This window comes from Pseudofrankia sp. EUN1h (genome assembly GCF_001854645.1).
GTDB lineage: Bacteria > Actinomycetota > Actinomycetes > Frankiales > Frankiaceae > Pseudofrankia > Pseudofrankia saprophytica.
The window spans coordinates 1-57,671 of record NZ_MBLN01000042.1 but is presented as its reverse complement, the minus strand read 5'-3'; the positions used below and the strand labels follow the sequence as shown (position 1 = coordinate 57,671).

Annotated in this window: 47 protein-coding genes and 1 pseudogene (1 of these 48 running past the window's edge); 25 read left to right on the top strand and 23 right to left on the bottom strand. The window is 72.1% G+C overall.

Going from position 1 to position 57,671, the window contains the following annotated elements; genetic code table 11:
- Window positions 1-254 carry the start of an SDR family NAD(P)-dependent oxidoreductase gene (locus tag BCD49_RS09475; protein WP_007508117.1) on the bottom strand. It extends 523 nt beyond the left edge of the window, so 254 of the gene's 777 nt are visible here — the first part of the coding sequence; the start codon lies at window positions 252-254; the stop codon falls past the left edge of the window.
- A gap of 191 nt (window positions 255-445) precedes the next feature.
- Between BCD49_RS09475 and BCD49_RS09470 the strand changes: the two genes are divergently transcribed.
- Together BCD49_RS09470 and BCD49_RS09465 are read left to right on the top strand one after the other, a co-directional pair.
- A complete protein-coding gene (locus tag BCD49_RS09470; protein WP_007508119.1) occupies window positions 446-1,432 on the top strand; it encodes an LLM class flavin-dependent oxidoreductase in 987 nt (328 codons plus the stop codon).
- Between the two features lie 178 nt (window positions 1,433-1,610).
- Window positions 1,611-2,795, top strand: coding sequence for a cytochrome P450 (locus BCD49_RS09465; RefSeq protein ID WP_027141104.1), 1,185 nt, complete (start codon window positions 1,611-1,613; stop codon window positions 2,793-2,795).
- A gap of 106 nt (window positions 2,796-2,901) precedes the next feature.
- Here the strand turns inward: BCD49_RS09465 and BCD49_RS09460 are convergent, their stop codons facing one another.
- Complete coding sequence (locus BCD49_RS09460; protein ID WP_007508122.1) at window positions 2,902-3,288, bottom strand: cupin domain-containing protein; 387 nt, start codon at window positions 3,286-3,288, stop codon at window positions 2,902-2,904.
- Window positions 3,289-3,415: 127 nt separating this feature from the next.
- Here BCD49_RS09460 and BCD49_RS09455 point away from each other — a divergent pair, with 127 nt between their 5' ends.
- The 3 genes from BCD49_RS09455 (at window position 3,416) to BCD49_RS09445 (ending at window position 5,627) form a co-directional block, all read left to right on the top strand.
- Window positions 3,416-3,871, top strand: a complete 456-nt coding sequence (locus BCD49_RS09455) for a Zn-ribbon domain-containing OB-fold protein (RefSeq protein ID WP_083401365.1) — start codon at window positions 3,416-3,418, stop codon at window positions 3,869-3,871.
- A gap of 10 nt (window positions 3,872-3,881) precedes the next feature.
- Window positions 3,882-5,027 carry a thiolase family protein gene (locus BCD49_RS09450; protein ID WP_007508127.1) on the top strand — a complete coding sequence of 382 codons (1,146 nt, stop codon included), beginning with the start codon at window positions 3,882-3,884 and terminating at the stop codon, window positions 5,025-5,027.
- 123 nt (window positions 5,028-5,150) lie between these two features.
- Window positions 5,151-5,627 (top strand): hypothetical protein, encoded by a 477-nt coding sequence (locus BCD49_RS09445; protein WP_007508129.1) that lies wholly within the window; start codon window positions 5,151-5,153, stop codon window positions 5,625-5,627.
- Between the two features lie 15 nt (window positions 5,628-5,642).
- Here BCD49_RS09445 and BCD49_RS09440 read toward each other — a convergent pair.
- From BCD49_RS09440 to BCD49_RS09430, 3 genes and pseudogenes are all read right to left on the bottom strand, one after another.
- A pseudogene (locus BCD49_RS09440) lies at window positions 5,643-7,209 on the bottom strand (class I adenylate-forming enzyme family protein).
- On the bottom strand, window positions 7,206-8,420 hold the full coding sequence (locus tag BCD49_RS09435) for a CaiB/BaiF CoA transferase family protein (protein ID WP_071041441.1): 1,215 nt from the start codon (window positions 8,418-8,420) through the stop codon (window positions 7,206-7,208). Before BCD49_RS09435 ends, BCD49_RS09440 begins: the two are co-directional and overlap by 4 nt.
- Window positions 8,421-8,606: 186 nt before the next feature.
- The gene (locus BCD49_RS09430; RefSeq protein WP_106410558.1) at window positions 8,607-9,572 is read right to left on the bottom strand and encodes an NAD(P)-dependent oxidoreductase; all 966 of its coding nucleotides are present in this window, start codon (window positions 9,570-9,572) and stop codon (window positions 8,607-8,609) included.
- A 372-nt stretch (window positions 9,573-9,944) separates the two neighbouring features.
- Between BCD49_RS09430 and BCD49_RS09420 the strand changes: the two genes are divergently transcribed.
- From BCD49_RS09420 to BCD49_RS09410, 3 genes are all read left to right on the top strand, one after another.
- Window positions 9,945-11,099, top strand: a complete 1,155-nt coding sequence (locus BCD49_RS09420) for a thiolase family protein (protein ID WP_007508137.1) — start codon at window positions 9,945-9,947, stop codon at window positions 11,097-11,099.
- 511 nt (window positions 11,100-11,610) lie between these two features.
- Window positions 11,611-12,243, top strand: coding sequence for a TetR/AcrR family transcriptional regulator (locus BCD49_RS09415; protein ID WP_007508139.1), 633 nt, complete (start codon window positions 11,611-11,613; stop codon window positions 12,241-12,243).
- A 51-nt stretch (window positions 12,244-12,294) separates the two neighbouring features.
- Window positions 12,295-13,893 (top strand): DHA2 family efflux MFS transporter permease subunit, encoded by a 1,599-nt coding sequence (locus tag BCD49_RS09410; RefSeq protein ID WP_007508140.1) that lies wholly within the window; start codon window positions 12,295-12,297, stop codon window positions 13,891-13,893.
- 251 nt (window positions 13,894-14,144) lie between these two features.
- On the opposite strand, the gene BCD49_RS09405 is transcribed toward BCD49_RS09410, so the two are convergent.
- The gene (locus tag BCD49_RS09405; RefSeq protein WP_007508142.1) at window positions 14,145-15,752 is read right to left on the bottom strand and encodes a FadR/GntR family transcriptional regulator; all 1,608 of its coding nucleotides are present in this window, start codon (window positions 15,750-15,752) and stop codon (window positions 14,145-14,147) included.
- 573 nt (window positions 15,753-16,325) lie between these two features.
- Here BCD49_RS09405 and BCD49_RS09400 point away from each other — a divergent pair.
- The 10 genes from BCD49_RS09400 to BCD49_RS09355 all read left to right on the top strand — a co-directional run bounded on the left by BCD49_RS09400 (window position 16,326) and on the right by BCD49_RS09355 (window position 25,656).
- Window positions 16,326-17,537, top strand: a complete 1,212-nt coding sequence (locus tag BCD49_RS09400) for a cytochrome P450 (protein ID WP_051466421.1) — start codon at window positions 16,326-16,328, stop codon at window positions 17,535-17,537.
- Complete coding sequence (locus tag BCD49_RS09395; RefSeq protein WP_007508146.1) at window positions 17,534-17,731, top strand: ferredoxin; 198 nt, start codon at window positions 17,534-17,536, stop codon at window positions 17,729-17,731. The genes BCD49_RS09400 and BCD49_RS09395 overlap by 4 nt, the downstream gene beginning before the upstream one ends.
- A gap of 63 nt (window positions 17,732-17,794) precedes the next feature.
- The gene (locus BCD49_RS09390; protein WP_083401364.1) at window positions 17,795-19,111 is read left to right on the top strand and encodes a cytochrome P450; all 1,317 of its coding nucleotides are present in this window, start codon (window positions 17,795-17,797) and stop codon (window positions 19,109-19,111) included.
- Window positions 19,108-19,998, top strand: a complete 891-nt coding sequence (locus tag BCD49_RS09385) for an LLM class F420-dependent oxidoreductase (RefSeq protein ID WP_007508150.1) — start codon at window positions 19,108-19,110, stop codon at window positions 19,996-19,998. Before BCD49_RS09390 ends, BCD49_RS09385 begins: the two co-directional genes overlap by 4 nt.
- Complete coding sequence (locus tag BCD49_RS09380; protein ID WP_007508152.1) at window positions 19,995-20,204, top strand: ferredoxin; 210 nt, start codon at window positions 19,995-19,997, stop codon at window positions 20,202-20,204. Before BCD49_RS09385 ends, BCD49_RS09380 begins: the two co-directional genes overlap by 4 nt.
- The gene (locus BCD49_RS09375; protein ID WP_007508155.1) at window positions 20,197-21,033 is read left to right on the top strand and encodes an SDR family NAD(P)-dependent oxidoreductase; all 837 of its coding nucleotides are present in this window, start codon (window positions 20,197-20,199) and stop codon (window positions 21,031-21,033) included. The genes BCD49_RS09380 and BCD49_RS09375 overlap by 8 nt, the downstream gene beginning before the upstream one ends.
- Entirely contained in the window at window positions 21,030-21,962 is a 933-nt protein-coding gene (locus tag BCD49_RS09370) for an alpha/beta hydrolase (RefSeq protein ID WP_007508157.1), read from the top strand. The genes BCD49_RS09375 and BCD49_RS09370 overlap by 4 nt, the downstream gene beginning before the upstream one ends.
- The gene (locus BCD49_RS09365; protein ID WP_071041399.1) at window positions 21,959-22,837 is read left to right on the top strand and encodes a TIGR03619 family F420-dependent LLM class oxidoreductase; all 879 of its coding nucleotides are present in this window, start codon (window positions 21,959-21,961) and stop codon (window positions 22,835-22,837) included. The genes BCD49_RS09370 and BCD49_RS09365 overlap by 4 nt, the downstream gene beginning before the upstream one ends.
- A gap of 122 nt (window positions 22,838-22,959) precedes the next feature.
- Window positions 22,960-24,207 (top strand): amidohydrolase family protein, encoded by a 1,248-nt coding sequence (locus tag BCD49_RS09360; protein ID WP_007508161.1) that lies wholly within the window; start codon window positions 22,960-22,962, stop codon window positions 24,205-24,207.
- A gap of 198 nt (window positions 24,208-24,405) precedes the next feature.
- Window positions 24,406-25,656, top strand: a complete 1,251-nt coding sequence (locus BCD49_RS09355) for an ABC transporter substrate-binding protein (protein WP_232794205.1) — start codon at window positions 24,406-24,408, stop codon at window positions 25,654-25,656.
- Between the two features lie 88 nt (window positions 25,657-25,744).
- Here BCD49_RS09355 and BCD49_RS09350 read toward each other — a convergent pair whose 3' ends face one another.
- The 3 genes from BCD49_RS09350 to BCD49_RS09340 all read right to left on the bottom strand — a co-directional run bounded on the left by BCD49_RS09350 (window position 25,745) and on the right by BCD49_RS09340 (window position 28,289).
- Window positions 25,745-26,563, bottom strand: coding sequence for an SDR family oxidoreductase (locus BCD49_RS09350; RefSeq protein WP_007508164.1), 819 nt, complete (start codon window positions 26,561-26,563; stop codon window positions 25,745-25,747).
- Between the two features lie 89 nt (window positions 26,564-26,652).
- A complete protein-coding gene (locus BCD49_RS09345) occupies window positions 26,653-27,837 on the bottom strand; it encodes a thiolase family protein (RefSeq protein ID WP_007508166.1) in 1,185 nt (394 codons plus the stop codon).
- A gap of 5 nt (window positions 27,838-27,842) precedes the next feature.
- A complete protein-coding gene (locus BCD49_RS09340; protein WP_007508167.1) occupies window positions 27,843-28,289 on the bottom strand; it encodes a Zn-ribbon domain-containing OB-fold protein in 447 nt (148 codons plus the stop codon).
- Between the two features lie 285 nt (window positions 28,290-28,574).
- On the opposite strand from BCD49_RS09340, the gene BCD49_RS09335 reads away from it, so the two are divergent.
- Window positions 28,575-29,600, top strand: coding sequence for an LLM class flavin-dependent oxidoreductase (locus BCD49_RS09335; RefSeq protein WP_007508169.1), 1,026 nt, complete (start codon window positions 28,575-28,577; stop codon window positions 29,598-29,600).
- Window positions 29,597-32,053 (top strand): CoA transferase, encoded by a 2,457-nt coding sequence (locus BCD49_RS09330; RefSeq protein WP_007508171.1) that lies wholly within the window; start codon window positions 29,597-29,599, stop codon window positions 32,051-32,053. Before BCD49_RS09335 ends, BCD49_RS09330 begins: the two co-directional genes overlap by 4 nt.
- A gap of 173 nt (window positions 32,054-32,226) precedes the next feature.
- Here BCD49_RS09330 and BCD49_RS09325 read toward each other — a convergent pair whose 3' ends face one another.
- Window positions 32,227-33,390 (bottom strand): cytochrome P450, encoded by a 1,164-nt coding sequence (locus BCD49_RS09325; RefSeq protein WP_007508173.1) that lies wholly within the window; start codon window positions 33,388-33,390, stop codon window positions 32,227-32,229.
- A 326-nt stretch (window positions 33,391-33,716) separates the two neighbouring features.
- Entirely contained in the window at window positions 33,717-33,869 is a 153-nt protein-coding gene (locus BCD49_RS43465; RefSeq protein WP_157845280.1) for a hypothetical protein, read from the bottom strand.
- A 789-nt stretch (window positions 33,870-34,658) separates the two neighbouring features.
- Between BCD49_RS43465 and BCD49_RS09315 the strand changes: the two genes are divergently transcribed.
- A complete protein-coding gene (locus tag BCD49_RS09315; protein ID WP_071041398.1) occupies window positions 34,659-35,966 on the top strand; it encodes an MFS transporter in 1,308 nt (435 codons plus the stop codon).
- A gap of 133 nt (window positions 35,967-36,099) precedes the next feature.
- Here the strand turns inward: BCD49_RS09315 and BCD49_RS09310 are convergent, their stop codons facing one another.
- Window positions 36,100-36,756, bottom strand: coding sequence for a Rieske (2Fe-2S) protein (locus tag BCD49_RS09310; RefSeq protein ID WP_007508180.1), 657 nt, complete (start codon window positions 36,754-36,756; stop codon window positions 36,100-36,102).
- Window positions 36,757-37,067: 311 nt separating this feature from the next.
- Here BCD49_RS09310 and BCD49_RS09305 point away from each other — a divergent pair, with 311 nt between their 5' ends.
- Window positions 37,068-38,708 (top strand): N-acyl-D-amino-acid deacylase family protein, encoded by a 1,641-nt coding sequence (locus tag BCD49_RS09305; protein ID WP_071041397.1) that lies wholly within the window; start codon window positions 37,068-37,070, stop codon window positions 38,706-38,708.
- Window positions 38,709-38,741: 33 nt separating this feature from the next.
- On the opposite strand, the gene pepN is transcribed toward BCD49_RS09305, so the two are convergent.
- The 6 genes from pepN to BCD49_RS09275 form a co-directional block, all read right to left on the bottom strand.
- Window positions 38,742-41,261: an aminopeptidase N gene (pepN, locus tag BCD49_RS09300; RefSeq protein ID WP_071041396.1), complete on the bottom strand. Its 2,520-nt coding sequence runs from the start codon at window positions 41,259-41,261 to the stop codon at window positions 38,742-38,744.
- 9 nt (window positions 41,262-41,270) lie between these two features.
- Entirely contained in the window at window positions 41,271-41,834 is a 564-nt protein-coding gene (hsaB, locus tag BCD49_RS09295) for a 3-hydroxy-9,10-secoandrosta-1,3,5(10)-triene-9,17-dione monooxygenase reductase subunit (RefSeq protein WP_007508187.1), read from the bottom strand.
- Window positions 41,813-42,703 (bottom strand): SDR family NAD(P)-dependent oxidoreductase, encoded by an 891-nt coding sequence (locus BCD49_RS09290; protein ID WP_007508189.1) that lies wholly within the window; start codon window positions 42,701-42,703, stop codon window positions 41,813-41,815. The genes hsaB and BCD49_RS09290 overlap by 22 nt, the downstream gene beginning before the upstream one ends.
- Before the next feature lie 12 nt (window positions 42,704-42,715).
- The gene (locus BCD49_RS09285; RefSeq protein ID WP_007508191.1) at window positions 42,716-43,831 is read right to left on the bottom strand and encodes an LLM class flavin-dependent oxidoreductase; all 1,116 of its coding nucleotides are present in this window, start codon (window positions 43,829-43,831) and stop codon (window positions 42,716-42,718) included.
- A 51-nt stretch (window positions 43,832-43,882) separates the two neighbouring features.
- A complete protein-coding gene (locus tag BCD49_RS09280) occupies window positions 43,883-45,007 on the bottom strand; it encodes a CaiB/BaiF CoA transferase family protein (protein WP_007508192.1) in 1,125 nt (374 codons plus the stop codon).
- A gap of 97 nt (window positions 45,008-45,104) precedes the next feature.
- Window positions 45,105-46,307 (bottom strand): thiolase family protein, encoded by a 1,203-nt coding sequence (locus BCD49_RS09275; RefSeq protein ID WP_071041395.1) that lies wholly within the window; start codon window positions 46,305-46,307, stop codon window positions 45,105-45,107.
- A 287-nt stretch (window positions 46,308-46,594) separates the two neighbouring features.
- On the opposite strand from BCD49_RS09275, the gene BCD49_RS09270 reads away from it, so the two are divergent.
- Window positions 46,595-47,788 (top strand): amidohydrolase family protein, encoded by a 1,194-nt coding sequence (locus BCD49_RS09270; protein WP_007508195.1) that lies wholly within the window; start codon window positions 46,595-46,597, stop codon window positions 47,786-47,788.
- 269 nt (window positions 47,789-48,057) lie between these two features.
- On the opposite strand, the gene BCD49_RS09265 is transcribed toward BCD49_RS09270, so the two are convergent.
- The 5 genes from BCD49_RS09265 to BCD49_RS09245 all read right to left on the bottom strand — a co-directional run bounded on the left by BCD49_RS09265 (window position 48,058) and on the right by BCD49_RS09245 (window position 56,122).
- Window positions 48,058-48,771, bottom strand: coding sequence for an ABC transporter ATP-binding protein (locus BCD49_RS09265; RefSeq protein ID WP_007508197.1), 714 nt, complete (start codon window positions 48,769-48,771; stop codon window positions 48,058-48,060).
- Between the two features lie 143 nt (window positions 48,772-48,914).
- Entirely contained in the window at window positions 48,915-49,697 is a 783-nt protein-coding gene (locus BCD49_RS09260; RefSeq protein WP_007508199.1) for an EthD domain-containing protein, read from the bottom strand.
- Window positions 49,694-53,629, bottom strand: coding sequence for an indolepyruvate ferredoxin oxidoreductase family protein (locus BCD49_RS09255; protein ID WP_007508201.1), 3,936 nt, complete (start codon window positions 53,627-53,629; stop codon window positions 49,694-49,696). Before BCD49_RS09255 ends, BCD49_RS09260 begins: the two co-directional genes overlap by 4 nt.
- Complete coding sequence (locus tag BCD49_RS09250) at window positions 53,626-54,876, bottom strand: metal-dependent hydrolase family protein (protein ID WP_007508203.1); 1,251 nt, start codon at window positions 54,874-54,876, stop codon at window positions 53,626-53,628. The genes BCD49_RS09255 and BCD49_RS09250 overlap by 4 nt, the downstream gene beginning before the upstream one ends.
- Window positions 54,877-55,045: 169 nt before the next feature.
- Window positions 55,046-56,122: a Zn-dependent alcohol dehydrogenase gene (locus BCD49_RS09245; protein ID WP_007508205.1), complete on the bottom strand. Its 1,077-nt coding sequence runs from the start codon at window positions 56,120-56,122 to the stop codon at window positions 55,046-55,048.
- 424 nt (window positions 56,123-56,546) lie between these two features.
- On the opposite strand from BCD49_RS09245, the gene BCD49_RS09240 reads away from it, so the two are divergent.
- Together BCD49_RS09240 and BCD49_RS09235 are read left to right on the top strand one after the other, a co-directional pair.
- Complete coding sequence (locus BCD49_RS09240) at window positions 56,547-57,362, top strand: SDR family NAD(P)-dependent oxidoreductase (RefSeq protein WP_071041394.1); 816 nt, start codon at window positions 56,547-56,549, stop codon at window positions 57,360-57,362.
- Window positions 57,363-57,434: 72 nt separating this feature from the next.
- Entirely contained in the window at window positions 57,435-57,623 is a 189-nt protein-coding gene (locus BCD49_RS09235) for a ferredoxin (RefSeq protein WP_007508209.1), read from the top strand.
- Window positions 57,624-57,671 lie beyond the last annotated feature (48 nt).

Below are 57,671 nucleotides of genomic sequence, written 5' to 3'. Positions count from 1 at the left end.
TTCACGAGCAGCGACACGACGCCGAGCGCCTTGCCGGCCTCGATCGCGGCCTGCACGTCCTCGTCGACCGTCGTGTCGCCGCCGACGGCGGTGGCCTGTCCCTCGTCGAACTCCTTGGCGACCGCCTCCGCGGCGTCACCGAACTTGTCGAAGATCACGACCTTCATGCCAAGGCCGACGAGGTGGCGCACCGTCGCCGCGCCGAGACCGCCGCCACCGCCGGTCACGATCGCCACGCGTCCGTTCAGGTCCACGTTTCCAACCCTTCTAGGGAGCCAAGGGATGCCCGAAGAGGATCTTCCTTCGCGCACCCTGCGGCCACTGTCTCCGGAATTTGTTCTTTGCTCGACCCACAGACATTACTGACGCCGACGTCAATGTTGGTACACTCACGCCCCGTGACGGCCGGCGGATGTGACGTCCGCCACAGATGGGGAGCAACCACATGGCGATCTTCACAATGCGGTTCGACTTCCGCAACCCGGCCATCGCCGGGACATCCATGGCCGAGCGCTATGAGGCCGCGTTAGAGATGGCGGCGTGGGCCGACCGGCTGGGCTTCCACAGCGTAGGCCTCTCCGAGCATCATGGCGCCGACGACGGGTACCTGCCCAGCCCACTGACCATGGCGGCCGCCGTCGCCGCCAGGACCAGCAGGTTGAAGATCATGATCGCGGCGCTGATCGCGCCGTTCCACGACCCGCTGCGCCTCGCCGAGGACACCGCCGTCCTCGACCACCTCTCCAGGGGGCGGCTCGAGCTGGTGCTCGGCGGCGGCTACGTGCCCGCCGAGTTCGAGATGTTCGACGTCTCGCCCAAGGAGCGCGCCAGGCGGGTCACCGAGGTCATCCACACCCTGCGCCAGGCCTGGACCGGTGAGCCGTTCGAGTACCGCGGCCGCACGGTGCGGGTCACGCCGGCCGCCCTCTCTCCCGGCGGACCGACGATCACCATGGGCGGCAGTTCCGAGGGCGCGGCCCGGCGCGCGGCGCGCCTCGACATCGGCTTCACCCCGACCGACGCCGCCACCTGGGACCACTACCGCGACGAGCTGGTCACGCTCGGCCGCCCCGACCCGGGCCCCCGCCTCGGCGGCCGCACCGGCGCCTTCTTCCACCTGGCGCGGGACGTCGACGCCGGCTGGGAGCGGATCGCGCCGCACGCGCTGCACGAGTCGAACGCCTATGGCGCCTGGCTCACGTCCGGCGGCAGCGGCACCGCGACCGGCGTCTACGCCTCGGCCGAGTCGACCGAGGCGCTGCGGGCGACCGGCCAGTACCGGGTACTCACCCCGGCCCAGCTCGCCGAGGACCTGCGCGCGCAGGGCCCGTTCGCACTGTGCGTCGTCAATCCACTGATGGGCGGCATCCCGCCGGAGGTCGCCTGGGAGAGCTTGCGGCTGTTGGAGACCGAGGTCATCCCTAAGCTCTGAGGATGCGGCACTCTGTGCCATAGTGGTGTGGAGGGCGCTCCTCAGGGCAGTTCCGGCGCGCACCGGCCTGCCCTGGCCGATGGCCACTCGCCGACACCTGCCGGACGGCGGCCGCGTCGCCACGGGGCGCGCCGCCGTCAGCCGAATCCGGTTTGTCTCCCGAATGAAGGTCGCGGACGTGACGGAACTGTACTGGGACCCGTACGACACGGTGATCGACACCAACCCGTATCCGGTGTGGCACCGGATGCGCGACGAGGTGCCGGTGTACCACAACGAGAAGTTCGGTTTCTACGCCCTGTCCCGGTTCAAGGACGTCGACGACGCGAGCCTCGACCCGGCGACCTTCAGCTCCGCCTACGGCACGGTGCTCGAGATCATGGGCGACCAGCCCTACGACAACGGCATGATCATCTTCACGGACCCGCCGTCGCACACGATGATGCGCGTGCTGGTGTCCCGCGGCTTCACCCCGCGCCGGATCGCCGCGCTGGAGAGCCACATCCGCACGCTGTGCGCCCAGCTGCTCGACGAGCGGGTCGGCAGCGGCGGCTTCGACTTCGTCCAGGACTTCTCCGCGATCCTGCCCTCGATGGTCATCTCCGAGCTGATCGGCGTCGACCCGGCGGACCGCGAGGACGTCCGGAAGCTGATCGACACCACCTTCTACATCGACCCGGAGAAGGGGATGGTCAACGACATCTCCTTCGGGGCCCAGATCAAGCTGCACGAGATCTTCAGCGAGACGATCGAGGCCCGCCGCAAGGCGCCGCGCGATGACGTCATGACGGCGCTGACCGAGGCCGAGATCAAGACCGCCGACGGCACCCGCAAGCTGACCACCAAAGAGGCGACCGACTTCACCAACCTGCTCGTCTCCGCCGGCACCGAGACCGTCGCCCGCCTCCTCGGCTGGGCCTGCGCGCTGCTCGCCGAGCACCCCGACCAGCGCGCCGCGCTCGTCGCGGACCCGACGCTGCTCTCCGGCGCCGTCGAGGAGACGCTGCGGTACGAGGCCCCCTCCCCCGTGCAGGGCCGCACGACCACCCGCGAGCTGGAGATGCACGGGGTCACGATCCCGACGCATTCCAAGGTGCTGCTGCTGACCGCCGCGGCCAACCGGGACGAGCGCAAGTACCCCGACGCCGACACCTACGACATCCGGCGCAAGTTCGACAGCCACGTGAGCTTCGGGCACGGCCCGCACTTCTGCCTCGGCGCCTCGCTCGCGCGGATGGAGGGCCGGGTCGCGCTGGAGGAGGTCCTGAAGCGGTTCCCGACCTGGGAGATCGACCACGACAACGTGCACCGGCTGCACACCAGCACCGTGCGCGGCTACGAGAAGCTGCCGATCCTGCTCTGAGCCCCGCCAGGCGCGGCTGGTGGGCGGACCGTCTCGGGCTCGCCCACCGGCACCGCCGCCCCCCGACCCCGCCGCTCGTCAGCGTTGCCGAGCGGCGGCCCGGGGATCAGTCGGTTCCCGCGGGCTCCTCGCCCCGCGACGGTGGCGGCGCGGTGGCCACGCGGTCGGCACGGGTGCTGGGCGCGCTGATCACGAGAAACCGGACGTCGCCCGGCCCGCGGTTGAAGATCTGGTGAGGCATTCCGGGAGGTATCTCGACACCCCTGCCCGGGGCCAGCGCCACCTCGCCGTCGGCCGTTCGCATGACCGCCTCGCCTTCGAGCACGTAGAAGAACTGGCGCGCCTCGGCGTGGACATGCCATTCCTCCCCCGCGCCCGCCGGGACGCGCTCCTCCACGACGGACAGGCCAGGCTGGTCGACGAGGCGCCACCCGTCCGACACCTCGCCCCATACGTGGTGCGGGGCGCTGAGACGATCGACTGGCTCGGGCATGGCGACATTGTCCCAGCGGGCGATTGGGTCGGGCCTCCCAGCTGGAGATGATCTCCACAACGGTGGTGAGTGCCCGATGGCCTCCTTATACTGACGCCGATATCAAATTTGGAGAAAGGGGGCGGTCTTGACGCAACGCGTCGTCGCGGAAGGCCTGTTCGACTGGCCGTCGGACGAGCCCCGGCTCATCGGGTCGAAGTGTCAGGTCTGTGGCCTGATCGCGTTCCCCGCCTACCCGAACTGCCCGAAGTGTGGCTCCCTGGACGTCGCCGAGACCCGGCTGTCGACGCGGGGCACGCTGTGGACGTGGACCCGGCAGCGGTTCCAGCCGAAGAACCCGCCCTACCTCGGCACCGAGCCGGCGAAGGACTTCGTGGGCTACGGCGTCGGCTACATCGAGCTTCCGGAGGCCCKGGTCGAGGCCCGGCTCGCGGTGGGTGTCGACGAGCCGCTTCAGATCGGCCAGGAGATGGAGCTGACCGTCATCCCCTTCGCCGCGGACGCCGACGGCACCGAGGTGCTGACGTACGCCTTCCGTCMCGTCACCGGGTCCGTCGAGACCCAGTCCGTCGAGAAGAGCTGAGGCGGCCRCCATGGACGACGTCGCGATCATCGGTGTCGGCAGGACCCCGTTCGGCCGGTTCCCCGGCCAGTCCGCTATTCACCTCGGTGCGGCGGCGGTGCGCGCGGCGCTCGCCGACGCCGGTCTGGAATGGAAGCAGATCCAGTTCGGCTTCGCGGGCAGTTTCGAGGTCGACAACCCCGATGCGGTCGTCAACTTCCTCGGCCTGACCGGGATCCCGATCACGGACGTCTACAACGGCTGCGCGACGGCGGCGAGCGCGCTGACCCAGGCGGCGAACACGATCCGCCTCGGCGAGTACGACCTCGGTATCGCGATCGGCATGGACAAGCACCCGACCGGCGCCTTCGCCTCCTACTCGGAGGAGTACGGCCTGCCGGCCTGGTACGGCGAGACCGGCCTGTTCCTCACGCCCAAGTTCTTCGCCATGAAGATCCAGCGGTACATGTACGACCATGGCATCAGCCCGGCGACGCTGGCGAAGGTCGCGGCCAAGAACTACCGCAACGGCGCGATCAGCCCGGAGGCGTTCCGGCGCACCCCCATGAGCGAGGAGCAGATCCTCGGCGCGCGGATGGTGAACGACCCGCTGACGCAGTACATGTTCTGCTCGCCGGACGAGGGCGCGGCCGCCGTCATCCTGTGCAAGGCCAGCGTCGCGCACAAGTACACCAGCAACCCGATCTACCTGAAGGCCTCCGTCGTGCGGACCCGCAGGCTCGGCGCCTTCGAGGTCCACAGCCCGTGGCTACCGCTGGAACGGGACGAGGCACCCACCGTCTACGCCTCCCGGGCCGCCTACGAGATGGCCGGCATCGGGCCCGAGGACGTCGACGTCGCGCAGCTGCAGGACACCGACGCGGGCGCCGAGGTGATCCACCTCGCCGAGAACGGCCTGTGCAAGGACGGCGAGCAGGAACGCCTGTACGCCGAGGGCGCCACCGAGATCGGCGGCAGCCTCCCGGTCAACACCGACGGCGGCCTCATCGCCAACGGCGAGCCGATCGGCGCCTCCGGCCTCCGCCAGGTCTACGAACTGACCAGGCAGCTGCGCGGCACCGCGGGTGACCGACAGATCCCCGGCACCCCGCGCGTCGGCTACGGCCAGCTCTACGGCGCCCCCGGCACCGCCGGCGTCGCCATCCTCTCCCTTTGATCTCCCGCTGATCCGCTGATCTGTCGCTGATCTCTCGCTGAGCCGTCCCGGCCCGGGGTCCTCCCGGGCCGGGCAATCCCCGTCGCAGGGTCCGATCCGTTCGCACACACCAGTGGAGAGGTAATGGCGCCCGCCTTACGTGACGTCGACGAGGTCATCGGTGACTACACCGGCCGATCACGCGTCGTCCTGGAGTACTCGCGACTCATGAAGACGATGGTCGACGCGGCCAAGCAGCCCGGGTTCACCGTCGAGCGCTGGGCACCCGTCGCCGCACTGGTCGACGTGGCGGAGTTCGAGCGGGTCGGCAACTTCAAAGAGGTCATGAGTTGGCCCGAGTACGCCGCCTTCCTGACGACCTGGGCCAGCACCTCCGAGTGGGAGTGCTCGTTCCGGCGGATCACCGAGGCCGGTGGGGTCGTGCTCCTGGAGCTGGAGGAACGCAGCCGGGTCGGCGACCACACCAGCGTCGTCAACTCGGCCACGGTCTATGACTTCGACGAGGCCGGCAAGATCACTCACCTCTCCGTCTACCTCCAGATGGCCCTGCCGGACCCGGAGATGCTGGGAAGCTACGAGGGCATCGAGATCTCGGGATAGCCAGCCGCACCCGTGTCACGCTGCCGGCCGGCCGGCAGGTCCCGCCGGCGGGACCTGCCGGGCCTGCGGGCCTGCGGGACGTCGTCGGCTCGGCTCAGCCGCCGCGGGCGGAGACGAGAGCGCCTCGGTTGACCTTCATCGCCTCGCTGCGCGGGATGGCGTCGAGGAACTCGATCGTCTTGGGGACCTTGTACGCGGCCAGGCGGCTCTTCGCGTAGGCGATGATCTCGGCCTCGGTCGGCGGCGCCGCCCGGTCGGCGGGCTCGACGAGGGCGTGTACCCGCCGGCCCCACTCCTCGTCGCGCAGACCGATGACGACGACGTCGGCTATGGCCGGGTGGTCGACGAGCGCCGCCTCGACCTCGGCGGGGAACACGTTCGCACCCCCGGTGATGATCATGTCGACGCGCCGGTCGGCGAGGTAGAGGTAGCCGTCCTCGTCGAGGTGGCCCATGTCGCCGGCGGTGGCGAAGCCGTCCTCGGTGGTGCGCATCCGGGGAGCGGTGCCGAGGTAGTGGTAACCGCCGACGCTGTTGATGCCAGCGCCGCTACGCAGGTAGACGTCGCCGATCTCCCCGGTCGGCAGCTCGTTGCCGTCGGGGTCGAGGATCCGGACCTCGGTGCCGCGGATGCCGCGCCCGACGCTGCCCTGGTGACCCATCCACTCGTCGCCGAACAGCGCCGTGAAGCCGAGCCCCTCGGTCATCCCGTAGATCATGAAGATCTTCTCCGGGCCGATCAGCTTCGCCCACCGGTGCACCAGCGAAGGCGGCATCGGCGCCGCACCCTGCGTGATCCACTCGATGCTGGAGAAGTCGCGGGCGTCGACGCCGGGAAGGTCGGCGATCCGCTGAAGCATGGTGGGCGCCGCGGTGAACTGCGAGATCCGGTGGCGCTCGATCGCGTCGACGGCCGTGGCCGCGTCGAACTTCGTCAACACGATCAGCCGGTCGCCGGCGAGCAGGTTGTACAGCGTGGTGAACCCGTTGGCGTGGTACATCGGCGCCATCACCAGGACCGACTGGGTCGGGGCCACGGTCCGCCAGGTGGCGACCACCGGGATCGCCATCCGGGCGTCGTAGATCGCCGGTCGCTCGTTGACGATCACCTTCGGCAGGCCCGTCGACCCGCTGCTGCAGATGCCCTGCAGATGCGGAGCCGTGACCTCGGGCAGGTCCGGTACCGGGTCGCCCGCGGTGGCGTCGATCCAGTCGAGGTCCGCCGCGCTCAGGTGGACCTTGGGAGCGATGACCTTCAGGACGCGGGCGAGCTCCCAGTCCGGTACGTCCCAGCGCACCGGCACCGGCACGGCCCCGATCTTCCACGCCGCGAACGCCGCCACCACCATCTGCGGCGAGTTGCGCAGCCCGAGGCCGATGCGGTCCCCCACGCCGACGCCGCGCGCCGCGAACGCCCCGGCGATCTGGCTCGACCGCCGGTCCAGCCACTCCCAGGTGAACGACGACTCGGCGCCGTCGAGCGCGATGCACCACAGCGCCTCGTCCCGCGGCCGCTCGGCGCCGAGCTGGCGAATCCGGCCGCCGATGCTGACCGGGATGACCTCAGCGGCGGCCGTGGTCATGCGACGATGCCGCGCAGCTTGAGGTCCAGCACCGCCTCGAAGTCCAGGCCGAGCTCACCGAGGACCTCGTCGGCGTGCTCGTTGAAGTCGGGTGCTCGCCGCGTCGGCGCCGGCGCGCCGCCGAACTGCACCGGGACGGCGGTCATCTGGAACGGGGTGCCGGCCGCGTTCTCAAGGTCCTGGACGTAGCCGTTCGCCACGCTCTGCGGGTCGGTCGCGGCCTCCAGCGTGCTCTGGACGACCGTCCACTGCCCGGAGAAGTCCGCGAACCGCTCCCGCCATTCCTCGACCGGGCGGGTCGCGAACTCCGCGGCGAGGATCTCGCTCGCCTCCACCTTGTTCGCCATCAGGGACGCGTGGTCGGCGAAGCGCGGGTCGGTCGCGAGCTCGGGCCGTCCGAGCACGGCGCACRCCTCCGCCCAGTAGTGCCCCGCCTGCAGGCAGGAGAAGCCGAGCCAGCGCCCGTCCTTGGTCCGGTAGCTGCCGACCAGCGGGTTGCTGCGGTGTCCCGACGGCGGGCCCTGCCACGGCGTCTTCATGAGCAGCGACAGCGACAGCGCCTGGCCCATCGCCCACAGGCCGGAGCTCAGCAGCGAGACGTCCACGGTGGTCGCCTCGCCGGTGCGCTCCCGGTGGAACAGGGCGCCCATGATGCCGCCGGCGATGGTCATCGCCCCGATCGAGTCGCCGAAGCCGGGGCCGGGTGGGCCGACCAGGACGTCCGAGTCGGACGGGGTGGCGCCCATGGCGACGCCGGCACGCTGCCAGAAGGCGAGGAAGTCGTACGCGCCGCGGTCGGCCTCCGGACCGCGCTCGCCCTGGCCCGTGCCACTCGTGTAGATGATGTTCGGGTTCTGCGCGCGGATGTCGTCGAGCTCAATCTTCAGCTTCTTGCGGACCCGCGGCAGCTTGTTGGTGAGGAAGACGTCCGAGGTGGCGGCCAGCTTGTAGACGATGTCGAGGCCCTCGGGCGAGGTCAGGTCGAGCGCGAGGCTGCGCTTCCCCMGGTTCGAGTGCTCGAACAGCACGTGGACGTTCATGGGGATGCTGACCRTCCCCGAGGTGGCGAGGCCGCGCATCGCGTCGCCGCGCTCGACATGCTCGATCTTGATGACGTCGGCGCCCAGGTCCGCTAACAGCGCGGACGCCGCGGGAACGAACGTGTGCTCCGCGACCTCGAGGATCCGCACGCCCTGCATCACCGCGGTCATCCAGTGCCTCCAGTCGCACACGGCCGGCATCRCGCCGGCCGGAGTTCTAACATTTGCGTCAACTCATACTCCCGGGCCCGACCTGTGCCGCGCAAGCACAGCACCCGTCGCCCTTCAATTACTTACCGTGACGAACTCGACGTCACAGGGCCATCATCGGTCACGGAGGCGGGCTTGGAGGCCGGTTCAGGAAGCCGGCCCAGGAGCCGCCGACGGCGGGAAGGACTGGCCGGACATGGCCGCGAGCGCGTGGACGAGGGACTGGGTGCCGTCGCGGCCGCGGCCCTGACCCTGCAGGGCGACGTAGAGCTGGTTCGCGAGGGCGAGGCCCGGCAGGGCGAGGCGGGCACGCCGGGCCTCGGCGAGCGCGATGCCGAGGTCCTTGACGAAGTGATCGACGAAGAACCCGGGGGCGAAGTTGCCGGCGACGATCCTGGGCGCCAGGTTCGACAGCGACCAGCTGCCGGCCGCCCCGCCCGAGACGGACTCGAGTACCCGCTCCACGTCCAGGCCCGACCGGTAGGCGTAGAGCAGCGCCTCGGTCACGCCGACCATCGTGGACGCGATCAGGATCTGGTTGACCATCTTGGTGTGCTGCCCGGCGCCAGGCCCGCCCTGCCGGATGATCGACTTCCCCATCGCGTCCAGGCACGGGCGAACCGCGTCGACGACCTCCGCCGGACCGCCAATCATGATCGACAGGGTGGCGTTGCGGGCGCCGACGTCGCCACCGGAGACCGGCGCGTCCAGCGCGTGCACGCCGCGCGCCGCGGCCGCCTCGGCGACCTCGATGGCGAGCGCCGGCTCACTGGTCGTCATGTCCACCAGGACCGCGCCGGGCCGAGCGCCGGACAGCGCCCCGTCCGGCCCGAGCAGCACCTCGCGCACGTCCTCGGGGAAGCCGACCATCGAGAACACCACGTCGCTGGCCGCGGCGACCCCGGCCGGGGTGTCGGCCCAGCTGGCGCCCTCGTCCAGCAGCGCCTTGGCGCGGTCCCGCGTCCTGGTGGTCACCGTGAGCGGGTAGCCGGCACGCAGCAGGTGGCCGGCCATGGCGGCGCCCATGACGCCGGCGCCGATCCACCCGACGCGGGTCGACGACGGTGCGGCCGCCGCGGGCGGCGCGATGGCCGGCGCCTCGGCGGAGGACAGCGCCCCGGAGGAGGGTGCGGCGGAAGAGGACGAGGCGGAGGCAGACACGTCTCACCACCCTAATAGTCCGTGGCCAGAGAACCGCCGGACCGGAACCGCCCCCGACCGGAACCGCCTCGCGACCGGAACCGTCCCGCGGCGCGGGCGAGTCACCCATCCGGAACCGGACGTCGCCGACCTTAAATGAGTGTACGTTTACTTATCGGCTGCCGGGCGGGGGCGCCAGGCGCGCCTACCCGCCGGCACCGCGCCGGTATGCGACCAATCGGGGTGATCTGYCCAGCCCCATCGGCGGATCAGGCGACCGCGGTGGCGACTGTCACTACGGTGTTACAAGAGACAACTCCCAGTACTGCTACAGGAGCGGCTGGCATGCGTGACGCAGTGATCGTGGAGGCCGTCCGTACCCCGGTCGGCAAGCGCAACGGCGGACTCTCGAGCGTGCACCCGACCGACCTGTCGGCGCTCGTGCTCGCCGCCCTGGTGGAGCGGGCGGGCGTGGACCCGGCGCTGGTCGAGGACGTCGTGTGGGGCTGCGTCGGCCAGGTCGGCGAGCAGACCTTCGACATCGGCCGCAACGCGGCGCTGGCCGCCGGCTTCCCGGAGACCGTCACCGGCGTCACCGTCGACCGGCAGTGCGGCTCGTCCCAACAGGCCGTGCACTTCGCCGCCGCCGGGGTCGTCGCCGGCCACTACGACGTCGTCATCGCGGGCGGCGTCGAATCGATGTCCCGGGTGCCGATGGGCACCTCGCTGCTCGACAAGTCGCCCTTCGGGGAGCGCTACATGGCTCGCTACGACGGCGTCTTCCCGAACCAGGGCGTCGGCGCGGAGATGATCGCCGAACGCTGGGGCCTGTCGCGCGCCCAGTGCGACGAGTTCTCGATCGCCTCGCACGAGAAGGCGGCCGCCGCGCAGGACGACGGCCGTTTCGACGCGCAGATAGTGCCGGTGACGCTCGCGGACGGCACCGTCATCAGCCGGGACGAGGGCATCCGCCGCGGCGGCACCGTCGAGGGCCTGGCCAAGCTGAAGACCGTGTTCAAGCCGGCCGAGGAGGGCGGCGTGATCACCGCCGCCAACTCCTCGCAGATCTCCGACGGCTCGGCCGCCCTGTTGATCATGACCGGCGAGAAGGCCGCCGAGCTGGGGCTCACCCCCATCGCCCGGATCCACAGCGTCGCGCTCGCCGGCTCGGACCCGGTCATCATGCTGACCGCGCCGATCCCGGCGACCCAGAAGATCCTGGCGCGCTCGGGCCTGGGCCTCGGCGACATCGGCGCGTTCGAGGTGAACGAGGCGTTCGCCTCGGTCCCGCTCGCGTGGCTGGCCGACATCGGCGCCGACGCGAAGGCGCTGAACCCGAACGGCGGCGCGATCGCGCTCGGCCACCCGCTCGGCGGCTCCGGCGCCCGGATCATGACGACGCTGGTCAACCACATGCGGGACAACGGGATCCGCTACGGCCTGCAGACCATGTGCGAGGGCGGCGGCCAGGCCAACGCCACCATCCTCGAGCTGCTCTGACATTGGTTCGCTCCGTGCGGGCGGCGCGCTCCGGCCCCTTCCTTGCTTCGCTGCGGAAGGGACCTCCGCGCGCCGTCCTCCTCCGCTCACGGGCGCTCCGGCGACCTCCGCTGCGGCCCAACCCACTTCGCTGCGCTCATGGGCGGGGCCTCCGCGGAGGCGCGCCTCCGCGCCGCGTGGTCACCCGCCGCTGAACGTCAGCGAACCACAAGCAGCCCGATCCAGCCGACCCAGCGGGGGCACCTCGCTTCGCTCGCGAGCCGAACGATCCAGCAGGCCGGGGCAGAAGGGTGTCTCTGGTTCGCTCCGTGCGGGCGGCGTGCGGCGGAGGCGCGCCTCCGCGCCAGCCCGGTTGCGGCGCGCTTGAACGTTAGGAACTGGCCGCTGGTCGCTGGCCCGCCGGTCGATGGACCGATGGCTGAAGTCGCCTAGCGCTGTCGTCCGGGCGACTGCCGGCAAACCGGCCCCGCCGAGGCTTGACGAGGAAGTGATTGGGCACTAACTTCGAGCCATGGCTACGACGGGCACAAGGCAGACCGCGGACGAGCGCCGCACGTCGGTGCTCGCGGCGGCCGTGGCGGAGTTCGCCCGGGGCGGGCTGGAGGGAACGTCGACCGAAACGATCGCCGCGGCGGTCGGGATCTCCCAGCCGTACCTGTTCCGGTTGTTCGGCTCGAAGAAGGGCCTGTTCCTGGCGGCGGTGAAGGAGACATTCGCCCGGACGGTCGCCACATTCGAGAACGCGGTGGGCGAGCGGACCGGAGACGAGGCCCTGACCGCCATGGCCGAGGCCTACAACGGCCTGTTGGCCGAGCCCAGCTATCTGCTGATGCAGATGCAGGCCTACGCGGCCTGCGGCGACCCCGACATCCGGGCCGCGACCCGGCGAGGGTTCCGTGACCTGTGGTACACCGTCGAGCGCCTTGCCGGCATGGACGTCAACGTGCTGCGCGCGTTCTTCGCCATGGGGATGCTCTGCAACGTCTCCGCGGCCATGGACCTGCCGGCCGTCGACGAGCGCTGGGCTCAGATCATCTGTCCTCCCGACGGGCCAGGCCCGGGCATGAAGGCCACCAAGGAAGCCCTCGGCAAGGGCTTCATGGGCGCGACCACCGAGCCGGATGCCGATGTCGATGCGAACTGAACATCTGGATCATTCCCCGCCGGAGTAGGAAGCGGCCGGTCGCTTCCGGGCATGGACCGACAGCCACCACCCGGGCCCACTCTCGTCCGGGCTCTGTCGCCACCCGCACCTTCGCTGAACAGCCTGCGCTTTTTGTACCCGCACAAGCTAGTGGTCAGTCACTACCTCGAAGGGAAACCGATGACCACCGACCGGAGCCGCCTCACCTGGACCTTCGTGGTCACGTGCATCGCGGCGTTCATGACCTCCCTGGACAACCTGGTGGTCACGATGGCGCTGCCGTCGATCCGTGAGGGCCTGCACGCCAGCCTGGCTGAACTGGAATGGACGGTGAACGCCTACACCCTGACGTTCGCCGTCCTGCTGCTGCCCGCGGCGGCGCTGGGCGACCGCCTCGGCCGGCGCCGCGTCTTCGCCGCCGGCCTGGCCATCTTCACGGTGGCCAGCGCGGGCGCCGCGTTGGCGCCCAGCGTCGGTGCGCTCATCGCGGCCAGGGCCGTGCAGGGCGTGGGCGGGGCGATCGTGCTGCCCCTGTCGATGACCCTGCTGTCGGCCGCGGTCCCCCCGGCACGCCGGGGCGCCGCGCTCGGCGTCTGGGGCGCCGTGTCCGGCCTGGCCATCGCGTTGGGACCGCTCGTCGGCGGGGCCATCACGCAGGGCGCCGCCTGGCAGTGGATCTTCTGGCTGAACGTCCCGCTCGGCCTCGCCGCGATCCCGCTGGCGTTCGCTCGCCTCACCGAGAGCCGCGAGGCCTCCAGCCGGCTGGACATCGTCGGCACCGTCCTGGTCAGCCTGGGGCTGTTCGGGATCGTCCTCGGCCTGGTCCGCGGCCAGGACCACGGCTGGACCAGCACCGGCGTCCTCGGCGCCATCATCGCCGGCGCGGCGGGGCTCGCCGCCTTCGTCGCCTGGGAGCTGCGGTCCGAGCGGGCCGGACGCGCCCCGATGCTGCCGCTGAGCCTGTTCCGCCGGCGCGGGTTCGCCGCGGTCAACGCCGTCTCGGTCTTCTTCTCCTTCGGGATGTTCGGCTCGATCTTCCTGATCTCCCAGTACCTGCAGAACGTCATGGGCTACTCGCCCCTGGGCGCCGGGCTGCGTACCCTGCCCTGGACCGCGATGCCACTGATCGTGGCGCCGATCGCCGGCCCGCTGTCCGACCGCATCGGCGGGCGCCCGCTGATGATCGCCGGACTGACCATGATGACCGGCGGGCTGCTCTGGATGCGCGCCGACCTGGCCCCCGACGCGACGTTCCTGGCCCTGGTGCCCGCCTTCGTCATCGCCGGCATCGGCATGGCCCTGTTCTTCGTCCCGGTCGCCAACGTGGTCATGGGGTCCGTGCCGCCCGAGTACGAGGGGGTCGCGTCCGGGACCAACAACGCGGTCCGCGAGGTCGGCGGGGTGTTCGGCATCGGGGTCCTGGCCTCGGTGTTCGCCGCGGCCGGGGGCTACACCAGCGCCATCGACTTCACCCACGGGCTGCACCTCGCCCTCCTCGTCGGCGCGGCCGTGACGGGCGCCGGAGCGCTCGGTTCCCTGCTCGTGCCCCGGCGCCGAGCGGACACCGTCACCGAGCTCACCGACGACTACGCCGTCGAGCCCGCGTCGGCCCTCGGCCTCGGCCTCGACCTCGAGCCCGCCAAGTCCTGACCGTCCCGCCGCGGAGGTGCTTCGGCCCCTTCGAAGAGCGGCCGGGCGACGGACGGCGAGAGCCGATCGTTCCCACGTCCGGTACAGATCCCGAGAAGGTCAGAGCCCCGTACCCGGCAAGCAGATCCGGGACGGGGCTCTGACCTGTCTCACCAGGCGCGCCCCGGGGCACGCGACAGCCAGTCGGGAATGGCGCGCGGGTGGCGGGCCGTGGGCCGACTCGACGACGTGGTCGTCGACGCTCACCATGACTAGGTCTGCGACGTCCACGGGACACCTTCCTTCTCACCGATGAGGTCGATCACAAGCCGCCGGCCGAGCTCGGAGGACTCGATGTCCGGCGAGTTGGCGTCTAGGGACTGGGCCCAGACACTCGCGGCGCGGGCGCTGTCCTCGGCCTCGAACGCGGCGACCAGTTCCGGGAAGAGCGCGACCAGGCGATGCGTCTCCGCGAGCCACGCAGGGTCGGTCGCGGCGCCGGCCGTGGGGTTCGCCTGGGCGTCCAGGCGGACCCACTGCAGGACCTCGCCGATGACGGCGAGCGCCGGATTCTGGGTGGCCCCGAAGATGATCTGGCGCGCCGTCGTCCAGGCCTCCGACAGGTCGGAGGCGTCCCTCGGCGGTGCCGTCAGGCCCGCGGCGAGCGACCGCAGCGTGGCCAGCGACGCTGGATCCATCCTCGCCGCCGCCAGCTCGATCATGGAAGGCTCGATCATCGCGACGGCGCGGAAGAAGTCTCCCATCGTGGCGTGCCGGGCCTGCATGACAGTGCTGGCCAGCTGCACCGCCACCCGCGGCGACGGATGCCGGACCTGGGGCCCGTTGCGGTCGCCGGCACGCAGGTCGACGAGGAACTCCATTTCCAGGATCCGTAGCGCCTCCCGCAACGTCGGCCGCGAGACCCCGAACTGCGCGGCCAGGTCCGGCAGGCCCGGCAGCCTGTCCCCGTCTCCCAGACGCCCCTCGGCGATGCGGGCCCTGATCTCGTCCGCGACCGTCGCGGCCAACCGGTTCGGCTGCCCCGGTGGGGGATACTGCCCCGGCGCGGCGGGGGCGTTCCGCGGCCGCCACAGTGGCACGACGTCGATCGGCTGGCGGCTGCGCCCCCGGTCGACGAGGAGCGGGCTGGTGACGGCCAGGTAGCCGGCCCATGCCCTTCTCGCCTTCGACCCGTCGCGCCGCAGGGCGGCGTCCAGGAACGCGCTGTGGCACTCGGCGACCGTCCGAGCGATCTGCTCCGCCGACGCCGGGCCAGAGGGGGCGACGGCCGCGTACACCTGTCCCGCGTAGACATCGCGGAAGATTCCGGCGACGAGCCCGACCGACCGGTTGCCAGACCGCTCGGTGACCGCGGTGTCGAACCCCGCCGCGGCCATGACGAACGTCAGCGGATCATCCTCGGCCGCCCGTTCCTGGTCGTGAAGCCGCCCGAGAACGTGCAGGTCCGCGGCGGAGCAGCGAACCGCGAACCGCTCGGCGAGTGGCGGCTCGAGGACCGCCCGGGCATCCTCCAGATCCGCCAGCGTCGTTCCCCGCAGCTGCAGAAGAAGCGCGAGGTAGCGGCCGATCGAGGCGACTCCGGGACGGCGGACGACGGCACCGCCACCGCGACCGCGCCGGACCTCGACCAGCGACTGCGACTCGAGAACCCGCAGCGCCTCACGCACGGTTTCCCGCGACACGTCGAAGGTGGCGGTGAGCTCCGCCTCGGTCGCCAGTTGTTGGTCGGCGACGAGCTCACCGGACAGGATCTGCCGCCGCAGCTCCATCGCGACGAGGTGCGAGACCTTCGCCTCGCGCGGCGCCCGTGCCGACCTGTCCGCGCCTGCCGAGCCGACGTCGGCCGGTTGGGCGATCATGCGATCAGTACCATCGCGCCGCACCGCCGCCGCGCCGCGGCACCGTCCCAGTAGAGGCGTGAGATGTCGTCCGGCCACGGCCACGGCCGCTGGTCTGTCACCGCGAGGCCTCCACGCCTGTCCGCCCATCTGTCCGCCGACGGCAGCAGACAACCGCAGACGAGACACCTCGTCAACTGTTTACCGCTCGCGGAGCGACCCAGGTCGTCAGCGCGAACGGGAAGTTGACGCTTGACGGCCAGCCTCGTCAGATGTTTATGTATGCCATCCGAGATCGACACCGAGAGCACACGGTGGTCGAGATGACGTTCGGCAAGATCCGAAACGTCCGGCGAGGCCGCCCTGCTTCCGGTCTGACTCGGCCGGTCAGGGCAGCCGGGCCCTGCCCCGACCCACGCCTGGGTATCCGCCGCGCCGCCTGGCATTGACGCGTTCACCGCGGGCGCCCTGAGGCGCGAAGGAGGAGCATTTTCGCATCTCCTTTGGCCTTCTGGGCGCTGCTCGAACCCGCCGTTCCCACCCGCCTGGTGAGACACAAACGCCGCACCCTTCGATCACCTGTGGAAGGTCGATATGTCGTACAGCGATCGGGCGCCCGCCGACGAGGAGCGCCGTCGGCTCATGCACCAGCGATCAGCGTGCCCTCGGGATTACTTCGCCGAGCTGCGGGCCCACGGGCCGACGGCGCCGCTGCTCGAGAACGACACCATCACCTGTTTACTCAATCGTCGCGACGTCGAGGACGCGCTGAAGAACTGGCAGGACTTCACGTCCGACTTCGGCGGGGTCATGGGGAGCGAGGAGCCGCTCATCCCCCTCAATGTCGACCCGCCGCTGCACGCGAAGTACCGCCGACTGCTCGACCCCTACTTCGGCCCGCGCAGGATGAAGGCTCTGCAGCCCGCGGTCGAGAAGCACACGAACGACCTGATCGACGCCTTCATCGGCCACGGCGGCTGCGACTTCTCCCAGCAGGTCGCGGTACCGCTGCCGTGCTCGACGTTCCTGAGCCTCTTCGGCCTGCCGCTGGAAGAGCGCGACGCGCTGGTGCGGTGGAAGGACATCATGATCCGCCCGGACGTCGTCGCCGAGGATCCGAGCCAGGCGCAGCAGCTCCAGCTCGAAACGGCCATGGAGATCTACGGCCGGTTCACCGAGGAGATGGCCGACCGTCGCGGGAACCCGCGTGACGACCTGATCACCTATCTCACGCAGGTGGAGGTCGAGGGGCAGAGACTCACCGACAGCGAGATAGTGCGCATCTGCTTCCTGCAACTGTCCGCCGGGCTGGACACCGTGACCATCTCCCTCGAGTGCATCTTCGCCTTCCTCGCCGCCCACGACGACGCGCGCAGGATGCTGGTCGAACAGCCAGGCTCGGAGGTCGACCTCATCGAGGAGCTCCTGCGCTGGGAGACGCCGGTGCAGGCGGTCGGGCGCCAGGCCACCCGGGACATCACGCTCCGGGACGGCACCGTGATCCCCAAGGGGACGGACGTCAACCTCATGCTCGCCTCCGCCAACGTCGACCCGGACGGCCTGGCGGGCGCCGACGAGGTGGACGTGCGGCGCGGCGAGATGCGCAGCTTCGCGTTCGGTGGCGGACCGCACCGCTGCCTCGGATCGAACCTGGCGCGCATGGAGCTGCGCACCGTGGTGCGGGTCTGGCACGACCGAATCCCTGAATACTCCTTGCAGCCGGGCACGGACGTGGAATGGAACAGCTCGCTCTTACGCGGCGTCGACCACCTGCGGCTCGCCTGGCCGGCCGGAGCGGCCGCATGAAGATCTGCATCGACTCCGACCTCTGCGCCGGGCACGCCCGCTGCTGGGAGACCGCGCCCGATCTTGTCGTCGACGACGAGGACGGACGCGGCGTCGTGCGCGCCCCCGGCGCCGACATTCCACCGGAACTCGAGGCGCAGGCCCGCAAGGCAGCCAGCGTGTGCCCGGAAGGCGCGGTCGTCCTCTCGGACTGAGAACTGGGACATCAATAGCCGGCTACCTCGCGCGGGTGCGGGAAATGCCCTGTGGAGCGATTGATGCCGAAGAACGAGAAGGAGACGACCGAAACAATGCCCGACTACAGCACGACCGACTTCTTCCTGGGCCCGGATCTCGTCGAGAACCCGTATCCGTACTTCGAGTACCTGCGCGGCCAGTGCCCGGTGCACCGCGAGAGCCAGCACGGCGTCGTCATGGTCACCGGTTTCGAGGAGGCCGTCGAGATCCAGAACGACGCGGAGCGTTACTCATCGTGCAACTCGGTGGCCGGCCCGTTGTTCCCGTTCCCGGTGCCGCTCGAGGGCGACGACATCAGCGCGCTGATCGAGGCGCATCGCTACGAGCTGCCGTTCAGCGACATGTTGCTGTGCCTCKACCCACCGGAGCACACGGCGCATCGCGGGCTGCTGATGCGGCTGATCACGCCGAAGCGCCTGCGGGAGAACGAGGCGTACATGCGTCAGGTCACCCAGCGCCAGATCGACACGTTCATCGACAAGGGCGGGTGTGATTTCATCCGTGATTTCGCCACTCCGTTCACCCTGCTCATCATCGCGGATCTGATCGGCGTTCCCCCACAGGACCGGGACGGGTTCCTGGAGGGTATGTCCCAGCCCACGGGCGGTGGCGTCGGCAGCACGACGGGCGAGGCGATGGGCGCCAACCCGCTCGCCTGGCTCTACGAGAAGTTCGCCACGTACGTCGAGGACCGCCGTCGCGACCCGCGGGACGACGTGCTCACCGGGCTGGCGACCGCCACGTTCAAGGACGGCTCCCTGCCCGAGGTCATGGACGTCGTGCGCATCGCCGCGATCATCTTCGCGGCCGGCCACGAGTCCAGCACGCGCTTCCTCTCCAGCGCGTTCAGGATCCTCGCCGAGGAGCCGGCGGTCCAGGCCAGGCTGCGCGCCGAGCCAGGGCTCATCCCGAACTTCATCGAGGAGACCCTGCGCATGGAGAGCGTGGTCAAGGGCGACTTCAGGCTCGCCAGGGTCCCGACAGAGGTCGGCGGGACGGAGATCCCCGCCGGCAGCCACGTGTTCCTGCTGCATGGAGCGGCCAACCGGGACCCCAGGAAGTTCGAGAACCCGTCGGAGTTCCAGCTGGAACGCCCCAACGCGCGCCAGCACCTCGCCTTCGGGCGGGGCGTGCACACCTGCCCAGGCGCCCCGCTCGTGCGCAGCGAGGCGGCCGTCGCCATCGAGCAGTTCCTCGCCCGTACCAGCGACATCCGCTTCTCGGAGGAGGTCCACGGCTCCGCCGGGGCGCGCCGGTTCGACTACGTTCCCTCGTTCGTGCTGCGCGGCCTCACCGGCCTCACGCTCGAGTTCGACCCGCGGGGCGCCGCCGCATGACGGACCCTGCCCGTCCGCCGCGGGTCGGGCTTCTCTACCGGCAGACCGACGCGTCGATGCCGCTGGTCGACCTCGCCCACGCCGCCGAGGAACGCGGCTTCGACTGCGTCGTCGTCGGCGAGCACACCCACATCCCGGTCAGCCGCCTGTCCCCGTTCCCCGGCACCGTCGACGGCGAGCTGCCCGACGCATACCCCCATTTCCCCGACCCGTACGTCGCGCTCGCGTTCATCGCCGCGCGGACCTCGCTGCGGATCGCCGCGGGCATCGCCCTCGTCGCCCAGCACGACCCGATCGCGCTCGCGAAGACCATCGCGACGCTCGACCACCTGTCCGGCGGGCGGTTCACCCTTGGCGTGGGGTTCGGCTGGAACCAGGAGGAGCTCGCCAACCACGGGAAGGACTTCGCCGACCGCCGGGAGATCGTCCACGAGCACATCGAGCTGATGCGGGCGCTGTGGACGCAGGAGGAGGCCGAATACCACGGCCAGCACGCCAACCTGGAGCGCAGCTGGTCCTGGCCGAAGCCCGCGCAGGGCTCGGTGCCCGTGCTGCTCGGTGTCCAGGGCGGCGACCGCGGCTTCGAGGCGATCATTGGTTGGGCCGACGGCTGGCTTCCGGGCGGGAGCCACGGGAGGTGGCTGGCCGCGAAGCTCGCCGAGCTGCGCAGCAGGTGGGTCGACGCCGGCCGCCCCGCGTCCGGCCCCATCGTGTGGCCCATGCAGGACGTGGTCGACGACGACCGGCTGCGCGTCCAGCTCGACCGCTTCCACGAGCTCGCGGTCGACCAGGTGGTTCTCGACATCCCGACCACCACCCGCGAGGAGATCCTGCCGCTGCTCGACCGCTACGCGAAGGTCGTCACGGCCGAGTGGGGCCACCGGTGAGGGCCGAGGTCGACGACACCGCCTGCGCCGGCCACGGCATCTGCGTCGGCCACGCTCCCGAGGTGTTCGAGCTGACCGGCGAGGGCTACTCCGTCGTGCGGGTCGACGAGGTCCCGGCCGCGTACGAGGCCGCTGTCCGCCTGGCGGCCAGACAGTGCCCGACGTACTCCATCACGATCACGGAAGGCATGGGCAACGATGGCTGATCAACCAGCGGGCACGTTGAGCGGCAAGGTCGTCATCATCACGGGCGCCGCGTCGGGGATGGGGCGGGCGGCCGCGGTGCGGTGCGCCGAGCTGGGCGCGGCGGTGGTCGCCGCCGACCTGAACGCCGACGGCGCGGCCGCCGTCGCCGGGGCGATCGAGGCGTCCGGCGGTCGCGCGCTCGGCTTCGGCGTCGACCTGACCGTGGAGGACGAGGTGACCGCGCTCGTCGACGCCGCGGTCGCCCGGTTCGGCACGGTGCACGGGCTGCACAACAACGCCTACGCGGTTCATCCGGGAGCGGCGGTCGACCTGGTCAACACGACCCTTCAGGCGTGGGACTGGACGATTCGGACGTGCCTGACCAGCCAGTTCCTGTGCTGCCGCGCCGTGCTCCCCCACATGCTGCGCAATGGAGACGGATCGATCATCAACGTGTCGTCCGGCAACGGGCTGGCCGGCTCGGCGACGTCCGCGGCCTACGGCGCGGCGAAGGCCGGCAGCATCATGCTGACCAAGTACATCGCGACCCAGTACGGCAAGTCCGGCGTCCGGTGCAACACGCTGGTGCCCGGCTGGACCATCGGGACGGGATGGACGGGCGAGGACGACTACACCGACAGCCAGCGGAAGCTGTTCGACCGCGCGCTGGACGACGTGTGCATGCCCCGCCTCGCGCTGCCCGAGGACATCGCCCCCGTCGTGGCGTTCCTCTTCTCCGACGAGGCGAGGTACCTGCAGGCCGCCACCATCGACGTCAACGGCGGCCTGCTGGCCCACATGCCCGGCGCGGCCGGCAGGCCGACCCGGCCCACTCCGGCCACCACATGAGCTCGACGCCGACGCCGATGACGACGGCGAGCGAGCAGGCCCAGGCGATACACCAGCTGCTGCGCGACCAGCGAAGCGCCGCCCGGGCGTCGGCCCCGCCGTCCCGCGCCCAGCAGCTCGCCCTGGCCGACGAGATCGGCGCCAGCACGTCCGAGCCGGACGGGGTGACGTTCGAGGACGTCGACGCGGGCGGGGTGCCCGCGCAGTGGGCGCGGCCCGACGGCGCGCCGACGAGCAGGGCGCTGCTCTACTTCCACGGTGGCGGCTACTGCTTCTGCTCCGTCCGCTCCCACCGCAGGCTCGTCGGGCACCTCGCCAGGGCAGCGGGCCGCCCGGCGCTGAGCGTGGACTACCGCCTGGCGCCCGAGCACCCCCATCCCGCCGCCGTCACGGACGCGCTGACCACCTACCGGTGGCTGCTCGGCCAGGGCTTCGACCCCGCCCACCTGGCCGTCGCCGGCGACTCGGCCGGCGGCGGGCTCGCCATCGCGCTCCTGCTGAGGGCGAGGGACGAGGGCGTGTCGCTCCCGTCGGCCGTCGTGCTCCTGTCGCCCTGGGTCGACCTCGCGATGACGGCCGACAGCCTGACCAGCCGAGTCGACGTCGACGTGCGCCAGAGCCCCGCCGAGACGCGGTGGTGCGCGGGCCAGTACCTCGCCGGTCAGGACCCACGTGACCCCTACGCGTCGCCGCTGCACGCCGACCTCACCGGGCTGCCGCCTCTGTACATCCAGGCCAGCGACTGGGACACGCTCGTCGACGACGCGCACCGCCTGGCCGAGAAGGCCCGGCGCCTCGGCGTCGACGTCCGCCTCGATCTCTTCCCCGAGATGCCGCACGCGCATCAGCTGTGGGCGGGCACCATGCCCGAGGCCGACGACGCCGTCGCCCGCGTCGGCGCGTATCTGCGAGAAAGGGAAACCCCATGACAGGCGCGGCCGCGTTCCCGGGCGTCGGCGTGCTCTATCGCGCGACGGACCAGATGCCTTTTCTCGAGCTCGCGTACGCCGCCGCCGACCGGGGCTTCACCTCACTCGTCCTCGGCGAGCACACCCACATTCCCGTCAGTTCCGACCCCRCCTGCTTTCCCGGCGCCGGGGACACCATTCCCCCGACCTACCCGCGGCTGCTCGACCCGTACATCGCGCTTTCGTTCGTCGCCGCGCGGACCCCCATGAAGATCGCCACCTGTACGTCCCTTCCCGCCCAGCACGACCCGATTGCCCTGGCCAAGGCCCTCGCGACGCTCGACCACCTGTCCGGGGGGCGCCTCACGCTCGGCGTGGGATACGGCTGGAACGCCGACGAACTGGTCAGCCACGGACACGCGTGGAAGAACCGGCGGGCGGTCGTGCGGGAACACGTCGAGCTCATGCGGGCGCTGTGGACCGAGACCGAGGCCGAGTACCACGGCCAGTACGCCAACCTCGAGCGCAGCTGGTCCTGGCCGAAGCCGGCGCAGCCCTCGATCCCGGTGCTCCTGGGCGCGGCCGGACGCGGCCTCGCCATGGAGGCGATCGTCGGGTGGGCCGACGGATGGATGCCGGGCGGAAGCATCAGCTGGATCGCGGACCGGCTCGTGGAGCTTCGACGCCGGTGGGCCGAGGCCGGACGCCCCGCATCCGGCCCGGTCATCTGGGTGGTCCAGGACCCCGTCGACGACGACAGATTCCAAGCCCGGCTGGAACGCCTTGCGTCCCTCGGTGTCGCCGAGGTTGTGGTCGCCTTCGACACGGTGGACAAGGACGAGATCCTGCCGGTTCTCGATCGCTACGCGAAGCTGATCGCGGCGAACGCCGGCTGACCCCGCGACGAACCAAGGCAAAGGCACGGGGCCTGGCGGCACACAGGGCTCGAATCAACAAAGGTTGGGTCCAACAGGGTTGGAATCACACAGACCTGGGGCCAAACAAGAAGGGACCGCTCATGGTCGAGCACGCCATCATCTCGGCGGACGGGCATTTCGTCGAGCCCACGGACCTGTTCACCAGCCGTCTTCCGAAACACCTGCGGGAACTCGCGGTCTGGGAGGAGGACTTCGAGATAGAACCGCTCGGGGACGACGGAAACCACCATTTCCGGAAGCTGCACACGCCGGGCTTCGAAGGCTGGGCATACGCCCGTTACCGTCACCATGACGGAACGCCGCAATGCGGCGACCCCGCCCGGATCATCGAGGACCTCGACCACGAGGGCGTCCGGGCGACGCTGATGCATCCCAACCACGCACTCTTCGGGTTGTTCACTCACGACCATCATGAGCTGTCGATGGCGCACGCCCGGGTCTACAACGACTACGCGACGGAGATCTTCACGCCGTACCGCGACCGGGTGATCGCCACCATGCCCATCCCGATGAGCGATGTCGACGACGCCGTCGCCGAGATCGAGCGGGTGGCCGCCCTGGGAGCGCGGGCGCTCATCCTTCCGGCGACGTCGCCGGTCCCGTACTCCTCACGGCAGTGCGATCGGGTGTGGGCGGCGGCGCAGGCCCACGGGATGATCATCGCCTTCCACGTGGCGACCGGTGGCGTGAAGGTCCGCAAGGACGCGGCGCCGACCCTCCAGGCGATGATCGCCACCGCCCAGGCCCAGAACCACGAGGTGCTGGACGACGAGGTGATCGTCGAACGGTTGATGGGCGCGGCCGTGTTCGGTCCCATGGCCGCGCAGCGGATCGTCGTGTCGCTGGTCGGCGCCGGGGTGCTCGAACGGTTCCCGGACCTGCATTTCCTGCTGGTGGAGTTCAACGCCAACTGGCTCGTCTCGACGATGGCCGCGATGGACAAGGCCTGGACGCTCGGGCTCGGGCAGAACCGCGACTTCTGGGCCGGCACCTGGGACGACGCCCGCGCCGCCGACGACCAGCCGGGCATGGCCCAGCTCTTCCGGCTCAACGAGCGCTGGCCGTACCCCCTCATGCCGAGCGAGTACGTCCAGCGCCAGATCCACGTCTCCTTCCAGGAGGACCCGATGGCGATCGCCTGCCGGCACGTCACCGGCGTCTCGACGCTGCTGTGGGGCATGGACTATCCGCACGCCGAAGGGACCTTCGGGCGCAGCCGCCAGGTCATCGACCACCTGTTCAAGGACGTCGAGCCCGAGGAGCGCCGGGCGATCCTCGGCGGCACGCTGGGCGGCCTGCTGGGCCTGCGGGCCCCAAGCCCGGCCTGAGTCCCGGATCGGGCCTCCGGGCGCGCCCGCGGCTTCGCCACTTCCCCTGTCGGCCTCCGGCGCTTTTCCCGGCGCCCCCTCAGACCGAAGCCGCGCACCCGCTTCGCGCACCGAGACAACCCGCGAGATAGGACGACCATGCAGCGCCTCGGCACCTCCCGTATCGGCATGCCCCGTAGACGACTCCGACACCGTCCGGTGGCGGCGCTCTTAGCCCTGCCCCTGGCCGCGGTCACCTTCCTGGCCGCCGGCTGCGGCGGCGGCGACAGGACCGACACCGCCACCCCCCAGGCCACGGCGTCGACCGCCACCGACGTTCTCGGGGCAGCGAACCCCGCGAAGGGCCAGCCGATCAAGATCGGCATGATCTCGGACGGCAAGTACGCCGCCAGCGACGCCACCGTCGAGGGCCGGGTAGCCGACGCGGTCGTGAAGTGGGTCAACGAGCGCCGCGGCGGCCTCGGCGGCCGGCCGATCCAGCTGGTCACGTGCGAGACCCTCGGCGACCCGGCCAAGGCCACCGACTGCGGCAACAGGATGGTCGAGCAGAATGTGGCCGCCGTCGTCCTCGGCGGCCCGGCGTTCCCGCAGCCCTCCTGGAAGCCGCTGCACGACGCCCACATCCCGACGACCTACTACGCCGCGAGTCTCGACGACATGCTCGCCGACCCCGACAGCACCTTCATCTTCAGTGACCCGGTCTTCAGCGTCGTGCGGCTGCCGCTCGACCTGGCCAAGGAGAAGAAGGCCAAGAAGATCAGCGCCATCGTGATCGACATCCCGGCGGCGGTGAGCATCTACCAGAACCAGGCCAGGTCCCTGTACGCGGCGGCCGGCATCGACTTCGAGCTGGTGCCCGTCCCGCCGGACCAGGCCGACATGACGCCGCAGGCGCAGCGGATCGCGACCGACGGGACCGGCGTCGTCTTCGTCATCGGCGGCGAGCCGTTCTGCACCGCCGCGTTCAGGGCGCTCAGCCAGGTCGGCTACGCCGGCACGACCGCCAGCATCCCCCAGTGCCTGGGCGAGAACACCAGCAAGGCGGTGCCGGGCAGCTTCCTGAAGGGCATGACCATCTCGGCCCAGGCGCCGGCCGACAAGAACGACAGGAGCTACCAGTTGTTCACCGCCGTCGCGGCGACCTACGGCCACGACATCGACATCACCAACGGCGTCGCGATCGGCATGTTCACGTCGATGGCCGGCTTCCGCGAGGCCCTCGAGGGGATCGCGCCCACCGACCTGACCCCGGCGGGCATCATCGCGGCGCTGCGGAAGATGCCCGAGAAGCCCCTGCCGGGCGCCGACGGGGTGAAGTTCCGCTGCAACGGCAAGGCCAACCCGTCGACACCGGCCGTGTGCGTGCGCGGCGGGCTGATCACCGTCCTGGACGACAAGGGCCAACCCACCACCTACAAGCCCATCGGCCAGTCCCCGATCGAGGGCTGACCGGACCGGAAAGGCTCCCGACGGCCCACTGACGCGGCTCGTCGGGGGCCGCCGTGTCCCGCCCCGGCCGCAAGCACCCTGCTGGAACCTAGTCGGGGATGGCGCGCAGGTGCCTGGCCATGGCCAGCGGAGTGACGGTCAGGACGCCGGAGTCGACGGGCAGGGTGACGCCGGTGACCCAGCGGGCGTCGTCGCTGGCGAGGAAGCCGACCGCCGCGGCGACGTCCCAGCCGGTGCCCTCGGTACCGAGCAGTCCGGCCTCCTTGCGCAGCGTGTCGACGTAGGTGGAGGACTGGCCGGGGATCGACAGCACCATCGGCGTGACGATGTGGCCGGGGGCGATGGCGTTGACCCGGATGCCCTGCCGGCCGTGCGCGTACGCCATCTCGACGGTCATGGCGAGCATGGCACCCTTGGCGGCCGAGTAGGCGATCGTGCCGTCGCCGCGCAGCCCGGAGATCGACGCGATGTTGACGACCGAGCCCGAGCCCTGCGCCGCCATCACCGGGAGCGTGTACTTGCAGGCCAGGAACATCGTGCGCAGGTTGATGTCCAGCGCCTTGTCCCAGGCCTCCTCGGTGATGTCGATGACCGTGCCGACCGAGGCCATGCCGATGTTGTTGACGAGGATGTCGATGGTCCCGAACGCGTCGACGGCGGCCTTCGCCATCGCCTCGCAGGTGGCGGCCTTGGTGCAGTCGCCGGCGAAGACCTCCGCCTTGCCGCCCTCGGACTCGATCAGCTTCTTCGTCTCCTCGGCCCGGTCGGCGAACAGGTCGACGAGCAGCACGCTCGCCCCCTCGCGCGCGAGCACCACCGCGCTGGCCTTGCCCGTGCCGACGCCCGGGCCGGGCGTCGAGCCGGCCCCCGTCACGATCGCGACCTTGCCCTCGACCCGACCGGCCATCTGTCGCACCCCTCTCTCGATATCTCGAAACTGGCGATACCTGATCACCGCCCGCCGGCTGGGTCACCGGCCCGCGTGCGCCGTCCGCCCTACGGCATCCGGGTGAGCAGCGCCGCGCCGGCCTCGTAGCCGCCGACGCTGGTGACCGCGGCGACCCGCGCGCCCGCGACCTGCCGCTCGCCGCACTCGCCGCGCAGCTGGCGGACCGCCTCGGCGGTGTGACCGAACGCGGCGTGCAGCCGGCCGCCGGAGAGCTGGCCACCCCAGGTGTTCAGCGGCAGCTCCCCCTCGATGCCGATCCGCTTGCCGCCCTCGACGAACGCACCGGCCTCCCCCGGCCCGCAGAAGCCCATCGCCTCCAGCCACCAGACGGCCTCGATGGCGAAGCCGTCGTAGATCTCGGCCACGTCGACGTCGGCCGGCCGCAGGTCGGTGCGCGCCCACATCGCCGCCGCGGTGGCGTAGCCGACCCGGCCCATGTCCTCCCACTGCTCCCAGCTCGGCCGCCCGTCGACCACGCCGGCCATCGCCTCGATGGCGACCGGCGCCCGCAGGTCGCCGGCCGTCTCGGCGGCGGACACCACGATCGCGGTGGCGCCGTCGGCGGGGACGTCGCAGTCGTACAGGCAGATCGGCGTCGAGATCATCCGGGCCGCCAGGTAGTCGTCGACGGTGAGCGGCGAGCGGTAGACCGCGTCCGGATTGAGCGCGGCGTGCGCGCGCTGGGTCACCGGGATCCAGGCCAGCTGCTCGCGGGTGACGCCGTACTCGTGCATGTACCGGGTGGCGTACGGGGCGATCTGGCAGACGGGCGAGAGCGCGCCGACCGGCAGCAGCCAGGCCAGCGGCCCCGCGGCCGTCGGGTTCGTCGAGCCGTACGCCGGGCGGCCGCCGGCGTTCCGCGCCGCGCTGCCCTCCTTGACCGTGCGCCAGATGACGACGTGGCGGGCCTGGCCGGTGGCGACCGCCATGGCCGGACCGTAGAACGGCAGGCACATCCCCTCGACGATGCCCTGCCGCCAGGACGTGGTGACCCGCAGCGCGTCCTGGATCTCGTAGAGATCGCCGTTGGCGTAGCCCGGGACGTTGGCCTTGCCCCCGCCGGGGAACATCGCGAGCCCGTCGACGTCGTCGAGGGTCAGCCCCGCGTCCGCGACCGCCGCGAGGATCGCGTCGATCGTCAGCTGGAACCCGGAGCGGTCGATCTGGCGCCCGATCGCCGACTGGCCGACGCCGGAGATGACCGCCCGCCGCTCGAACAGCTCGCCGCCCATCCCGCTCACTCCCCACCCTCGGCGCCCTCGGCGCCCTCGGCGCCGGTGACCGCGACGAAGCTGGGAACGGCGTAGCCTCCGGGCCCCGGCTCGAAGCCGACCTCGACGGCCATCCCCACCGCGGCCTCCTCCGGCGGACAGCCACGCAGCCGGCCGAAGACCCGCACGCCCGGGTGGCCGGCGAACTCGACCAGCACCAACGCGTACGGCACCTCCAGCCCGGGCATCCAACGCTGGTAGTTGACGGTGAAGCTGTAGACGCGGCCGCGCCCGGTGATCTCGACGAACCCGACGGCGCGACTCCGGCAGGCGCGGCATATCCCATACGGCGGGAACGACTCGGCCGCGCAGTCGGCGCAGCGCTCCACGAGCAGGCGGCCCTCGGCCGCCGCGGCCCAGAAGGCGGCGGTCTCCTCGGTGACGGCGGGCGGTATGCCTACGGTCGCGCTCACGAATCCCCTCGGGTCGGTGCTGATCCGCCCTGGTCGTCCCGCCTGTCGGAGCGGTGGCGAGGACGACTTGCGGAGTGTACGCTCACTTCGCAATCTAGCGCCACGCCGTCGGTACACGCGCGGGATTCCCGCCCGACCGGCGCACCGGGGCACGGTCTCGCCCGGGCGTGCCCACCCGGCGGCGCTTCACCACAGAGCCGCTTCACACAGAGCCGCTTCATACAGAGCACCGCTGGGCCGGCGGCCCGCGAGCCGCCGCGCCGGCATGTCGCGAAGGAGCCCCGGTTGCCTGACCGCATCGTCTTCGGCGCAGCCGCCCTACCAGAGCCCGAGCGAGGCTGGCTCGAGGCCGTGGAGCGCCTGCCGATCGAGTCCGTCTGGCAGGGCGGCCACATCCTCCCGCCCACCGGGACCGGCGAGGCCATCACCCGGCTGGCGCTGATGACGGCCTGGACCGAGCGGGTCCGGGTGGGCACCGCGATCCTGGTGCTGCCGCTCTACCAGCCGGTGGTGCTGGCCAAGCAGCTCGTCGATCTGGACGCCCGCTCGGGCGGGCGGGTGTCGGTCGGCGTGGGCGTCGGCGGAGAGTTCCCGCTCGAGTTCTCGTCGGTCGGGGTGCCGGTCGCCGAGCGGGGCCCGCGCACCGACGAGGCGATGACGCTGCTGCGCTCCCTCTGGCGTGGCGGCGAGGTCAGCCACCACGGGAAGTTCTTCGACGTCGACAATGTGACGCTGCGCCCGGTCGCCCCACCGCCCGGGGACCGGATGGCGACCTCCGGCCAGCTTGGCGGCCCGCCTTTCCTGGTCTCGGGCCGCAAGGCCCCGGCGATGCGCCGCGCGGCCCGGCTCGGCGACGGCTGGATGCCGTACCTCATGTCACCGAGCGCGTACGCCCGGTCGGTGGAGACGATCCAGGCCGAGGCGGCGGACATCGGCCGCGACCTCGGTGGCTTCGAGTGGATGATGTACGTCTACTGCTCGGTCCGCCACGACGGCGACCGGGCCCGCGCCGACGTCGCCTCGTTCCTCGGCGGGGCCTATGGCGACAAGCCGTCGGCGATGCTCGACCGGATCGCCCCCGCCGGCACACCGGAGGAGGTCGCCGCCCGGTTGCAGCAGTATGTCGACGTCGGCGTGCGCCACTTCATCATCTCGCCGGCGGCGCACGAGAACACCCTCGAGGTCGTCCGGCTCGCCGCCGAGGAGGTCCTCCCCCGCCTGACCCTGCCCGCCACGGCGCCGGCCGGCTCGGCCAGTCCGGCCGGCTCGGCCAGTCCGGCCACCGCGCCTTCCGGGGCGGTGGCGCCGTGACGGCGGCCGGTACCCGGCCATCGGCCGATACCCGGCCGTTGCCCGGTACCCGGCCGTTGGCCGGGCTGCGGGTCGTCGAGGTCGCGGTCGGGACCAGCGAGCTCGGCCTCGGCCTCGCCGGCGGCGTGCCGGGCATGCTGCTCGCGGACCTCGGCGCGCAGGTCGTCCGGGTCGTCGGCCGGACGCGCCCGGCGATCGACGCGGGGGTGCCCTGGGGCGAGGCCTGGCACCGTGACAAGCGGGTCGTCCAGACCGATGACGCCGAGCCGGTACGAGCGCTGCTCGCCGAGGCCGACGCCGCGCTCGTCTACGGGCCCGAGACGCTGGTGGAGGGCCGCGGGCTCGGCCACCTGGACCTGCGCTCCACCAACCCCGGTCTGGTCTACGCCCGCTGCCGCCCCAGCAGGACCTCGACGGGAACCATCGAGGACTACGGCCTGCTCGTCGAGGCCCGCTCCGGCCTTTGCGCCCAGCTCGCCGGCCACCGGCCAGGGCCGATCTTCGTCGACGTCCGAGCGCCGGGCATCGGAACCGCCGGCCTGCTGACCGCCTCGGTCCTCGCGCTGCTACGCCGCCGGGCCGTGACGGGCGTCGGCGGCTGGGCGGAGACGTCGCTCTACGACGGCCTGCTCGCGACGCTCGGCTGCATGATCGGGCGCTCCGAGCGGGCACGGCCCGAGATCGAGGGCTACTGGGAGCTGGGCTCGACCTTCCCGAACTTCCTCTACCGCTGCGCGGACGGCGAGCTGATCCAGGTCTGGTTCGGGGGCAAGGGCATGTACGCCAAGCTCATCGAGGTCCTCGGCGACGAGCCGAGCGTCGAGGGCTACTACACCGACCAGTCCACCGGGAAGCTGCAGGAACGCGCGAAGCGCTGGCGCGCCCCGTTCGCCCTGCGGCCCCGAGACGTCTGGATCGAGCGGCTGCGCGACGCCGGCGTCGCCTGCGAACCGGTCCTCGGCCCCGGCGAGGCGTTACGGGACCCGCACCTGGCCGAGATCGGCCTGGCCGTCACGCGCGACCAGCACGGCCACCGCGAGGTCATGCTGGGCTCCCCGATCGCGGTCGGCCCGCTGCCCGGTTCCGAGCCCCCGGCCGAGACGCCGACCGAGACGCGGGCGCAGGAGCGGCCCGAGGCCCAGGCGGCGAACGTCCAGCCCACGAACGTCCAGGCCACGAACGAGGCGACGACCGAAGGCGCTACCACCCGTACGGGTGCCGCGGCCGCGGGTGCCGCCGGAAACGCGGCGCCGCTGCGCGGGGTGCGGGTGGTCGACTTCTCCGCGTTCGTCGCCGGACCGCTCGCCGCCCAGGTGCTCGCCGACCTTGGTGCCGAGGTCATCAAGGTCGAGCCGCCCGACGGCGAGGCGATGCGGGCCGCCGCCTACGCGGTCGCCGCCTGCCAACGCGGCAAGCGCAGCATCGCGATCGACATCACCGCCCCCGACGCCCGCCCCGTCGTAGAGCGGTTGATCCGGTGGGCCGACGTCGTGCTGCACAACTTCCGGGTCGGCGTCGCCGAGCGGCTCGGCATCGGCGCCGCCGACGTCGCCCGGCTCAACCCGCGCGCGGTCTACTGCCATGCCAGCGCCTTCGGGCCCAGGGGGCCGCGAGCGAGGCAGCCGGGCAACGACGCGCTGATGCAGGCCGTCACCGGCCTGGAGCAGGCCATCGGCGGCGAGGGCAACGAGCCGATCGCCGCGACCTGGATTCCCATCGACGTGACCGGTGGCTGGGTGGCGGCGGGCGGGATCCTCGCCGGCCTGTACGCCCAGGCCGTCGCCGAGGAGGGGCAGCAGGTCGCGACCAGCCTGCTCGGCGCCGGGATGCTGCTGCAGAGCGGCTCCTTCCTGCGCGACGACGCGCTCGTCGCCGGGCCCGCCCTGGACCAGGCGCAGACGGGCTACGGCCCCGGCTACCGCCTCTACCAGGCCGGCGACGGGGAATGGTTCGCGCTGGTGCTGCCGGACGAGCAGGCCTGGACCCGCCTGCGCGCGCTGCTGGGCGGGGGCCAGCCTCCGCCGACCGGGGGGCGGCTCGCGACGTACGCCCCGCTGCGCGGCGGCGCCCACGACGCGGTGGCCCGCGAGGTCGAGAGGCTGCTGGAGAAGGCGTTCGCGAGTGACCCAGCCGCTGACTGGGTGGCCCGGCTGCGCGCCGAGGGGCTGCTGGCCGAGGTGGTCCGGCCGCGCAGCCGTGACGAGTTCCGCCGCGGCATCCTCGACGACCCGCTCAACCGGCAGCTTGGCCGCGTCGCCGCCTACGAGGTCGCGGAGTGGGGTCACTTCGAACAGATCGGCCCGCTCCTCCGCCTCGGCCAGCCGCCGTCGGACGGTCCCACCCTGGCGCTGCCCGGCATCGGCGAGCACAGCGTCGCTGTCCTGTCCGACCTCGGCTTCCGCGCCGAGGACGTCGACGCCCTGCTGGCCGCCAAGATCGTCCGCCAGCTCTAGCCGATCACGGCAGCGGACCTCCGCCCCACCCAAAAGAACTCATGATCGCCGCGGACGTGTTGTCGCGGTTGCGATCTGGCCGGATTCGCGACCGCGGCGACACGGTGGCAGTGATCTACCAATCGCGCGAGTCTTACGGCAGCCTCAGCCTCAGGGCGGCGCGAGTCGGGCGATCACCAGGTCGCGTTGATCTCCTGGATTCCGCCGATCAGTCGGCCGCTCCACCGGACGGCGTCGGCCTCGGGCGCCAGGCGAAGGTGCGGAAACCGCCGGACCAGGCCGGTGACCACGGTCTGGAGCTCGATGCGGGCGAGCGCGGCGCCGAGGCATCGGTGCGGACCATGGCCGAAGACGAGGTGGTTGTTGCCGGCGCGGTCGATCCGCAGTCGGTCGGCGTCGGCGAACCGCCGACCGTCCCGGTTCACGGCGAACTTGTCGACCAGGACCAGGGTGCCCGCCGGAAGCAGGGAGCCGCCGAGATCGACCTGCCTGGTCGTGGCCCGCAGGAGCGGCTCGGCGTGCGGGTGCAGCCGTAGGAGCTCCTCGACGGCGGCGGGGACGAGATCGGGACCGCTGACGAGGGCCTGGTAGGTCTCCACGTCCTGGAGGAGGGAGACGAGCAGGACGCACAGCTGGTTCGAGGTCACCTTGTAGCCGTCGACCAGCAGCTGTACGCACAGCGTCAGCAGGCCCAGCTCCGACAGGTCCTCCTGCTGGTCGAAAAGCGCGACGAGCTCGCTGAGGATGTCGTCCCGCGGGTCCCGGCGCCGCTCGGCGATCAGTTGCCGAAGGCAGGTGACCAGGCCTGTCCAGGCATTCAGCCAGCGCTCGTCGCGGGTGTCGTCGTCCATCACGATCGCCTCTGCCCAGCCGCGGAAATCGGCGTGGACCTGTGGCGGCAGGCCCATCGTCTCGCAGATCACCGCAAGCGGAAGCGGTTCACCCACGCAGCTGACCAGTTCGGCGGGCTGTCGCAGCTCGTCGAGCAGGCCGTCGACCCGGGCGGCGACCGTGACCCGCCAGTGCTCCATCCGCCGTGGGCTGAAGACAGAGGAGACCAGGCCGCGCAGCATTGTGTGCCCGGGCGGATCGATGTTGGGCACATTCTGGCTGCTGGGACATTGACCGCCCTCGACCGCCGGCGCCATGGCCGAATGCACCTGCCCGAGGCTGAACGCCGGGTCGGACAGGACCTTTCTCGCCTCGGCGTAGCCGGTCACGAGGTAGGCGTCACCGCCCCACGGCGTGGTTACCGGGCAGACGGGTCCGTCCAGGCTTGTCAGCCGCGTTGGCGGGTCGGTCGGAGTCGGCAGCGCGAAAGGATAGGTCGGAAGCACGTCACCCTCGCCGGGTCGAGCCGTCTGTAACGAGCCGGTTAATCTTTCTTGCCATCTTCGGCGACGGCACACACAATGCACCTTCCTCGCCGTCGGATCCAGCGGCGAAACACACGGGGCCTCGCATGTGCCTGAGGTTCCCGCCGTTCACGGATATACCCGCCGAAGATGCCTGTGCCGTGCCGTGCCGTACCCGTGGCCCCGGCCCGGGCCCGAAGCCGCGGCCCAGGCTGGGACCGGGCTTCGGATCTCGGGTCACCGGCATCGGCTCCGGCGCGGCGCCCACGGGCGCGGGCGCCGCGCCGGAGCCAGGGGTCGTGCCAGGCTTACTCTCGCGCACCGACCAGGTCGGCGGCCAGGTCGTCGAGGTCGGGCATGGCCACCACCTTGCTCTGCGGGAACACCCTGCTTCGCGGTCCGGGTACTGGCTCCTCCGCGCGCTCGACGAGCGCGGAGGCCACCAGGACCGGATTCGGCATCGTACGTATCTTGACGTGCGGGAACACCCGGCTGCGCGGTGCCGAGGCCGTCTCGGGACGCTCGGCGACGCCCGTTCCGGACGTCACGCGCGAGCACGAAGGATCGATGTTTTCCACTGCCGCCTCCTGCGGTCGACAAAGACTGATCGGGCACACGCGCCGCGGCCCGTCACGGAGATCTTCGGCCTCGCGACCAATGGAGATCATTGGCTTCGCGGCCAACGGAGACCTTCGGCCCCACGGTCGAAGGAACGAGATCCGATCGCTTTTCGCAAGCGTCGGTGAAGTAACCCCGGGTCAGGCGGCGGGGTTCGYGAATGCCAGCTGCTCGTCGGATGGGAACACCGAACCCCGGGGCACGAGATACAGACAGCGGCCGGCCGCGGGCAGAGCCCGCGGGCAGATACATTCTTACGTAGCTGCTTGTCGTCCAGGTTTGGCCGACCGCAGCATGGCACACAGTGGCCAGGCACGCAACACTCCGGAGAACTCTTCCAATACGGGGGTTCAACAGTCACACTGGCGAGGCGATCGCGACAGTCCGGACCACGCCGAGGCCCGACGGCCTATTGCCTTCATCAACTTGCCTTCATCAACCGCCATGCCCGGCCGCGAGCGCCCCGCGTCGGCGGAACGGCCACGTTCCGGCGAGTCCGCAGGTAAAAGCCGTTCAGCGTCGGTCCGTGGCCACCGCGCCAGGAGTGATAGGCGGGCGAGAATTGCCAGCGACGGCGGCCGGCTTTGACCGACAGCGTTCGACAGTGTTGGAGCATCGTTGTTGGAGCGCCGATGAGTCTGTTACAGCAAAATGTCGCGCTGATCGACGAGACAAAGCCGGAGAAGCGGAATCGTGGGCTGTCCAGGCAGTTCTGGGCGCTGTGGGCGGCGGACGGGGTGTCCGCGGTCGGCTCGCAGGTCACCCTGGTCGCGTTGCCGCTCACCGCCGTGACCTACCTGAACGCCAGCCCGGGCGCCGTCGGCCTGCTCCGGGCCGCCGGGTTCGCCCCGGTCATCGTGCTCGCGCTGGTCGCCGGGGCCCTGCTGGACCGCCGGTCGAGCGCCACGGTGCTGCGCTGGTCGAGCTGGGGCCAGGCGGCGCTCATCGGCGTCGTGCCGCTGGCCGCCGCCCTGCACGTGCTGACCATCTGGCCACTGGTGGTCATCGCGCTGCTGGTGAGCTCGCTGGCCGTCTTCGCCGCCCTCGCGAGCCAGAGCACCCTGCCGGAGACCGTCGACGTCGACCAGCTGACGACGGCGAACGCCCGCCTCACGTTCCTGCGCGGGCTCGCCGAGACCGCCGGACCGGCGATGGCCGGCTTCCTCGTCGTCGCGCTCACCGCGCCCACGGCGATGAGCGTCGACGCGGTCTCGTTCGCGGCCGCCGCGCTGATCCTCCTCGGTGTGCGGACCGCCAGGCGCCCGCCAGCCACCGGCACCGGCACCGGCACCGGCACCGCGGCCGGCTCGCTCGGGATCGCCGAGGGCGCGCGGTTCCTCCTGCGGCATCCGATGCTGCGGCGGGTGGCGATCGCCGGCGGAACGCTGAACCTGTTCTCCGGCGTCGGCGCCGCGCTGCAGGTCATCTTCCTGGCCCGCGAGCTGCGGCTGTCCGCCGCCTTCATCGGCCTGCTGTTCGCCGTCCAGGGCCTCGCCGGCATCGCCACGTCCCTGCTCGTCGGCCGGCTGACGCGGTGGACGGGCCTCGGCTGGGCCCTGGTGCTCGGGCTGGTCGCGGAGGGCGCGGGCGCGCTGCTGTTCTCCCTGGCCGCCGGGCCGCACTGGCTCATCCTCGTCACCGCGGGAACGGGGATGGCCGTCGGCGCCATGGTCGTACCGCTCTACAACGTCAACCACATCAGCCTGCGGCAGGCCATCGTGCCCCGCGAGCTGCTCGGCCGGGTCAACGCCTGCGCCCGCACGATCGTCATGGGCACGCTCCCCGTCGGCAGCCTGCTCGGCGGTCTCCTGGCCGCGACGCTAGGCACCAGGCCGGTGCTGGTGGCCGCGGCGGTCTGCATGCTGGCCGCCGGCGGCTGGCTGGCGACCACCGGCGTACCGGCCGTCCGCACCGTGGCCGATGCCCGTCGCCTGGTCTAGATCGGTGTCTGTGCCCTCCCATGGTCGCGATCTGGCCCCGCAGGCAACCACGGCAGGACACGATCGGCGATCACCATCCGCGCCGCGCCGCGGCGGGGCGGGGCGGCGGGAGCGGCGGGGGCGGCGGGGGCGGTCAGGGCTTGTAGACGGCGCCGTCCTGGACGACGACACGGACAGCCGGTAGGGAGCGCGCGGCGGGGCCGGCCACGACCGCGCCGGACGAGGCGTCGAAGCGGCTGCCGTGGCAGGGGCAGTTGATCGTGCCGCCGGAGACGCCGCCGACCGTGCAGCCCTGGTGGGTGCACGTCGCGGAGAAGCCGTGGATCGTGCCGCCGGTGTTGGTCAGCACGATGTTCTGGCCGCCGAGCACGACACCACCCCCGGAAGGGACGTCGCCGACGCTGGCCAGCCGCGTGCCGGCCGGCTTCGGCGCCGCCGCCGTCGTCGCCGGCGGCTGCTGCGCGGGGGGCTGCTGCGCCGGTGGTTGTTGCTGCGGCTGCTGCGGCGGCGGTGGCTGCGCGGCGCCGCCCTGGGGCTGGCCGGCCGGGGCCGCCGACGGGCTCTCGGACGGCGAGGCGGACGGAGTGGTCGCGGTGGGGGACGGCGTGTTCGAGGGGGTGCCGCCCGTCGTCGACGCCGAGGCGGTCCCCGTCGCGGTCGTGGCCGAGTCGCCACCGCCGCAGGCGGCCAGGACGAGACCGGAGACGCCCGCGGCCAGCGCCAGCGAGGAGACCCCTCGACGGGTCAGCAATGGTGACTCGGCGGACGGTGGCGTGGGTTCCTGCGTCATGTCACATCTCCTATCCGCGGCCCTGGTCAGCGGTCCGCACCGTACGGCGAGGCGTGGTAAAGAAGTCGAAAACTGTCGCCCGCCGTACACCAGCGCGGCTGACCTGTGCCGCCAGGCCGCCAGGCCGCCGGGGCGCCAGGCCGCCGGGGCGCCAGGCCGCCAGGCCGCCGGGGCGCCAGGCCGCCAGGCCGCCGGGGCGCCAGGCCGCCGGGCCGCCAGGCCGCTGACGACGAGCGCACACCGGTCGATAAGTGAGCGAGTGTTTGCTAATTTTGGGGTGCTCGGTTCGCCGGATGACCGATGGAGCCTCGATGGACCTGTTGCTGCGCAACGCCACGCTGATCGACGGAAGCGGGGCACCGGCCCGCCCGGCGGACGTCGCCGTCACCGGTGACCGGATCTCCGCCGTCACCGAGCCGGGCGGCCTCGCCCCCGAGGCCGGCACCGAGGTCGTCGACCTGGGCGGGCTGGTGCTGGCGCCCGGCTTCATCGACGTCCACACCCACTACGACGCCCAGATCCTCTGGGACGGCGACCTCACCCCGTCGAGCTGGCACGGCGTCACCAGCGTCGTCATGGGCAACTGCGGCTTCGGCGTCGCCCCGACCCGCCCGGAGCACCGCGACCTGATCGTCCGGCTCCTGGAGAACGTCGAAGGCATGTCGATGGAGGCGCTGAAAGCCGGCATCGACTGGTGCTTCGAGACGTTCCCGGAGTACCTCGCCGCGCTCGACGCCCGCGCCAAGCGCCTCAACGTCGGCGTCTTCATCGGCCACTCCCCCCTGCGCCTGTTCGTCACTGGCGGCGAGGAGCGCCCGGCCACGGACGACGAGCTGGCGACGATGCGCCGGCTCGTGCGGGAGGCGCTCGACGCCGGCGCGATCGGGTTCTCCACCTCCCGCCAGCCCGCGCACTCCGGCGCCTACGGTCGGCCCGTGCCGAGCCGGTTCGCCGAGGTCGACGAGGTGTACCAGCTCGCCGAGGTCCTCGGTGAGGCCGGCAAGGGCGTGCTCGCCGTCTCGATCGGCCCCGGCCTGTTCGTCGACCAGTTCTCCGAGATCGCCACCCGCTACGGCATCCCGGTCACGTGGACGGCGCTGGTCACCCGGCCGGAGAAGCCGGGCGCCGCGCTGCGCACCGTCGAGCGCGGGGCCGCCCTACCGGGCGAGGTCTACCCGCAGATCGCCTGCCGGCCGATCGTCATGCAGACCACCATGGACGACCCGACCCCCCTCGCCGCCGTGGACGAGTGGAAAGAGGTGCTCGCGCTGCCGCGGGAGCGGCGGGCGGACCTGTACCGGGACGCCTCCTGGCGGGAGCGCGCCCGGCCGGCGACGCTGGCGGCCTGGGGCCACCGCTGGCACAAGATCGACGTCGAGGAGACGGAGACCCACCGCGACCTCGTCGGCATCCCGCTGGACCGGCTGGCCGCCGAGCACGGCACCACGCCRTTCGACCTGATGCTCGACCTGGCGCTGGCCGACACCGGCACGACCCGCTTCCGGGTCGTCCTGGAGAACGACGGCGACGCCGAGCTGGCGGACCTGCTGGCCGACAGGCGGACCCTGCTGGGCCTCTCGGACGCCGGCGCGCACGCCAGCCAGCTCTGCGACGCCTGCTACTCGACCCACCTGCTCGGCCACTGGGTACGCGAGCGCAAAGCCCTGAGCCTGGAGGACGCCGTCTGGCGGCTCACCGGGCATCCACACCAGGTGTTCCGCGTCGCCGACCGCGGCCTCGTCCAGCCCGGTTTCTACGCCGACCTCRTCGCCTTCGACCCGGACACCGTCGGCACGACGCCCGTCGAGCGGACCCACGACCAGCCAGGCGGCGCCGACCGCCTGCTGGTCCGCAGCACCGGCGTCGAGCACCTCTGGGTCAACGGCGTCGCCACCCGTGCCGCCGGCGAGGAGATCCCCGGCACCACCCCCGGCCGCCTCCTGCGCGCCTGAGCCGACCACTCGCGTCAGCCCTGACGGGCGATATCAGGTCGCGCTGGCGGCGGCGCGGACGGCGAGGGCGCGGCGCAGGTCGTCGGCGCCGTCGGAGGCGGTCCGGCGCAGGCCGGACGGGACGTCGGTGAGCCCCGCGAACGCCTCGGCCCAGCCAAGGGTCTCCGCGGTGACCGCGAGCCGCGGGAAGCACAGGTCGGCGAGCCTCGCCAGCGACATCGTGCCCCGGAACGCCGCGGTCGCCGGCAGGTCGGCGAACCAGCGCCGGGCGTAGGGCGCCGCCAGGTCCTCCTGGCCGGCCACCCAGATCCCGCCGGCCAGCGCGGACAGCTGGTAGTGGGACAGCGTGCTGGCAGGGTCGAGGAGCTCAGCCCACGCCGCGGCCTTCGCGGCCGGGTCGGGGCGCAGCGCCMGGCAGTGGGTCGCGTGCACCAGGCCGGACGCCGTCCGGTCCGCGGCGTAGGCCGCCTCGATCTGGTCGACGGTGAGGTCGCCAAGCGCGGCTCGTCGTTCCAGAACCAGCCAGCTCAGTTCGACGTCGACGGTCAGGCCCGCGAACGGCTCGTCACCCGGGCGCCAGGCGCGCAGCGCGTCGAGGTCGTCGGTGAGACCGACCCAGCCGCGGGCCGCGGTCAGCTGGCCGCTGCCGCCGGGCTTCGCGTCCGCGAGCAACGCCCGGGTCGCGTCGGTGAGGACGGTGAACGCCGCCGTGCGCTCCGGGCCCGGCGCGAGGTACAGGGACACCGCGGCGGTGATCCACGGCAGCAGCCGCGCGGTGACGACGTCGAGCTCGGTCGGCAGGCCGGCCGCGACCGTCCGCACCGCGAGCTCGGGCGACACCAGCCCGTCGGCCAGGCCGGTACGCAGCGCGTTCCATGCCACCACGCGGGCCGTGGCGTCACCGGTCACGGCCAGGACCGCGGGCAGGCGTTCCCAGTGGTCCGCGGCCAGTCGGATCGTGGCCCAGGTCTCGTCGCCGGCGCTCGGAAGCACGAGCTCGCCGGGACCGGCCGCCGGGACCGGCACCGGCTCGCCACCGAGGACGACCTCGGCCCGGGCGCCGTCACCGGGAAGCACGGCGACGGTCATGGCGTGCGGCCGGTCGGCCGCCGGGCCGAACACCGGCGGCTGGCGGCGCAGGACGTCCCCGGACGGCCCGGTCTCGACGGCGACGATGTCCACGCCGGCCAGGCGCAGCCACTCGTGGGCCCACCGCGCGAGGTCGGCGCCGGTGGGCGTGCCCGGGCCCGCCTGGGCGGACCAGGACGCGAGCAGGTCGGCGAACGTGGCGTTGCCATAGGCGTGCGAGCGGACGTGCTCGCGCAGCCCGCCCAGGAACATGTCCTCGCCCAGGTAGGCGGCGAGCTGCCGCAGCACGCTGGCGCCCTTGGCGTAGGAGATGCCGTCGAAGTCGTCCAGGGCGGAGCGGGCGTCCGCGGCGCCGTTGCCGGCGACAGGGTGGGTGGTGGCGCGGCGGTCGGCGGCGTAGCCCCAGCTCTTGCGCGCCGCCGCGAAGTCCGGGCCCGCCGGCAGGCCCGACACCAGCGGGGTGACGCGGCGGGCCAGGTACTCGGCGAAGGACTCGTTGAGCCACAGGTCGTCCCACCAGCGCATGGTCACCAGGTCGCCGAACCACATGTGCGCCATCTCGTGGACGACCGTGTTCGCCCGGCCGAGCAGCTCCGCCTCGCTCGGCCGCGACCGGAAGATCAGCTGGTCGCGGAAGGTGACGCAGCCGGGGTTCTCCATCGCGCCCCAGTTGAACTCCGGGACGAAGGCCTGGTGGTACTCGCCGAACGGATAGCGCACCTCGAACAGCTCGTGGAAGGCGTTGAGGGAGTCGGCGGTCAGCCGCAGAAGCTCGGCCGCGTCCCGGTCGAGCTCGGCCGCCAGGGAGCGCCGGACGTGCAGGCCGAGCGGGATGCCGTCGTGTTCCCCGAGCACCGAATGCCACGGGCCGGCCACCAGGGTGACGAGGTAGGTCGAGATGGGCCTGGTCTCGGCCAGCTCCCAGGTGCCCGGACCGGTCCGGGTCGCCGCGCCGTTGCCGACGACCGTCCAGTCGGGCGGGCACTGGACCCGCACGCTGACGCGGGCCTTCAGGTCCGGCTGGTCGAAGCAGGCGAACCACCGCTTGGCGTTGTCGACCGACGACGTCGCGCACAGATAGGTCCCGCCGTCGGCCGGGTCGACGAACCGGTGCAGGCCCTCGCCGTCGTGCGAGTAGCGCGAGCGCGCCCTGACGAGCAGCTCATGCCGCCCGCCCAGGCCGCGTACCGGCAGCCGGCCCGGGATCCCTGCCCGATCGGCCCCGCCGATCGGGGAGGTCCGGTCGAACGCCTCGACCGGCTGGGGCACGCCATCGAGAACGACCTCGAGCAGCTCCTCGCAGATCAGCTCGACGAACGTCTCCGGCTCGCGGGCGGTGAAGGCGATCGTCGTGCTGGAGACGAAGAAGTCACCCGGCTCGGTGAGATCCAGCTCGATCGTGTAGCGGTCGACGTCGACCGATTCCGCTCGCCGCTGCGCCTCCGGCCTGGTCAACGCCACCATCGGTCCACCCTAGTCGGCCCGGGTCGCCGCCCCGTTCGAGCTGGCCTTCTGGGTGGGCAGGGTCGGCAGGCCGTAGTCGCCGCGGAAGAACAGCAGCGGTCCGTGGTCTCGCAGGATGTGCATCTGGCGGACCGCGCCGACGACGATCTGGTGGTCGCCACCGTCGTACGTGGCGTCGATGTCGCAGTGGACCCACGCGAGGACGTCGTCCAGCACGACCGCGCCGCGATCGGTGGTGTGCCAGGGGACCGCGTCGAACTTGGCCGCGGTCCGGGAGCCGAAGGCCACCGACACGTCCTGCTGGTCCTCGGCCAAGACGTTGACGGTGAACCGTCCGGTCCGCTCGATGCGCGGCCAGCTCGTCGAGCTACGGCCCGGGCAGATCAGCACCAGGGGCGGGTCCAGGGACAGCGAGGTGAAGGACTGGCAGGCGAGCCCGGCCGGAGTCCCGTCGTCGTCCAGGCTCGTGATGATCGTTACTCCGGTGCAGAAGTGGCCGAGCACCCTGCGGAAGGTGGCCGGATCGACGTCGTCGGCCTCGGCGTCGTGCGTCAGGAGAGTGCGCTCGACCATCGTGGGATGTCTCCTTGGACGTCGGCGTTCGGGGCGGCGGCGGCGAGGAGCGGGCGGATGACGGCGTCGACGGCGGCGGGATCGTCGACCGGGGTGCCCGTGGGCCCGCGGTGCCAGCCCTCGGCGATCGCGAGGCGCACGCCCGAGGCCACGATCACCCGGCCGGTGACGTCGGCCGCGAGCGGCGACGCGAGCCACACCAGCGCCGCGGCCACCCACCGCGGGTCGAACCGGCCCTCGCGGGCGGCTTCGCTCTCGCCCAGGCCCACCGCCTCCGTCATCGGCGTCAGCGCCGTGGGGCACACGGCGTTGACGGTCGCCCCGTAGCGGGCGAGCTCCATGGCCGCGACGAGGGTGAACGAGGCGATCGCGCCCTTGGCGGCGGCGTAGTTGGCCTGGCCGACGTGGCCGTACAGGCCCACCGACGAGACCGTGTTGATGACGCGGGCGTCGACGGCGTCGCCCGCCTTCGACCGCTCCCGCCAGTGGCGGGCGGCCCGCTGGGTGACGAGGAACGTGCTCTTGAGGTGCACGCGCAGCACGTCGTCCCAGTCGTCCTCGGACATGTTCACCAGCATCTTGTCGCGGGCGATGCCGGCGTTGTTCACGACGGCGTCGAGGCCGCCCCAGGTGTCGGTGGCGGTCGCGATCAGGGCGTCGGCGCCGGCCGCCGTGGACACGTCACCGACGTGCCCGACGGCCGCGCCACCCGCTGCCCGCACCGCGGCGACGACGTCGGCGACCGCGTCGGCGGCGACGTCGTTGACCACCACCAGCGCACCCTCGGCGGTGAGTGCCTCGACGTAGGCCCGGCCGATCCCCCGGCCGGCACCGGTGACGAGGCACACCCGTCCGTCACACAGACCCATGACGGCGCGCTCTCAGGAGACGGCCGTCGGCGCGGCGTCGTAGGTCACGCCGATGTCACCGCCGACGTCGTGGCGCCGCAGCTCGGGAAGCACCTCGGAGGCGAACAGCTCGAAGCTGTCCTGAGCCTCCTGGGCCGGCATGCCGCCGAAGCACATCGGCACGACGACGCCGCCGGCGTCGGTCATGGTCGCGTACTCGAGCAGCTTGTCCGTGACCTCCGCCGGCTTGCCCCAGACCTGGAGGTCGGCGAGGAAGCCGTTGAACCTCTCCAGCCCGTGCTTCTGGATGTTGGCGGCCAGGCCGGCGTAGTACTCGTAGCCCTCGATCTGGGCGAAGCCGACGTTGTCGAACTCGTAGTGCTCGACCGTCGAGCGGGCCCAGCGCTGGAGGTACACGTCGCGGATCTTGTCGACCTGGGCCTGCTTGTCGCTCACGCCGGCCACGATCACGAGGACCGGCTTCGGAGCCTCATGGCCGTTCAGCTCGAAGTAGCGCTCGCGGTACTTCTTGAGCTCTTCGATGGCGGTGGGCCAGGGCTTCTGGGCGATGACCATCAGCCCGACGCCCATCCCGGCCATGATCTCCATCGACTCCGGCGACACCGCCGAGGCGAACGTGCGGCCCTTGAAGCTGGCCAGGGGCCGTGGCCGGATCTCGACCCGCGGCTGCTGGTAGAGCTCGCCGTCGTACTCCATCACGCCGGTCTCCAGGGCGGTGAGGAGCGCGGCGCTGTACTCCTTGAACCGACGGCGGGACTCGCCCATCGGGACCCGGAAGCCGACGAACTCCTTCTGCCCGAGGCCGCGCCCGAGGCCGAGGATGGCCCGTCCGCCGGAAAGGTGGTCGAGCACCGAGAACTTCTCCGCCACCCGCACCGGGTCGTTCCACGGCAGGACGGTGACCATCGTGCCGAGCTTCACTCGGCTGGTCTGACCGGCCAACCAGGCCAGCACCATCGACTGCTGCGAGGTGAGCTGGTAGTCGGAGAAATGGTGCTCGGACAGCCAGACCGAGTCGAAACCGACCTCTTCGGCGCGGGACGCGAGGCCCAGCTCCGTCCGGTACACGTCCGCGTCAGCCACGTCGCGATCAAGAGCCGCGAACTGAAGGCCAAGTCCTATGTGCATGAGCGCTCACTTTATACGGTAGGCCGATCAGGCGCTAGCCCTCGCAGCGGGTTACCGGACGGCGACAGCCGTCCGCAGACGAGCCACTTCCTCGACCGAGAACCCCCAGTCGGCCAAGGCTTCCTCGGTGTGCTGCCCGGGGGCGGGGGGCGGGCCGGCGACCGCCGGCGGGGTCCGGCTGAAACGGGGAGCCGGAGCCGGCTGGACCACCCCGCCGACCTCGGTGAAGGTCGCGCGGTGGCGGTTGTGCGGGTGGGCCGGGGCCTCGTCCGGATCGAGGACCGGGGCGAAGCAGGCGTCGGTGCCCTCGAGCACGGCGCACCACTCGTCCCGGGTCCTGGTCCGGATCACCGCCGCCAGCCGGGCCTTCGTGGCCGGCCACGACGAGCGGTCGTCCTTTGGACCGGGATCGACCCCGGTCAGCTCGGCGAGCTGCCGGCGGGCTCGCGGGTCGATCGCGCCGACCGAGACGTACCGGCCGTCGGCCGTCTCGTAGGCGTCGTAGAACCAGGCACCGCCGTCGAGGAGGTTGGTGCCCCGCTCGCCCCAGTCGCCGGCCGCCCGCAGCCCATGGATCATCCCGGCCAGGAGGGCCGCGCCGTCGACCATCGCGGCGTCGACCACCTGGCCCCGGCCGGAGCCGCCCGCTTCGAGCAGGGCACACACGATGCCGAAGGCGAGCAGCAGGCCGCCCCCGCCGAAGTCGCCCACGACGTTGAGCGGCGGCACCGGCGGCGCGCCAGCGGGACCGATCATGCCCAGGGTGCCGGCGAGGGCGACATAGTTGATGTCACGGCCAGGCGCCTGCGCGTACGGCCCCTCCTGCCCCCAGCCGGTCATCCGCCCGTAGACGAGCCGCGGCTGCCGGGCCAGGCAGTCGTCCGGCCCGAGCCCGAGCCGCTCGGTGACCCCCGGTCGGAACCCCTCGATGAGCACGTCGGCCCGCTCGACCAGGCGGAGCACGGCCTCCCGCCCGTCGGGGTGTTTCAGGTCGATGCCCACCGAGCGGCGGCCGCGGGCGTTCACGTCCCACAGCGGCGCCTCGGTACCGACGGCGTCGGCCCGGTCGACGCGGAGCACCTCGGCGCCCATGTCGGACAGCATCATGGCCGCGAACGGCCCGGGCCCGATGCCGGCCAGCTCGACGACCCGGAAACCCCTGAGCGCGCCAGTCATACTCCATTGTCCCTGATAAGCGTGCGTTCACTCCAGCAGTTGTCAGGTGAGCGCGCCCACCGTCCGCCGGATCCCTCAAGGCACGGCGGATACGACCTCAGGCGGTGACGGTGACGGTGACGGGAGCGGGGACGTCGAAGACGACGGCGGTGRCCATGCCCCCGCCGGCGCACATGGCGGCCACGCCGGTGCCGCCGCCGCGCCGGCGCAGCTCGTGCACCATCGTGATGATCATCCGGGAGCCGCTCATGGCGACCGGGTGGCCGAGGCTGCAGCCACTGCCGGCGACGTTCACCAGGGTGTCGTCGAGCCCGAGGATGCGGGTGGTGGCCACGGCGACCGAGGCGAACGCCTCGTTGATCTCCCACAGCGCGATGTCGTCGATCGTGAGCCCGGCCCGCTTCAGCGCCTTCGGGATGGCGAGCGTCGGCGCGAGGCCCGTGTCGGCCGGCGGCACGCCCACGGACGCCCACGCGCGGATGACAGCCAGCGGCTCGAGGCCGTGCTGCTCGGCGAACCGGCGCTCGGCGAGCACCATCGCGGCGGCGCCGTCGTTGACGCCGGACGCGTTGCCGGCCGTGATGCTGAAGCCGTCGATCTCCGGATGGATCGGCTTCAGCGCCGCGAGCCGCTCCAGTGAGGTGTTCCGCCGCGGGTGCTCGTCCACGGCGAACGTCACGGTGGTGCCGTCGCGCCGCGGCACGTCGATCGGGAAGATCTCCTCGGCGAAGCTGCCGGCGTCGATGGCGGCGACCGCGCGCTGGTGCGACCGCAGCGCCCAGGCGTCCATCTCCTGCCGGGTGAGCTTCGCCTGCACCGCGGCGTTCCAGCCCACTGTGATCGACATGTCCCGGCACGGCGCGTCCGGGGTCTCGGGGTGGCTGTACGCGAGCCAGTCCTCGTCCCAGTCGTCGGTGCCCGGGATCCGCCAGCGGGAGCCCGGCTTCGTCGAGGCCGACTGYACCCCGCCGGCGATGACCACACGGTCCATCCCCGACCGGATCGACGCCGCCGCGCTCTGCACGGCGGCGAGCCCGGACGCGCAGTGCCGGTTGTGGGCGACGCCCGGCACCTGCGCGATGCCGGCGTTGACCGCCGCGTACCGGGCGAGGTCTCCCCCGCCGTACAGCGACTCGCCGAGTACCACGTCGTCGACGAGCGACGGGTCGATCCCCGACCGCCCGAGCGCCTCGGCCACCGCCTTGGTGCCGAGCTCGAACGCGCTCATCTCGGTGAGCGTGCCCTTGAACGCCGTCCCGATCGCCGTCCGCGCCGTCGAGACAATGACCGCCTCATCCACTGGGCTCGCTCCTCCTGATGTCGGACAGGCTGGTGCCGGACAGGCCAGCTGGACCCGCCGGTCAGCCCGGCGGCCCGCCGCGATCTTCAGTCACAAAGTATATGCTCACTCACAATAAGTTGCCGGACGAAACCGCGCAACCGGACGAGCGGCACCCATCGGGCGATCGATCCGCCCGCTGGTGAATGTGATCCGTTCCACCAGGCCACCGGGAGGCTTGACCCGCAGTCGCCGCAGCTATAGTAAATGAACACTCACTTACTATAGCTGCGGAGGCGGTGGGCGCCGTGGACTACGCTCTGATCGACGCGGACGGGCACTACTACGAGCCCGACGACTGCTTCTCGCGCCACATCGAGGCCAGGTACCGCGACGCCACCATCCGGGTGAGGCGCGGTGAGGACGGCCTCGGCCGGGTCTTCGTCGGTGACCGGCGCACCTTCATGAGCGTGATGCCGGGCGACTACGCGTCGGCCCCCGGCGCGCTGCAGGGCCTGTTCGTTGGCGGGGTCTCCGACGGCTTCAGCCACCGCGACGTCATCAACGCCAAGGACTACCCGGCGTTCACCACGCCGGCCGACCGGCTAACGCTGATGGACTCGCAGGGCGTGCAGGCGACCATCCTGCTGCCGACCCTGGGCGTCGCCGTCGAGCAGGACCTGGCCCACGACGTGGAGCTCACCTACGCCAGCCTGCGAGCCTTCAACCGCTGGCTCGAGGACGACTGGGGCTACGCGACCCGGGAACGCATCTTCGCCGTACCCCTGCTGTCCCTGCTCGACATCGACCACGCGATGGTGGAACTGCGCCGCGTCCTCGACGCCGGAGCCCGCCTCGTCCACCTGCGCCCCGGGCCGGTCGGCGGCCGGTCGCCGGCCCACCCTGTCAACGACCCGTTCTGGGCGACGTGCGCCGAGGCGGGGGTGCCGGTCGTGTTCCACACCTCCAACTGCGGCTACGCCGAGCTCTACGGGGTCCACTGGTCGGAGGACCCGGGCAACCCGTCGCACCTRCAGTCGCCGCTGCAGTGGGCGCTGTGCAACACCGAACGGCCGATCGTCGACACGCTCACCGCGCTCACGCTGCACAACCTGTTCGGCCGGCACCCCGACATCAGGATCCTGTCGATCGAGAACGGCAGCAGCTGGCTGAAGCCGCTGCTCAAGACCGTCGACAAGGCGGCGGCGCTCGGCCGGCGCGGCCCGACGATCGGCGGCGCGCTGCCCGCGAGGCCCAGCGAGGCGCTCACCTCGCACCTGTGGGTCGTCCCGTTCCCAGAGGACGACGTCGACGACCTGATCGGCGTCCTCGGCCCGGACCAGGTGCTCTTCGGCTCCGACTACCCGCACCCCGAGGGCCTGCGCGAGCCGCTCGACTACGTGGCGAGCCTCGCCGGCCAGGACCCGCTCATCACCCGCAAGGTCCTGCGCTCCAACACCGCCGGCCTCCTGCGCATCCCCGACCGGCAGCCCGCGTCCTGACCCGCCAACGCATCAACCGTGTCGGATCACCGCGCCCATAGGCGCGCTAGTCCGACACGCTCCCGCACCGCGGCATCGAAGTGTGTCGGATCTGCGTGTCCATAGACCAGGCCATCTGCCACGGTCCGAGACTCCCGCTGGGTGGACTGGAGAGACCGGCCGGGGTGGGGTGATGGTTTCACCCCACCCTGGGGGGCTTGGCGCCCCAGGGGCCCGCTCAGCCGCACACGCCTGGACACGATCTGTGAGCAGGACCGGCGTAATGGCCGTCAGGCGGCCTCGTCGACGCCACCGAGGTAGAGGCGCTCGATCTCGGACTCGCGGGCCATCAGCTCGGCGGCCGGGATCTCGGCGCGCGCCAGGCCCTCGTTCATGATCAGAGCCCGGTCGACGAAACTCGCGGCGAAGTGGATGTGCTGCTCGACGAGGACGACGCCGGCGGACAGCGCCGTCGCCACCGAGCGCAGCCGTTCCAGGATGCGCTCGCTGACGGCGGGCGCGAGGCCGAACGACAGCTCGTCGATGAGCAGGACGGACGGGCGGCGCCCGACGGTGCGCGCGAGCGCCAGCATCTGCTGCTCACCGCCGGAAAGCACCCCGGCCCGCAGCGGCAGCTTCGGGCGCAGCTCGGGGAAGAGCTCGACCGCCTCGTCCACGTCGACGCCCGCCATCTGCAGGTTCTGGCGGACCGTCAGCGTGCCGAACACGCTGCGACCCTCGACCATGATCCCGATCTGGCCGCGGCTGCGCCGGTAGGACGGACCGGTCAGCGGGACGCCCTCGACGAGCACCTCGCCGGTGTACTTTCCGAGGAAGCCGGCGATCGCCATCAGCGTCGTCGTCTTCCCGGCGCCGTTACGGCCGAGCAGACCGACGATCTCGCCCTTGCCGACCGTGAACGTGACGTCGTGGATCACCGCGAGCGCCCCGTAACCCGCGGTCAGCCCACGCACCTCTAACGCCGCCGCCGTGTCCTGGGTCATCAACGCCTCCGTCTGTCTCATTCCGACGGTGCGCCTGGTCCGCCGGTCGCTGGTTCCTCGATGGATGGGGCCTGTGCGCTGGTGTCGCCGGTCGGCGACGATGGTTCTCGGTCGGCCCGGATGGCGGCCGCCCGTGGGTCAGGTCAGGAGGCGCCCGCCGGCACGCCGGCGAGCAGGACGTCCTCACGGACGGCGAGAAACGTCGTCGGACCGAACAGGTCTGTTCCGGAGCCGTCCAGCGGGTTCTCCTGGAACCAGCGCGCCCTCGCGCGCAGACCGGCCAGCTCGTCGAAGTAGACCTCGTTGACGGCGTCGTAGGCCGGGTCGTCGGCGGCGGCCAGCGGGTGGTTCTGCACGTAGGCGTCGCCGCGCACGCTCTCAGGGATGGCGGTGGTCGTCGCGGTGCCGACGACCCGGACCTGGGCGCCGTGGGCCGCCCAACGCTCGGAGAACTCGGCCCGGGTGAGCCCGGCCGTCCGCCGGGCCAGCGCCAGGTGCTTGAAGGCTCCGCCGCCGGCGGCGAGGTGCCGCTCGAACCAGTCGGCGCCGCGGGCGACCCGCTCCTCGGCGACAAGGGTCACCAGCGTGGCAGGTTCCGGTGCGGCGCCCGCCGCGCCGCGGCCTCCGTCGCCGGTGACGTCCGGGGTCGCGCGCGAGGACTCGAACCGGCCGAGGGCCGCGATGTCGGGAAACCACAGCACGCTCATGACGTCGTAGCGAGGGCGTGGCGCGTCCTCGCCGGGCTCGCCGGGCCCGCCGCCGGCCGGAGTGCTGAGTCCCGGTAGCACGGTGCCGACGACGACCCGGACCGGCCGGACCTCCGGCGGCGCCTCGGCGGCCCGGGTGGCCTCGCGCCACCAGGCCGTCTCGAAGACCCGCGCGGTCAGCGCCGGGTCCCTGCGCGCGAACCGGAACAGCTTGATCATGCATTCCCGCCGACGGTGACCTGCTCGGCCGGCTCGGCCGGCTCGGCCGGCGCGAGCTGGGCGACCTGGGCGCGCCAGCGATCGACGGCCGCCGCCTTGATCGACTCGTAGCCCTTGATCATCTGCGCGGACTCGGCGAGAGTGACCAGATCCGCGTAGGGCCGCCCCGCGGTCAGGTTCCCGGTGACCAGCGCCTCGTACTCCTTGATGACCGCCCTCTCGAGGCGACGGTCCCGGTCGAGGCCGAAGATGTCGAACGGGGTGCCGCGCAGCCGGCGCATCGTTCGCAGCCCGTGGAACATGACCGCCCACGGCCGCGCGGCGGGCAGTTTGTGCTTGAGCCCCATGCGCCGCAGCGACGGCGGGTGCAGGTGGTAGGTCACCTTGTACGGGCCGTCGATGCCGAGGTCGGCGGCGGTCTGGGCATGGTCGGCGAGCAGGTGCAGGCGGGCGACCTCGTACTCGTCCTTGTAGGTCAGCAGCTTGAACCAGCTCTCGGCCACCGCCCGGGTGAGCGCCCATCCGTGGTCGGCGGCGTCTCGCCCGGCAGCGGTGGCCACCAGGCCGAGGAAGCGGGTCGCCCGCGCGGCGTCCTGGTAGTCGATGGCCTGGGCGGCGCGGCGGACGAGCAGGGCGCGCAGGTCGTCGGGCAGCTCGGCCGGCAGGTCGCCCTCGGCGACGAGCCGGCCGGCGGTCGCGACCGCGCCGGGCGACGGGTCGAAGATGCTCGGCTTCGCGGTCGCGGTCGCGACGACGGCACCGGCACCGGCACCGGCACCGGCGTCGGTACCGGCGGTGGCTGCGAGCGCCGCCTCGACGGCGGCGAGGTCGTGTGCGACCCACCGGCCCCAGGCAAAGGCCTCCCGGTTGTCGGCCGCCGCCTTGCCGGTGCGGCCCATCGCCTTCTCGAGGTCGGCCAGCGGCAGCGGCAGCCCGCCGAGCTGGTAGGCCGCGCCGAGCAGCACGATGTTGCCCAGCAGCTGGTTGGCGAACACCTGCTCGGCGATCCGCTTGCTGTCGAGGAACAGGGCACGGCCGTCGCCGACCCGCTCGGCGATCGCCGCACGCATGACCGCCTCATCGGGCGCGGCGATGTCGCGCTGCAGCATCGCCGCCGTGGGGGTGACGGTCACGTCGACGACGGCGACCGTCCGGCCGGGCTGGACCGTCGCGAGGTGCTTGGCCGCGGCGGCCTGCAGGATGTCGCCGGACAGGTACAGGTCGGCCCCGCCTTCGCCCACGGTGGACGCGCCCGCCGCCGCGTCGAGGCCCCCGGCCCGCTTCGGCGAGAGCCGCAGGTGGGAGACGACGGCGCCGGCCTTCTGCGACAGGCCGGTCTGGTCGAGGCCGCCGACCGCGAGCCCCGCGGCCTGCGCCGCCGACGCGATCACCCGGTTGGCGGTGACGACGCCGGTGCCGCCGACGCCGGTGAAGTAGACGCCGAAGCTCTCCGTGATGGGCTGGACGTCCGGCTCCGGGAGGCCGCCGGCCGGCAGGTGGGGGCGGACGTGCTCGGCGGCCTTCTTGCCGGCCGACCCGGTCCCCGACCGGCCGGGCCGCAGCCTGGCGAACAGGCCCGGCTCGCGGGGCGTGATCGTGACGAACGACGGGCAGTCGCCCTCGAGGCAGGTGTAGTCGCGGTTGCACGACAGGTCGTCGACGCGGCGCTTCTCGCCGAACTCGGTGTGGTGCGGCAGCACGGACAGACAGTTGCTCTTGACCGAGCAGTCGCCGCAGCCCTCGCACACCGCCTCGTTGATGACGACACGCCGCGGCGGCTCGGGCAGCAGGCCACGCTTGCGCAGCCGGCGCGACTCGGCGGCGCAGCGCTGGTCGTAGATGACCACCGTCACGCCGGGGACGGACCGCAGCTCCTCCTGGACCTCCTCCAGGTGGTCGCGCCCGAGCACCCGGACGCCGGGGGCGAACCGGGCGCGGCGGCCGTAGTGCTTCGGGTCCTCGGCGCAGACGACGACCCGGCTGACGCCCTCGGCCTCCAGCGCCCTGGTCATCGCCGGGACGTCCATGAGCCCGACGACGTCCTGGCCGCCGGTCATCGCGACCGCAGTGTTGTAGAGGATCTTGAAGGTGACGTTGACGCCGCCGGCGACGCTCGCCCGGATCGCGAGGATGCCCGAGTGCGACAGCGTCCCGTCGCCGAGGTTCTGGATGAGGTGCGGCTCGTCGACGAACGGCGACAGCCCCAGCCACGGCACGCCCTCGGCGCCCATCGGCGTCGGCGGGAGGCTCTTCATCCCCAGGTGGCGGGCCTCGAAGTACATGATCCCGTGGCAGCCGACCCCGCCACCGACCAGCGCGCCCTCGGGGAAGACCGTCGAGCGGTTGTGCGGGCAGCCGCTGCAGAAGCCCGGCGGGCGGGCAGGCAGGTCGACGAGCGGCAGGGTGATGACGGGCCGCGGCGCCGAGGCCGTGACGACCGGGAGCAGCCGCCGGTTCGGCGAACCGTTCGGCGCGCCGTTCGAGGCGCCGTTCGAGGCGCCGTTCGCCGTCGCCGCGGCCACCCTGGCGGCGGCGAGGTCGGGCAGCACCCTCTTCAGGACGGCGGCGACCTTGGACGCGTCCAGTTCGCCGGCCATGGGGACGAGCGGGCGGCCGTCACGCGGGGTCCCTGCCGGATCGGCGGAGCCGATCTGGGAGGTCGCGCGCTTGCCGGCGACCCGGGTCGTGAGCCCGGCCTCGTGCAGGATCGCGCGCAGCTGGGTCTCGACGAACGGCCGCTTCTCCTCGATGACGACGATCTCGTCGACCGAGCGGGCGAACTCGAGGACGGTCTCGCGCCCCAGCGGGTAGGTGACGGCGAGCCGGAGCATCCGGATGCCGACGTCGGCGAGCCGGTCCGCGCCGACGCCGAGGTCCGTCAACGCCTGGGCGACGTCGAAGTAGGTCTTGCCCGCGCAGACGACGCCGAGGCGGGCGCCGGCCGGGGCGCCGACGACGCGGTCGAGCCGGTTGTGCCGGGCGTAGGCCTCCGCGGCGCGCAGCCGCAGGTCGATGACCTGCTCCTCCTGRCCCGGCGCGGCGTGCGGGCCGACCGCCGTCGACGGGATGTGCCGCCACGGCTGGCCGTCGACCGCGTGGCCGGTCGGGTCGCTCGGGGTGTGCCGGTCCACGCCCGCGTCGACGGTGCCGATGCCGTCCGCGACGGAGGTGACGATCTTCAGGCCGGTCCAGGCACCGCTGTACCGCGACATCCGGAACGCGTGCACGCCGAGGTCGAGGATGTCCTGCTGGTCGCCGGGGACGAGCACCGGGACGCAGGCGTCCTCGAAGGTGTACTGGCTGTCGCAGGCGAGGGTGGACGACTTGGCCGACGGGTCGTCGCCGCAGAACATCACGACGCCGCCGTTCGGGCCGGTGCCCATCGCGCCGGCGTGCTTGAGGACGTCGCCGCAGCGGTCCAGTCCTGGCGTCTTGCCGTACCAGGCGCCCACGACGCCGTCGATCGCGCCGTCGTCCCCGCCGAGGGCGCCCCCGGCTGCGGTGCCCCCGTCGGCGGCGTCAGCGGCGAGATCGCCGGGGACGCTGGCCGCGGGGGGTTCCCCTGGGCCCGCCACGTCCCTGCGGGGGGCCAGCAGCGACCGGCCGGCGCCCATCTGGCTGCCCCAGACGGTGGCGGCCGCGAGCTCCTCGTTGAGGCCGGGGCGGTGGCGCACCCGGTGCTCGGCGAGCAGGGCGGCGGACCGCTCGATGGTGAGGTCGAAGGTGCCGAGCGGCGAGCCGGGGTAGCCGGAGACCATGGTCGCCGTCGTGAGGCCGGCGCGCGCGTCCAGCTCGGCGCGCACGACCAGCAGCCGGGCGAGCGCCTCGACGCCGGACAGCAGCGCGGGCTCGGCGGCGACCGGCGCCGGTGCCGCCTGGCCGGGCCCGGCGGCGCCGGGGCCGCCGGCCTGCGTGGTGATGGCCCCGCTCACAGGTACACCAAGGGGTTCACGTAGGCGACCTCGCCGTCCTTGAAGACCAGCCGGCGGCGGTCCGGGTCGCGCAGGACCGAGATGTCCTCGGTGGGGTCGCCGTCGACGACGAGCAGGTCGGCCAGGTATCCCTCGCGGATCTGGCCGGTGTCCAGGCCGACGAGCGGGCCCATGACCCGGGTGGCGGTGTGGACGGCCTCGGCGGGCGTCATGCCGACCTGGTCGACGTAGCGCTCGAGCTCCGCGGCGTAGGTGCCGTGCCTCGTCCACTGGTGGCCGAAGTCGCCACCGGCGACGATCCTGATCCCGGACTCCCGCAGCCGCTGTAACCCCTCGATCTGGGCCTTCAGCTCGTCGCGGTAGCCGGACCGCTCGACCTTCTCCGGCAGCAGGCCCCACGGCTCGGCGTGGCCGTTGACCACCGCGTACAGGTAGTGCAGTCCCGGGCAGACCCAGACGTCGTCGCGGCGGGCCTCCAGGGCGCGCACCGCCTCGTCGTCGAGGAAGCAGGCGTGGTGGATGAGCCGCACGCCGGTGCGCGCGGCCATGGCGACGCTCGCGGACCCGCGGGCGTGCACCGTGATGAAGGCGCCGTGCTTCGCCGCCTCGTCGACGGCGGCCTCGAGCATCTCGTCGTTCATGTAGACGTCGTCGGACGGGAACTCGGGCACGATGCCGTCGCCGGAGATGAACAGCTTGATCGCCCGCGCACCGGCGTCGCACTGCCGGGCGACGATCTCGCGCAGCTCGCGGGCGTCGGCCGCGACCACCGACATCGGCGTGCCGTCGCTGATCGCCCCCGGGGAGGTCACCAGCAGGTTGCCCGGCACGATCCGCGGGCCGGGGATCAGGCCGCGCTCGATCGCGTCCCGCGCGACCACGTCGTCCTGTGGCTGCAGGACGCTCGCGCTGACGATGAGCGTGTAGCCGCTCTCCAGGAAGGTGCGCACGACGGCGGCGACGTCCAGGGTGTGCTCCGCCGGCGGCGAGGCGGCGACGCCGGCGTGGTCGAAGACGAAGTCGAGCGGCCAGCTGATGTGGGTGTGCGCGTCGCCGAGCCCGGGCAGGACGGTGGCCCCGCGCACGTCGACGACCCTGGCCGACACCGCGTCCAGGTCCAGGCGGCCGGGCGTCACCAGCTCGACGCGGTTGCCCTCGATGAGGATGTCGCCGTCGAACGGCCGTTCGTTCGCGTCGCCCGTGCAGGCGAGCACGGATGCGTTCCTGATCAGTGTCCGCGCGGTCATGCGCTCCTCCTTGTCAGGCCGCCTGCCAGGCCGGTGTGCCGTCCGGGCCGCCGCCAGCCGCCAGCCACCGGCCGCTCGCGGGCCATGGGGCGCGCCCCCATGGGTGCTTCCGAGGACAGGAGCCGCCGGAGGTGCGAAGGAAGATCGTTTTCGCATCTCCTTTGGCCATTCAGACGATGACGGTGCGCGTGCCCTCGGCGCCAGCCGTCAGCCGGATGCCCTCGTTGATCTCCGCCAGCTTGATCCGCTGGGAGACCATCTGCCCGAGATCGAGCCGGCCGCTCTCGGCGAGCCGGATGAAGCGCGGGAAGTCGCGCAGGATCTGCGAGCCGCCGACGGGTGAGCCGACCAGCTTCTTGCCGGAGAACACCGCCCCGATCGCGGGCAGGGTGATCGTCGCGTCCATCGCGGGCATGCCGACGAGCGTCACCGTCCCCTCCATCCGGGCCAGCGCGAACGCCTGCTCCATCAGCTTGGGGAAACCAACGACCTCAAAACTGTAGTCCGCGCCGCGCCCACCCGTGAGCGCCTTGACCTGATCTACCGGGTCGGCGGCGGTCGGGTCGACGGTGTGCGTCGCGCCGGCGCGCAGCGCGGCGTCACGTCGCGACGCCGCCAGGTCGATCCCGATGATCACGGCCGCGCCGGCGATCCGGGCGCCCTGGATGACGGACTGCCCGACGCCGCCACAGCCGATCACCGCGACGGTCGACCCCGGGGCGACCTGGGCGGTGTTCAGCGCGGCGCCGACGCCGGTGGTCACGCCGCAGCCGAGCAGGGCGAGCTGCTCGTCCGGCAGGTCCGTCTCGACCGCGACGACGCTCGCCTCGTCGACGACCATCGCCTCGGCGAACGAGCCGCAGCCGCAGACCGCGCGCGCGGTGCGGCCGTCGGCGAGGTCGAACCGGACCGCGGCCTGGACGAGCGGGCCGCGTTCGCAGTGGTTGGTCATGCCGTTCTGGCACCACCAGCAGGAGCCGCAGGCCGGGGAGACGGAGGCGAGCACGCGGTCGCCCGGCCGGACCCGGCGGACCTCGGCGCCGACCTCCTCGACGGTCCCGGTGGCCTCGTGGCCGGGGACGATCGGCAGCCGCAACGCCGAGTGGCCCTCGATGACGTTGAGGTCGGTATGGCAGATGCCGCTGGCGGCGATGCGCACGAGCACGTCGCGCGGGCCGACCGCGGGGACCGGCAGGTCCTCGAGGACGAGCGGCTTGCCAGGCTCGTACGCGACGGCGACCCTCATCGAGGCCCATCTCCTGTCCGTGCTGGCGGCGCGGCGCGCCGCGGTGCCCTGCCCGGGTGTCCCGCCGTTGACGTGCCCCGCCGTTGACATGCGACGCCGGGTGACGTGCGCTGCCGGTGACGCGGGGCCGCGCCGCCGGCTGCCGCCGGGCAGCACGCCAGGCGCGCTCGGCCGGTGGCTGGACACTAGCTCAGTAACCGCTCACTCCACAACCCGAAGCACGCCCGCCAGCGCGGCCCGAGCGCGGGTCGCGTCCGCCCGGAGCCATCTTTACGAGAGCGATGACGGTGGTCGCACGCGGCGGGCGCGGCCGTGCGCCAGCCCGGTAAGTATGTGAGCGCTCTGTTATCATGAGGCCCGCCGGCCCTGCCGGTGAGCTCCTGGCCGGGTCGTGCCGGCCCGCCGAGTCGATCGCGAGGTCCACGTGGGTTCGTTGGCTGGGCGGGTCGCCATCATCACGGGTGYCAGCCGCGGCATCGGCGCGCACATCGCCGAGCGCTTCGCGGCCGAGGGAGCGGCGGTCGCGCTCGTCGCGCGCACCCTCGACCCCGGCACCTCCGCACTGCCCGGCTCGATCACCGAGCTGGCCGAGAAGATCGGGGCCGACGGCGGCCGGGCGGCGGCCATCCAGGCCGACCTCACCTCGCCGGCGGACGTCGAGACGGTCGTGGCGCGCGCCGAGGAGGCGCTCGGCCCGGCCGACATCCTGGTGAACAACGCGGGCGTCAACTTCTACGGGCCGGCGCTAGACATCACGCCGCGCCGCTACGAGCTGATGTTCCGGATGATGGTGCACACGCCGTTCCGGCTCTGCCAGCTCGTGGTCCCCGGAATGGTCGACCGCGGGCAGGGCTGGATCGTGAACATCACCTCCAAGCAGGCCCGCCACCCGCTCGGCCCGCCGTACCCGGACTGGGCGCGTGACGGCTGCGTCCCCTACGGCATGTGCAAGAGCGCGCTGGACCGGCTCAGCACCGGGCTCGCCGCCGAGCTGGAAGGCACCGGCGTCAGCGTGAACGCGCTCGGTACCGCCGGCCTGGTGCTGACGCCCGGCGTCGCCGTCGTCGCTCCGCACACCCCCGACAACGCGCCGGTGGAGCCCGACGAGGCCATGGCCCAGGCCGCGCTCGCGCTGGTCGCCACCCCGGCGGGCGCCGTCACCGGCCGGATCGTCTACAGCATGGACCTGCTCGGCCGGCCCTTCCCGGACGGCCCGTGGGCCGTTTCCGCTACGTTCTGACCCTGCGTCCCGGTCGGGCCGGCGGGGAACGTCACGAGCGAACAACGCGACGAAGCGAAGGAGGGCCTCCTGATGAAGGCCGAGGTCGACCCGCTCCTGTGCCAGGGGCACGCCCGTTGTTGGGACATCTGCCCGGAGGTCTTCTCGCTCGACGAGGAGGGCCACGGCTTCGTCCCGATCCCGGACGTCGCGCCGCAGTTCGAGGCCAAGGCCCGCGAGGCCGCCGACAACTGCCCCGAGCGCGCCATCACGCTGACCTGACCGTGCACCTCCGGGCGCGCGAGGCTCCGCCATCGTCGCGCGCCCTTT

Coding starts and splice junctions, on each gene's coding strand:
- BCD49_RS09470 (WP_007508119.1), top strand. CDS start 446: ATGGCGATCTTCACAATGCGGTTCGACTTCCGCAACCCGGCCATCGCC.
- BCD49_RS09460 (WP_007508122.1), bottom strand. CDS start 3,288: ATGCCCGAGCCAGTCGATCGTCTCAGCGCCCCGCACCACGTATGGGGC.
- BCD49_RS09450 (WP_007508127.1), top strand. CDS start 3,882: ATGGACGACGTCGCGATCATCGGTGTCGGCAGGACCCCGTTCGGCCGG.
- BCD49_RS09445 (WP_007508129.1), top strand. CDS start 5,151: ATGGCGCCCGCCTTACGTGACGTCGACGAGGTCATCGGTGACTACACC.
- BCD49_RS09420 (WP_007508137.1), top strand. CDS start 9,945: ATGCGTGACGCAGTGATCGTGGAGGCCGTCCGTACCCCGGTCGGCAAG.
- BCD49_RS09415 (WP_007508139.1), top strand. CDS start 11,611: ATGGCTACGACGGGCACAAGGCAGACCGCGGACGAGCGCCGCACGTCG.
- BCD49_RS09410 (WP_007508140.1), top strand. CDS start 12,295: ATGGACCGACAGCCACCACCCGGGCCCACTCTCGTCCGGGCTCTGTCG.
- BCD49_RS09405 (WP_007508142.1), bottom strand. CDS start 15,752: ATGATCGCCCAACCGGCCGACGTCGGCTCGGCAGGCGCGGACAGGTCG.
- BCD49_RS09400 (WP_051466421.1), top strand. CDS start 16,326: ATGTCGTACAGCGATCGGGCGCCCGCCGACGAGGAGCGCCGTCGGCTC.
- BCD49_RS09395 (WP_007508146.1), top strand. CDS start 17,534: ATGAAGATCTGCATCGACTCCGACCTCTGCGCCGGGCACGCCCGCTGC.
- BCD49_RS09385 (WP_007508150.1), top strand. CDS start 19,108: ATGACGGACCCTGCCCGTCCGCCGCGGGTCGGGCTTCTCTACCGGCAG.
- BCD49_RS09375 (WP_007508155.1), top strand. CDS start 20,197: ATGGCTGATCAACCAGCGGGCACGTTGAGCGGCAAGGTCGTCATCATC.
- BCD49_RS09370 (WP_007508157.1), top strand. CDS start 21,030: ATGAGCTCGACGCCGACGCCGATGACGACGGCGAGCGAGCAGGCCCAG.
- BCD49_RS09360 (WP_007508161.1), top strand. CDS start 22,960: ATGGTCGAGCACGCCATCATCTCGGCGGACGGGCATTTCGTCGAGCCC.
- BCD49_RS09350 (WP_007508164.1), bottom strand. CDS start 26,563: ATGGCCGGTCGGGTCGAGGGCAAGGTCGCGATCGTGACGGGGGCCGGC.
- BCD49_RS09345 (WP_007508166.1), bottom strand. CDS start 27,837: ATGGGCGGCGAGCTGTTCGAGCGGCGGGCGGTCATCTCCGGCGTCGGC.
- BCD49_RS43465 (WP_157845280.1), bottom strand. CDS start 33,869: ATGCCGAATCCGGTCCTGGTGGCCTCCGCGCTCGTCGAGCGCGCGGAG.
- BCD49_RS09315 (WP_071041398.1), top strand. CDS start 34,659: ATGAGTCTGTTACAGCAAAATGTCGCGCTGATCGACGAGACAAAGCCG.
- BCD49_RS09310 (WP_007508180.1), bottom strand. CDS start 36,756: ATGACGCAGGAACCCACGCCACCGTCCGCCGAGTCACCATTGCTGACC.
- hsaB (WP_007508187.1), bottom strand. CDS start 41,834: ATGGTCGAGCGCACTCTCCTGACGCACGACGCCGAGGCCGACGACGTC.
- BCD49_RS09290 (WP_007508189.1), bottom strand. CDS start 42,703: ATGGGTCTGTGTGACGGACGGGTGTGCCTCGTCACCGGTGCCGGCCGG.
- BCD49_RS09285 (WP_007508191.1), bottom strand. CDS start 43,831: ATGCACATAGGACTTGGCCTTCAGTTCGCGGCTCTTGATCGCGACGTG.
- BCD49_RS09280 (WP_007508192.1), bottom strand. CDS start 45,007: ATGACTGGCGCGCTCAGGGGTTTCCGGGTCGTCGAGCTGGCCGGCATC.
- BCD49_RS09265 (WP_007508197.1), bottom strand. CDS start 48,771: ATGACCCAGGACACGGCGGCGGCGTTAGAGGTGCGTGGGCTGACCGCG.
- BCD49_RS09260 (WP_007508199.1), bottom strand. CDS start 49,697: ATGATCAAGCTGTTCCGGTTCGCGCGCAGGGACCCGGCGCTGACCGCG.
- BCD49_RS09250 (WP_007508203.1), bottom strand. CDS start 54,876: ATGACCGCGCGGACACTGATCAGGAACGCATCCGTGCTCGCCTGCACG.
- BCD49_RS09245 (WP_007508205.1), bottom strand. CDS start 56,122: ATGAGGGTCGCCGTCGCGTACGAGCCTGGCAAGCCGCTCGTCCTCGAG.
- BCD49_RS09235 (WP_007508209.1), top strand. CDS start 57,435: ATGAAGGCCGAGGTCGACCCGCTCCTGTGCCAGGGGCACGCCCGTTGT.